The following is a 56,174-nucleotide window of genomic DNA, read 5'->3' on the forward strand; positions in this document are numbered from 1 at the left end:
GGTGGTGCTCGGAGCGGGCATCGCGGGGCTGTGCGCGGCCCGAGCCCTCTCTGGGCACTTCGACCGCGTCACCCTGGTCGAGCGGGACGCCTTCGAGAGCGCCCCCGCCGTCCGGCGCGGCGTCCCGCAGGGAGCGCACGTGCACTCGCTGACGGCCGCCGGCGCGGAGGTGCTGGACGGCTTCTTCCCCGGACTCGTCGCCGAACTGGTCCGCGCGGGCGGCACGTTCGCCGGTGCGCTGGACGAGCTCGACATCGTCTTCTTCGGCTCGCGCCTGCGGCAGGTGCCCATCGGCCGGGTGCTCCAGACGAGTCGGCCGTTCCTGGAAGGCCGGCTGCGCGAGCGGGTCGCCGCGCTGCCCAACGTCAGCCTGCGGCAAGGGTTCGAGGCCACCGCGCCGATTGCGGCGGGCCCTGCCCGGGCGGGCGGTGTTCAGACGCGCCCGGGCCGGGTGGGCCGCGCCCGGGCGGGCGGTGCCGGATCGAGCGGCGTACGGGTGAGCGGCGTGCGGCTGTCCCGGGCCGGGGTGGTCGGCTCCTCCGAGGACCTCGCGGCCGACCTCGTGCTGGACGCGATGGGCAGGGCCGGGCGGGGCGCGGCCTGGCTCCGCTCGCTCGGCTACCCGGCCCCCGCCGAGAGGCGGCTGCGCGTCGACGTCGGCTACGCCAGCCGCCGCTTCCAGGTGCCCCCGGGCGTGCTGGGCACGGCGAAGGGCGTGCTGGTCGGGGCGACACCGGCGCGCCCGCGCGGCCTGGTCCTCACCCAGCAGGAGAACGACGCCTGGGTGCTCTCCCTCTACGGGTTCGGCCGGGAGAACCACCCGCCGCAGACGCCGGAGGAGTTCCTGGCCTTCGCCGGGGCCATGCTCCCCGCCGCCACCAGGAAGGCGCTCGCGGTGGCCGAGCCGCTCACCGGGATCTCCGCCTTCAAGTACCCGGACTGCGTGCGCCGGGAGTACCACCGGCTGCGCCGGGTGCCGGAGGGCCTGGTCTCCGTCGGGGACGCGGTGTGCAGCCTGAACCCGATCTACGGCGCGGGCATGACGGTGGCCGCACTGGAGGCGCGGGCCCTGGCACGGTGTCTGGCCGACGGGCCGGAGGGCCTGCCGCGGCGCTTCTACCGGGAGGCCGCGCGGGCGGTGCGGCTGCCCTGGCTCTTCTCGACGATGGCCGACCGGGCCATGCCGCAGGTCCCGGGGACCCACCCCGCACTGGCGCGGCTGCTGGGGAGGGCCTTCGGGGCGACGATGCGGGCCGCGGCCGCCGACGACCGGGTCGCCATCAGCGTCTGGAACGCGGTCAGCCTGAGCGGTTCCCCGGCGGGCCTGGCGCACCCGAGGGTGACCGCGGCGGTGATCCGGCACTGGTCCTGACGGGCCGCCACCGCGGCCGGTCGTGAGGGTGGACCGTTCGCCGACGCGGTGTCAGCCGGCAGACGGCATCCGGTGGTCCGCCGCCGGATGCATGCTCCGCCGATTACGGGGCAGGCGCGTCCCGGCAGTCGGCAGTCGGCAGTCGGTTGCGGGTTGCGGGCTGTGGGCCGGGGACGAGGGGAGAGCGGCGGATGGCGGACTTGATCACGGCGCGGACGGCGATGCGCCACCACGTCGGGCCGCGTGCGGACGTGCCGGTCGAGCTGTACTACAGCACGGGCGACCCGTGGGCGGTCCGCTGCTACTTCCCCAAGGAGCCGGTCCCGGTCTTCTGGGCCTTCGGCCGCGACCTGCTGGCGGAGGGCCTGGTGGGCCCGAGCGGCGACGGCGACGTGCACATCCGGCCGGTGGACGGCCGCACCACTCTGCTCGCCCTCTGCGGCCCGACCGGCGACGGTATCGCCGCGCTCCGGGCCCCGACCCGGGACCTGGCTGCCTTCCTCGCCCGCTCCCACCGGCTGGTGCCGCCGGGAGCGGAGGGCGAACTGGTCGACTGGGACGGGTGCATCCGTCGGCTGCTCCGCTGAGCGGGGCAGCGGGCGGTTCCGGTGCTCTCCGGGCGGATCCTGACGGCCGGTCGGGCCATCGCGCGAGCACCGTGCGGGCGGGGTCGTTGACAGCGCCCCGGCGGGCTCCTAGCGTGGCGCAGTCGATTACCCGCGAGTAGGTAGGCAGGGACAGTTGATGGCAGAGCCGCGCCCGTACGACCTCGTCCTGTTCGGCGCCACCGGGTTCACCGGCGGGCTCACCGCCGAGTACCTGGCGGCCGCGGCCCCCGAGGGCTGCCGTTGGGCGCTCGCCGGGCGCGACCGGAGCCGGCTCGCCGCCGTCCGCTCCCGGCTGGCCGAGATCGACCCGCGCTGCGCGGACCTCCCCCTGCTGGTGGCCGACGCGGCGGACCGCGAGGCGCTGCGCGAGGTCGCGGCTTCCGCACGGGTGGTGATCTCGACGGTCGGCCCGTACCTGCGCCACGGCGAGCCGCTGGTGGCCGCCTGCGCGGAGAGCGGCACCGACTACGTGGACCTCACCGGTGAACCCGAGTTCGTCGACCGGATGTACCTGCGCCACCACGAACGGGCGGTGGCCAGCGGCGCCCGCATCGTGCACGCCTGCGGATTCGACTCCGTCCCGCACGACCTCGGCGTCCTCTTCACGGTGGAGGAACTGCTGCGCCGCGGCGGCCCGTTGAAGCAGCTGACGGTGGAGGGCTTCGTCCGGGTCGGCGGCACCGTCTCCGGCGGGACTTTCGCCTCGGCGCTGCTCGCCTTCTCCCGGCCCCGCGCGATGGCCGGGGCGGCGAAGGAGCGCCGTGCGGCGGAGCCGTGGCCGAAGGGGCGCCGGATCCACACCCCGATGGGCGGGGTGCGGCGCTCGGTGCCGGCCCGGGCGTGGGTGGTCCCGATGCCCGCGATCGACCCCCAGGTGGTCGCCCGGTCGGCGGCGGGGCTGGAGGAGTACGGCGAGGAGTTCGGCTACACCCACTACGCCGCCGTCAAGCACCTGCCGGTCGCCCTCGGCGGCATCGCGACGGTGGCGGGCCTCGCCCTCGCCGCCCAACTCCCGCCCCTGCGCCGCCTGCTGGGGAACCTGCGCAAGCCCGGCGAGGGCCCGAGCGCCGAGCAGCGGGCCCGGAACTGGTTCACCGTCCGTTTCGCCGCCCGGGCGGACGACGGCCGCGCCGTCCTGACCGAGGTCTCCGGCGGCGACCCCGGCTACCAGGAGACGGCCAGGATGCTCGCCGAATCCGCCCTCTGCCTCGCCTACGACGAACTCCCGTCACTGTCGGGTCAGTTGACCACGGCTGTCGCCATGGGCCGTCCCCTGATCGACCGCCTGCTCAAGACCGGCATCACCTTCCGCGTCCTGGACGCCCTGCCGACCACCGCCCCGGGTCGCTGACGGCCTTCCGCCCGCTGCCGCGTGTTGCCGACGGCCGACCGCCGCTCCGCAGGAGTCCGCCGGCCCATGGGAGGGTGTGGGACGGTCAGTCGTTGTCGTAGGAGTGGTCCCAGGGGATCGTGCGCGCCGGTGCGTCATCCGCCCGTGCCGCCCCGAGGGCACCCGGGTGCCAGCTGGCCGTGTCCCCGGGGTTCAGCTCCAGGACCAGGCCCTCGCCCTCCAAGTGCGGTGCGCCGTCCGGTCGTTCGAGACCGAGGAACTCCTGGCCCCCGGGTCCGATCCGGTACCACCCTGCCTGCTCTGCGGTCCATGCGTCGTCCATCTGCGGAGCGTAGGTTGCGCCCGGCGGACGGCCGGAGCGCAACGCCGGGGCCGTCGATGGGACCACTCGAAGGGGGGTACGCAGGGCGGGTGCGCGACGGACCCTTGTGAATCCTGGTGCGTGCGTACCGGAACGACCTCGTGCCGCTTCTGCCAACGGCTGCCGCCGAGCCCTCGTCCGCGTTTGAGGCCGGTGGTATGCGGTCAATTCGTATGGGTACCGATGTTCCGGCGCGGGGGCGTGATGGGATGTCACCTGGACTGAGGCTGCTGGCCCGATGGGTCACGGCGGTGGCCGTCGTCACCGCCTATCTCTCGCTGCACTTCGCGATCACGGTGTGCCAGGACGTACAGGCCCGCGATCGTTTCCGCGACGGCCCCGGGCACGCCGCCGCTTTCACCCTCGCCACGGACCGGTACGCGGGCGCGGACGCGTCGGCGCGGGCCGAGGTCACCGCCCTGAGGGACTGGTTCGAGGCGCACGCCCCTGCGGGCCGGAGCCGGGAGACGGTGCGCGCCACTGCCGAGCTGCTGGCGGCGGGCGAGGTGTCCGCCGCTCGCGAGCGGGTGGTTCCGCTCGGCGCGGACGTCGCCCGGGACGGGGCGGCGCTCGAGCGCCACCTCGACTTCTTCGAGCAGGCCGCGCTGTGGCCGGCCGTGGTCGCGGGAGCCCTGGTCACACCGATGGTGCGGCTCCGGCGTCGGCGCATCACGGCCGGCGAGGAACTGGTGCGCCTGGTGAACCGGTTCGCCGCGCGTCAGCCGCGGTGGCGCAGGCCGGTGTTCCTGGCCGTGACCTGGACCGGATACGCCCTGTTCCTCGCCGGGGGCGGGGCGGTCGCCAACGCGCAACAGCACGGAGAGGAGCACTCGTTGGGGGTTCAGCTCCTTCTGCTGCCGATCGGGCTGGTCGCCGTCGGAGCAGGTCTGCTGATCCTCAGGTACTCCCGTCCCCGTTCGGCACGGGGCGCGGCCCGCGCCCTGCGGGCGGACGGCCGTAAGCCGGTGCTGTACCTGCGCAGCTTCGCCGACGACCGGAGCGCGATGGCCGTCGACGACGCGATGGGATTCACCATCCACTCGCGGGAGGAGCAACTCGCCGCCTCCTTGAAGGCTTTCGGGCCGGTGATCGCGGTGGGCCGGCCCGGGGAGCCGTTGCCGCACCTGGGGGCCGCACGGTTCTACCTGCCGTTGGACGACTGGAAGCCGACGGTCCTCAGGCTGATGGACCTGTCCCGGCTCATCGTGCTGCGGGTGGGAGCGGGGGAGGGGCTGCGCTGGGAGATCGAGCAGGCGTTCGCCACTCAACCACCGCACCGGATCGTCCTGTTGACGCCGGGGCGGACCGCGGACGCGGAGCGGAGCCTGGACGGCCTGATGCCGGTGCCGATGCGGCTCGCCGAGGTGGCGGCGGACACCACCTGGGTGTCGGCGGCGGTCGCGTTCGACCCGGAGTGGGTGCCACAGGTGCGGGCGGTGGAGCCCGTACCCGGCACCCTCCCGCGTCCCGGCTTCCTCCGCCGCGCCCTCAAGGCCGCCGCGCCGCTGGTCTGGGAACCCTCACCCGCCCGGCTCACGGGCCGCGCGATGAAGGCCGCGCTGGCCTCCGTCGGGGTCCGGGGCCGGCTGGTCGTGTGGCGGAGCGACAGCACGATGGTCGTCGTGTGGTGGAGGGGCGTGCTGGTGCTCGCCGCGCTGGCCCTGCCCTTTCGGGTGCTCGACCTGCTCGGTGTCCGTTAGCGCTCGACCGAACTTCACACCGGGGCCGCACCGTCAGGGGCGGAGCCGGTGATCCGGACTCATTCGGAGGGGAACCATGGGGGATTCAGGGCAGAAGGTCCGGACGGACGTCGGCAGGGCCGGCCCCGCGCCGCACAGGCCGTTGGCGGGCCGGGCCGTCGCCGCCTCGCTGCTGATCGGGTTGCTCGTGCTCCGCGAGCTGGTGGTCGCGGTGACGGCGTGGCGGTACTACGCGCTCGTCCGCGACGCCCTCGCCGGGACGGCCACCGAGGCGGACGCGCTGGCGTTGGACTCCAGCTTCCTCACGACGGTCTCCTCGGAGTTGGTGTACCTGCTGGTCCCCGGGTTCGTGGCCGGCCTGGCGTTCATCGTCTGGCTGTGGCGGGCTCGGGCGAACGCGGAGGCGATCAGCGGCCGGGAAGCACACCGCCGCTCCCGGCTCTGGATCGTGTGGTCGTGGAGCACAGTCGTGGTCAACCTCTGGTATCCCTACCAGCTCGTCTCGGACGTGTGGCGCGCCAGTTCGCCCGGGCGGTCGGCCTCCGACGGTCCGGTGAAGGCCTGGTGGGCGTTCTTCGTGCTCCTCGGTTTCCTCAGCCCGATCCAGCGAGGCATGGCCGAGGAGTGGACGAGCGAGGCCGAGGTGCTCTCCTCCGCACAGGTGAGCACGTTGCTGGCGCTGCTGAGTCTGGCGGCCGGTGTGCTGGCCATCGTCCTGATCAGGCGGATCACCGCGTGGCAGGACAGCGCCCTGGAGCTCACCGGGAGCGTCCGGTGACCACCGTCCCCCTTCCCTCGCCCAGGCCCGACCCCGGGCCGGCCGATCCGTCCGACCTGCTCGCGCTCTACGGCCTCGCGGTGGAGATGGCCGACCGGGTCTCGGCCCGCCGGGGCAGCGCCAACGCCTTCTTCCTCTCGGTCCAGACCGCCCTGGTCACCGTCCTCGGCCTCGGCATCCCCCGGCTGGAGGATTCGGCCTGGTGGGTCGTGGCCGCCGTCACCGTCGCGGGCATGACCCTCTCGGCGGCCTGGTGGCTCCAACTGCGCACCTACCGGGACCTCAACGCCGCGAAGTTCCGGGTCATCAACGCGTTGGAGCAGCGCCTCCCCGCGCAGATCTTCACCGACGAGTGGGACCACCTCAAGGCGGCCCCGTCGACGAACGGACGACGCGGCCGGTACGCCGAACTTGGGCTCTCCGAACGCCTTGTGCCCCTGGTGTTCGCCGGGGTCTATCCGCTCCTGCTGGTGGGAACGCTGCTCAAGTGACCTACATCGACCGCCTCGCCGACCTCATCCGGTCCTGCCTGCCGCCGTCCGCGGTGCCGCCGCCCGACTCCGACGGCCTCTTCCGCATCTACGCGGTCCTGCTGCGCGCCAAGGGGGAGCAGGTCACCGACGAGGACGTGCACGACGCCTGGTCCGCCTGGATGCGATCGGTCGACGGCGGCCACCGCGCCCTGGTGCCGTTCCACGACCTCCCCGCCGAGACGCGCGCCCACGACACCCCGTACGCGGAGGCGATCCGGGAGGCGGCGCGCAGGACGCGACGGGCCGGGGCGGGCGAGGGGGCCTGACCTGGCGTTCCGTCAGCAGAGTGTGAGGCAGGTCACCTGATTCCGAGAACCTGAGGGCAGTCTGCGCCGTCTGGCAGGTGTGAGAACACGCAGGAGGGCGCCAGGGGCGCTGGAGACGCTGGACGAGGAACAGCTCGTCCGGCTGGTCGCGCGCGGTGAGCGGGCGGCCTTCGACGAGCTGTACCGGCGGACGGCGCCCTGGCTGGCGGTGCGGCTGCGGCGGCGCTGCGCCGACGAGCAGATCGTCGCCGAGGTGATGCAGGAGACCTACCTCGCGGTGTGGCGCGCGGCCGGGGCGTTCGCCGGGAGCGTGGTCGGCGGCTCTGCGGTGGGATGGCTGTGGACCATCGCCGCGCGGCGGCTGGTCGACGCCTTCCGCCGCCGGGCGCACCACGCGGAACCTCCGGCGGCGGCCGTCGAACGGGCGGTGGCGCCCGGCGCCGAGGAGGAGGCGCTGGCCGGGACGGTCGGCGGCGACGTCGGTGACGCCCTGCGGCGCCTGGCACCCGAGCTGCGCGAGGTACTGCAGGCCACGGTGCTCGACGGGCTGACGGTCCGGGAGACCGCGGTGCTGCTCAGACTGCCCGAAGGCACGGTCAAGACCCGTGCGCGCCGGGCCCGGATCGCGATGCGGAAGGCACTGACGTGAGGGCGGATCGCAGGGGCGCGGACGTGGAGCACGCGTCCAGGCAGCTGATCGACGACTACGCGGGCGGCGCCGTGGAACTGCCCGCCGACACGGTCTGGGCACTGGAGGCGCACCTGGAGGGCTGCGCGCCCTGCCGGGGGCTGTTGGCGGCGTCCGTGGCCACCGGGGCGGCGGACCTCACCGTCCTGCTGGACACCGTACGGGCCGGCCTGGAGCCGCAGTTGGTGACCGCGCCGGCTCCGAGGCGGTGGCGTCCGGGCCGGCTCTCCGCCTGGCTGACGCCGGTGATGGCCCCGTGGTTGGCGATGACCTTCGCCGTCGCCGCGCTGGCGCTGCTGCTCGACCGGGCGGGGCCGCCGGGCCCGTTCGGCGGGGTGTCGCCCCTGCTGCTGCTCGCGCCCGTGCTGCCGCTCGGCGCGGTCGCCGCCTCCTGGTCGAGCGCCCTCGACCCTGCGCACGAGCTCACCGCCACCACCGCCCGGGCCGGCCTGCCCCTGCTGCTGCGCCGCACCACCGCGGTGCTGGCCCTCGTGCTGCCGCTGCTCCTGCTGGAGGGGTGGCTGACCGGGGCCATGACGGCCGCTCAGTGGCTGCTTCCCTCACTGGCCTTCACCTCCACCGCCCTGGCCCTGGGCAGCTTCGTCGGCGTCACCCGCGCCGCCGGCGCGCTCACGGGCGGCTGGGCGGTCGCCGTCCTGACCCCCGCCGTGCTCGCCGGTCGCGCCCCTCTGGTGCCCGCCCCCGACCAACTCCCGCTCTGGGCCGCCCTGCTGGCCGTCGGTGCGGTCGCCGTGGCACTGCGCAGGAACGCGTACTCGACACGGTGAAGACCCGCTCGAACCCGACCCGCTCGAACCCGACCCGCTCGAACCCGACCCGCTCGAACCCGACCCACGGTGACGACCACTCCTACCCGACCCCGAAAGGCCCCCAGCACATGACACCCGCCACCAGCGCGGCCGACATCGCGCCCAGGACCTACGCCTGGGAGATCCGGGCCACCGGCCTCAAGGTGAGGGCCGGGCGCACCAAGATGGCCGTCGACGGCCTCGACCTCTCCCTCGGCAGCGGCGCCCACGGCCTGCTCGGCCCCAACGGCGCCGGCAAGACCACCCTGATCCGAGCCCTCGCCACCGCACTGCGCCCGGCCGGCGGCGAACTGGAGCTGCTCGGCAGCCCGGTCGGCGGGCGTACGGACCACCGGGCGCTGCGCCGCCGGATCGGCTACCTCCCCCAGGAGTTCGGCTACTACAAGCGCTTCACGGTGCGTGAGTTCGTCGAGTACATGGCCTGGTTGAAGGAGGTGCCGGCAGCCGAGATCCCAGGCGCTGCCCAGCGGGCGGTGGAACGGGTGGGCCTGGCCGACCGCGCCGACCACCGGATGAAGACCCTCTCCGGCGGCATGGTGCGCCGGGCCGGCATCGCCCAGGCGATCGTCAACGACCCGGACGTGCTGCTGCTGGACGAGCCGACGGCCGGGCTGGACCCGGCGCAGCGGCTGCGATTCCGCGAGCTGCTCCAGGAGTTGGGGCGGGAGTCCTGTGTGGTGGTCTCCACCCACCTGGTGGAGGACGTCGCGGCGGCCTGCACGGACGTGGTGCTGTTCGCGGCCGGCCGGTTGGTGTTCCAAGGGACGCCGGAGCAGCTGGCGGCGGCCGGTGGGCCGGAGCATCCGGGCGACAGCCCGTTGGAGCGCGGATACTCGGCGATGCTGAGCAACTTCGGTCTGAACGGGGGCACTTGGTGACCGGGATGACGCGGGTGCTGCGCACCGAACTGCGGCGCTCGGCCGCCCCCTGGGCCGGTCTGCTGGTCCTGGCCGGAAGCCTGGCCGTCCTCTTCCTGATCGACGGGGTGTGGTGGCGGGGCACGGCCGGATGGACGGCGCAGTGGACCTCGATGGCGATGTGGACCAGGTACCTGCTGGGCTTCTGGTGGCCGCTGGTGGTGGGCCTCGGCGCGCTCTACGGCCTGCGCGACGCGCGCTCCCGGATGACCGAACTGCTGGCCACCACGCCGCGAACTCCCTGGCAGCGAGCGGCCGTTCCGGCCGGGGCGGCGGCCCTCGCCCTCGTCGTCGGCTTCGGGCTGCTGGTCCTGGTCGGCGCCGTCCGGGTGGCGGCCGGTGCGAGCGAGTACCCGACCCTCGGATGGGTGCCGCTCTCGCTGGTGGCGGCGCTGGCCCTGGCAGCCGGAGCGGTGTTCGGGATGGGCGTCGCACGGGCGCTCCCGTCGGTGCTCACCCCGCCCGCCCTGACGGTGCTCGCCCTGCTGGCCGTCAGCCTGCTGCGGCAGAACGGCGACCAAGCGCTCCCGGCGGGCCTTGCGCCGAACCGCCTCTCGCTGCTCTCCCCGACGGTGGTGGAGCCCAGGGAGATGCTGCTCACCCTCTCCGGCCCGGTCCACCTCGGTCAGACCCTCTGGCTGCTCGGCCTGCTCGCCACCGGCTTCGCCCTGCTGGCCGCGACCACCGGCCGGGCCCGACTGCTCGCCCTTGCACCGGTGTTGGCCGGTGCCGCGCTGGCGCTCGCCGTGCTCCCGGCCGAAGCACGTGACACCTACGTGGTCGACCGGGCGGCCGCCGCCCCGGTCTGCAACGGCCCGGTCTGTGTCACCAGGGCCAACGGCGCACGGCTGCCCGAGCTGGCCGGGCGCGGACAGGAAGCGCTGGAGGTGCTGCGCGGCACGCTGGGGGAGAAGGCCCCCGGAGCGATCACGGAGGACACGCGGCTGCGCGGGCTCGGCGAGGACCGCCTCCTCACGGCCGGTGCGGTGCTGGTCGACTTCGACGAACGCGTCTTCATCGACGCCACCGGCCCGGCCCTGACCCGGGCCCTGGTCGGCCAGGGCCTGGCGCCGAACTGCCACGGCCACAACGACCGCGAGGGCGGCGGGGAGGAGGGCGTGGCCGTGCAGAGCGTCCTCGCCTCCTGGGCGCTCGGGGACGCACGCCTCGTCCCGCTGGAGCAGCCCGGCACCGACGAGTACGCGCGCCGCCTCTGGGCCCAGGCCGAGACGGCGCGGGCGAAGCTGGCGGCACTGGGTCCGCAGGAGCAGCGGACCCTGGTCGCGGAGGTCCGGGCGAGCGCCCTCTCCTGCGACCGCGGCGCGCAGCTGCCGCTGCTGACCGGGGAGGTCCAACGGTGAACCGCCGTACGCCGTCCTCCTGTTCACGCCGCGTGCCGTCGTCCGCCCGGGAGGTCGCTCGATGAACTGGATGACGCTCTACGCCCGTTCACGCCAGGTGCCGCTGTCGGCGGCGGCGGTCCTCGTCCTCGGGACGGCCGTGGCGGCCCTCGCCCGCGGCGGCGACGGATCGTCGAACCCGCCGCTCGCCGCCCTGGTGATCACGGCCGCCGTGGCGGCCGGCAGCATCGGACTGGCAGGCCAGGACCACGACTTGGACCGCACCGCCGCCATCCGCTGGGCCCCGCGCCGAGCGGCCCATGTCCTGCTGCTCGGCGCCGCGACCGCAGCCGCCCTGCTGGCCGCCCGCGCGGCGGGCGCCGACCTCGCCCCGGCCTCCCTGCTGGTCCGCGACAGCGCGGGCCTGACCGGCCTCGCCGCCCTCGGCGCGGTCCTCGGCGGCGCGGCCTACGCCTGGACCCTGCCCACCTCCTGGCTGGCCGTCACCCTCTGCGCGCCGACCGTGCTCGGGCGGGCGGGCGAGATCCTGAACTGGACGGTGCTCGACCCGGCACCCGCCGCCTCCGCCTGGACGGCCTGGGTTCTGGCAGGCGTCGGCACCCTGCTGTACGCGGTGGCCGGCCCACGGCGCTGACGGGCCGACCGCCTCGGCCGACGCGGCGGGGTTCAACTAGTGAATACCGAAGGGCCTCTTGACGCTTCGAGGCTCCATGGATTCACTGGACCCCGCCGCATCGGCATGCCCACCCCCGGCTCCATCCCCCACCTCGGCAGGATCATCCCCACCTGGGTGGGAGCGCTCCCACCCCCGATCCTGCCGGGCCCGTCCCAGAGAGGACCAGCGACGTGCCCCACCCCGTACGCCGCCTGCGCGACGCCCTGTTGGGCCTCGCCCTCGCCACGACCACCGTGATCGCCCCCGCCGCGATCGCCCCCACCACCGCCACAGCCCGGGCCACCGGAACCGCGCAAGCCGCCGCGCCGGTGTCCGCACCCGCCGTGAGCAGCGCGGTCGGGTCCGGCTACTGGCACACCAGCGGCCGCCAGTTGCTCGACGAGGCCAACCGCCCGGTCCGGATCGCGGGCGTCAACTGGTTCGGCTTCGAGACCGCCAACTACGTCCCGCACGGGCTCTGGACCCGGGACTACAAGAGCATGATCGACCAGATCAAGTCCCTCGGCTACAACGCCATCCGGCTCCCCTACAGCGACGACCTCTTCAAGGGCACCTCGCCGGCCGGCCTCAACACCTCGGGCGGTCTCAACGCCGATCTTCAAGGGCTGAACTCGCTCCAGGTGATGGACAAGATCGTCGACCAGGCCGGAGCGGCCGGCCTGAAGGTGATCCTGGACCGTCACCGTCCGGACGCCAACGGGCAGTCGGCCCTGTGGTACACCGCCGCGGTCCCCGAATCCACCTGGATCGCCCACCTCGGCGCGCTGGCCACCCGGTACGCGGGGAAGCCCACCGTGATCGGCATCGACCTGCACAACGAGCCGCACGACCCGGCCTGTTGGGGCTGCGGCGACCCGGCCCTGGACTGGCGCCTGGCGGCCGAGCGGGCCGGCAACGCGGTGCTCGCCGCCAATCCGCAGCTGCTGGTCTTCGTCGAGGGGAACCAGACCTTCAACGGCAGTTCGTACTGGTGGGGCGGCAACCTGCAGGGCGCCGCGCAGTACCCCGTCCGGCTGGACGTCCCGAACCGCCTGGTCTACTCGGTGCACGACTACGCCACCAGCGTGGCGCGGCAGAGCTGGTTCGACGACCCGTCCTTCCCGGCCAACATGCCGGGCGTCTGGGACCGCAACTGGGGCTACCTGTTCCAGCAGAACGTCGCACCGGTGTGGGTCGGCGAGTTCGGCACCACCCTGCAGGCCGCCGTCGACCAGAAGTGGCTGAAGGCACTGGTCCAGTACATGCGGCCGACGGCCCAGTACGGCGCGGACAGCATCAGCTGGACGTTCTGGTCCTGGAACCCCAACTCCGGTGACACCGGCGGCATCCTGAACGACGACTGGACCACCGTCAACACCACCAAGGACGCCTACCTGGCGGACGTCAAGGCACCCGGCTTCGGCACCCCGGGCGGCGGAGGCGACGTCCAGGCGCCCTCCGCGCCCACCGGGCTCACCGTGACCGGCAGCACCGCGAGCACCGTCGCCCTCTCCTGGACGGCCTCCACCGACAACCTCGGCGTCACCGGCTACGACGTCTACCGCGGCACCACCCTGGCCGGCTCGGCCTCCGGCACCACCTACACCGATTCCGGGCTGACCGCCGCCACCGCGTACTCCTACACCGTCCGGGCCAGGGACGCGGCCGGAAACGTCTCGGCGGCCTCCGCCCCCGTGAGCGCCACCACGAGCGGCACCGGCGGCGGCAGCGCGGGCTGCACGGCGGCCTGGCGCCTCAACGACCAGTGGACCCCGGGCTTCAACGCCACCGTCACGGTGACCGCCACCACCGCGGCCACGAAGTCCTGGTCGGTGAAGTGGACCTGGCCGAACGGCCAGCAGCTCACCAGCGCGTGGAACGCGACCGCCCAGCAGTCGGCGGCCGCCGTCACCGCGACCAGCCTCTCCTACAACGGCGCGCTGTCACCCGGCAGTTCGACCACCTTCGGCCTCCAGGGCACCTGGACGGGCAGCAACCCGGCCCCGACCCTCACCTGCACCGCCGCCTGACCGTCCGACAACGGCCCCCGTGGCGGCCGGGCGACCGCCCGCCACGGGGGCCTCGCCACGGGCCCGGGCCGGTGAAGCCGACGGCGGTGGCGAACAGGACGGGGAGCGAGCACCGGACGAGCGGCACTGTGCGTGCGAGCCGAACAGGCACGGCCCGAGGGACGGGCGGTTGCTGCCTCGCACCCGGGTAGTGCCGCTCCAGCCCGCGCCTGGCTGCACCTGACGCCCCATCATGCGAAGCCGCCGCCCGGCACTCGGATGCAGGTCGCTCGCCACCCGGCGACGTTCGCGGCGTAGCGAGGTGCTGTCCAGGCTGCACTCCACGAACGACCGGGTGCCGTCGGGCACTTGCTCCAGCAGAGCCTGCGCGCTGGTCACCGGCTCCGCCGGCGCACCCGGCAGCCCGGGCCGCCCCGGTCCGAGCGGTGGTGACCGTCCGATGGACCCGTTCGGGGCGAATCGGACCCCGTGGGCGTCGTTCGCCAAGCAGGACTCCTCGCGGAGGGAAGGTGGGAATAGCCCCGGACGGGGGGAGGCCGTTGCCCGATCGGGCAGTCGTGCCGGGAAGTACGGGCCGCATACTGACGGCCCGTTGACAGCTGCGGATGCCGGTCACAGAGTTGCACATGCACTACGAGAAGTGACGCTGTGTCATGGCACGCGAAGCCAGAGCCGGAGGCCGAGGCCGAATCCGCCATGGCTTGCGGCGGCCCTTGTGAGTGATCGAGGGCAGTTCCGGAGCCTCCTGAGGGTCCGCGTTCGCGGCACGACTTTCTGCCCGTTTCCCGTACTCCGTCCAGGCAATCGCCCATGAAAGCAGGATGGAAATGTCCCGCATGAAACTGTTCCCCGGCCTACCCAGGGCGACGGCCCTGCTGTTGGCGCTGCTCGGAATGATCGTGACCTTGGTCGTGGTTCCCGCCCCTGTGGCGCACGCCTTCGCGCCCAATGAGCTCAACGCCTTTGGCCGGGGGGTCGCGACCTGGAATTCGCAGGGGGCACGGTGGCCCCAATATCGCACCCTCATGAACCAGAACCGCCTGCTCGCAGTCCAGGAGGCCGGGGCGAACCCGGCCGGAATGGCGAACATGCAGCACGTGGGGACGATAACGGCCAATTTCAGGACCGTGGAGTACTACCACTGGAATGCCGGCGGGGGAGCGGTCTACCATGTCTACTGGATGTCCGGCGTCGACAACGACGCACACGGTGGGCGGGTGAATTTCGCCTTCGTCTCGGCGACGGCGGCGGACCAGGTCCTGGTCGCCGCTCCGGGCGGGGCGACCGGTCGCGCCGCTCTCGGGCTCCGCTTCCAGGACGATGTCTATTTCAACGTCCACCTGCCTTCGGGCGGGAACAACCTCGTCCCGTTCCAGCAGATGCTCAACAGCGCCTACGCCTGGGGACACCAGAACAACTGGGGAGTCAGTGTTCTGGGGGACTTCAATCTGGAACCAACGCCAGGGGTCCATCAGATAGCGTCGGATTCCATGGCCGGAACCGGGCGAATCTATCGTGTGGGTGACAACGTCATGACCCATGACGCGGGTCATGAGTTGGACTACATGGTATCGAGTCGCATCATGCCGAACTTCCGGGGTGAGCTCCCCCCATGGGTCATCAACAACGCAGATCATGCGCCGGTCTTCTTCCGCCAGCACCTCGCCGCAGCCGGCGACGTGGTCAGCCTGACCGACCAGAAGCACGACGCCTTCATGCGGGCCGAGAGCGGTGCTCGCGGGGCAAAAATCACGGCGACCGGGACCAAGGACACTGACTCCCGCACGCGGTGGAGGCTCCTTAAGGCGGGGGCCGTCGAGTGGGAATTCCGCCTCCAGAATGTCGACACCGGCCTCTGCCTGGACATGTACAACGGAATCTATTCCACGCCGGGAACCGTGATGGACCAGTACACGTGTCAGGACAATCTGACCACGCAGATGTTCCATCTGTATTGGAGCACCTTCGATCCCGGCGCCTGGCAGCTCAGGAGCGTGTGGAATCCGTCGATGTGCCTCGATGCCATGGGTGACAATCCCGGCTATGAGAGCTTCTGGCCGTGCGACGGCAAGAACATGGCCATCAATCAGAAATTCTATCCGGTGTTCTGGAATTCATAGAGCACGGATGTGGCTACTGGCGCCGCGCTTGATGGTCTTCATGCGCCCAGGGCTCTGCGCCCAGCTGGTCAGGCACGCCGCACCGGCGTGCCTGACCAGCTCTCGACCAGGAATGCTGAGACCTCTCCGCCGTGGACGTCGCCCTGCGACCGAGTGCCTGCACGGCCTTGGCGCGAAGGCGCCGACGCCGGGCTTCCGGTGTGCCGGCCGACCGTGCGGCCCACGATGGATGCGGAGTGTTCTCACCTCTACCGAGCAGTGCCGTGACGGTTCACCGGGTGGCCTGGGCGGCGCTGGCGACGAGGTTGAGGATGCCCTGGCCGAGCGGGGTCGCGGCGATCAGGATGCCGAAGGTGATGCAGCTCAGGGCGGTCATCTTCTCGTCGACGCGGGAGCGCGACTCCGTCCTGCGCATCAGGCGCAGGACGATGATGACGCCCACGACGAAGGTCGCGCTGACGGTGTACTCCATACCCCACCCCTGGTGACAGTCCGGAAACTCCGAGTGAGCATGCCAGAAGGCGCGGGAGGTGGGGCCGGGTTTCGGAAGTCGGCGTCGCCCGGGTGGGGGGAGCTCGGCCGGGCCAGGTCGTGTTCCGGTCATTCCTGTGTCGTTGACCGGCCGTTCTGTCACGAACCGGCCGCGCCCGGAAGCCTGGCGTTCTTACGATCGCCCTTCACACCGTGCGTCGGAGGGGAGCACCGTGGCAGGCAGGGCACCAGCACGACGACCCCGCGGCCGGGGGCGGAGCCGGGCGGCCGCCCGCCGCCGGACCCGGGCCGCCCGCGACAGCGCCATGCTGCTCGGCATCGGCGCCCTGGTCGCCGTCGTCCTCGCCGTCTCCGTGGTGGGCTGGCTCCTTCAGCACCTGCTGATCCTGCTCACCGTGGTCGTCGCCGCGCTCGCCACGGCGGGAGTGCTGGTGCGCCGCCGGGTACTGGCGGGCCGCCGCGCGTTCGAGGCCCAGGCGGCCCAGTTGCGGCACATCGGCCCGTTCCTGGCGATGAGCCCGAAGGAGTTCGAGCACGCCCTCGCGGTGCTGTGCAGGCGCGACGGCTGCACGAAGGTCACCGTGGTCGGCGGCGCCGGCGATCTGGCCGCCGACATCCTGGCCACCACGCCCACCGGCAGGCGCATCCTGATCCAGGCCAAGCGCTATGGACCGAGGACCCTGGTCGGCTCGCAGGACGTGCAGAAGGTCAACGGCACCTACCGCGACGTCCACCATTGCGACCTCGCCGTCGTCGTCACCACCAGCACCTACACCAATGCCGCCGCCGCCTTCTGCGAGCAGGTCGGGATCCGCACCCTCGACCGCCGCGCCCTCGCCCTCTGGGCGGACGGCACCGGCAAGCCGCCCTGGGGGTGATGTGCGTGTCTGAGCCCATCGCCACCGTTGGCAGGCGCGGCAGCTCGACATCAGCTGTCTGAGGACTCGTCAAAGTCCTCGGTTGGGTACAGATGAACGTGCTCGGCGTGGGGGCGAAGTAGGCATCCGCCTGGTGCCGAAGCGTGCGACGATCCTCGGATGAGTCGCTGACTGTGGTGGCGGCTGATCCGTCGGCTCAGCTGGCATGGGTGGACCAGCACGGTGTCCTGCCGGACGAGGTCGCACTGGACTTCGACCACGCCTTCCGCACGGTCGCCAGCCTGGTCGAGGACGGGGAGGTCAGCGGGGAGGTGCTCCCTGACCTGCGAGCGATTGATGCGATCTTCGCCAGGATGAGTGGTCAGGAGAACTCGGATCGGTGGAGCAGAGAGGCCATGGCGGTCGATCCATGGTGGGGCGAAGCCCGGGAGCTGGCCCGTCGGGTGCTCGTCGATCTCGTGGGTGAGTGGCACCTGCCGATGCCGGAGATCTGTGTCGTTCGGTAGCCGGCCAAGCTTCGTGCTGTCAGGCTGCGTTGGCGTCGCGTTCGATCGCGGCGAGGCGGTTCTTGAGGCGGTGGCTGGGGCCGCTGGAGGAGATCACGTCGCCGTGGTGTCCTGCCGCTCGGTAGGGTGCGGCAGCGCCAGGCTGTCGCAAAGACGGAGGATGTGGCCGGTCACCGTGGCTGTGTGGGACGAGATGTCCAAGTTGACCAAGGATCTGCTGTTCATGTCGCTGGATCACGCGGTGGACAACGCGGAGATCAGCGAAGAGGGGTTCATTCCGTTCTCCATGCGGGGGAGGAGTGATGGCCGTGGAGAGCTGACTCGTCTCGTCGCCGACGACCTGCCTGAGAGCGTGCAGGCGGGCCGGAAGATGCTTGAGACCGTGCCGGAGGGGACGGTGGCAGTCACCCTCGCATGGGACGGCTATGCGACTCTGGACGGCCAGCGGACCGAGGCGGTGTTCGTCGAGGCCCATGAGATCGGCCTGCCCAAGAGCGTTGTTCTCGCGCAACGCTATCTGCGCGTCGACGGCAAGGTTCAGACGCTGGGGAACCCGATCCTGCAAGGTGAGACGGATCCGTTGGTGCGTTCGGTAGGCGTCCAGGAGTCCTGAGCCTCGCGGGGAGTCTCGAGGCGCCAGAAATCAGGGCTGAATCCCCGCTCCTGGAGCCGCCGACGCAGTCTCAGTAGTTCTCCGTCGGCGGCGGCCAGCCGTTGTTCCTCGGCGAAGCGGCCGAACGGACTGTCGCCCGCCACCGGCGCCGACGTCCCGACGCCGGCCGGGCCCGGTCCGCGAGAGCTCAGCCTGCCTGCCTGCGCCGTGGCACTGCCGATCGTTGAGACCGATGCGCCGGCCCGAGACAGCACCCGCCGGCCGTGCTGTCCGCCCAAGCCGCTAGGTTGAGCCGACCAACCGGAGTGAAGGGGAGGCCCATGACTGAGCACCCGGATATCGCAGCACTCGCCCAGGTCATGGCCCCGACCTTCGGCGTTGACGAGGCCCTGGACTGGCCCTCGGTCGAAGAACGACTGGACTGCCGGCTGCCCGGCGACTACAAGGCGTTCATGTCGCTATACGGCGGTGGGGGCATCGATGACCTGCTGAGTGTGCTCCTTCCTCTGCACAAGGACGGTCTCCAGTGGGATCCCGGTGCCATCGAGGACGAGATCTCGGGTGCCCGCTCGACATGGGAAAGCACTCCCGCGCAGTGGCGCCCCGATATCGACCCGGCTCACATCCTCCCCTGGGGTCAGACATCCGGCCCCGATCTCCTGTGCTGGCTCACCACTGACCCGGACCCGGACAACTGGCCGGTCCTGGTCTGCGGCCGGCACACCGACGAACGCTGGACCCTGTTCGACTGCGGCATGGCCCGGTTCCTCCTGCGGATCTTCACCGCTGACCTCGCCACGTGTCCCCTGAGCGATACCTCCCTCTGGGGCGAGACCTCTCCAGGATTCGTTCACTGGCGCGAGCAGCAGATCCGATGGAAGGCCGGACGAGATCCCTTCACCAACGAACCGGATCCCTACGCCGACATGTTCCCCCGCTGAGCAGAGCACGGTGGCCTGAGCCGCAGTCATGCGCGGGAACCTGACACCGCAGATTCCACAGAATGATCCGGTTGACATGGCCTTCGACCGCTCCGGAGGTGTGGGTCGTGGTGAGGGCGGCCCGGACGGCTGCGTGGTCGCGTCGGATGCCGTTGGCCGAGAGCAAGTTGAGCCAGAGCCAGGGCCACGAGTCATGAACAGCGCCACCGTGGGGGAGTTCAGCGCGTGGTCGAGCGGCCCAGGTAGGTCAGCGGGCCGGGGTCGGGCACCGGGACGACGTGGAAGCCGGTGCGGTCGTAGAAGGCCCGGGCGCCGGTGTTGGCGCTCACCATCCCGAGATGCACCTGCTGTGCGCCCGCTCGGTGCAGGGCGTCGAGCAGACGCTCGATCAGTTGGCGTCCGAAGCCGCGGCCCTGGTACGCCGGGAGCAGGTCGATGTGCAGGTGGGCTGGGTAGTCGGCCAGTTCGGGCAGGATCATCCGCTCGGGCGTGTGCAGGAGCATGGCCATCAGCTCGTCGCCGTCGGCCGGGTCTCCGGCCGGCGCCGGGTAGAGGTGGCCGACCCGGGGGAGCCAGTGCCTGCGGAGCTCGGTGACGAAGCGGGTGGTGTCGCTGGTTCCCAGGACGTATCCGACAGCGGTGCCCCGGCCGTCGTCCAGGACGTACGCGAGGCCGGGTTCGAGCTCCAGGTAGGGCCCGGCGAAGTTGTCCGGTAGTACTTGCTCGTTCCGGTAGAGGCCGGTGGCGTCGCCGCCGGCCTCGGCGGTGCGGATGCAGATGTCGTACACGGCTTCGCGGTCGGCGGGGCGGTACGGGCGGATCGTCGGCTGCGGGTTCTCCATCGGGTGTTCTCTCCTCCGGCGGTGCGCCTCGTCACGGACTCCCGGCCCGGCCACCCGTGGCGGCCGGGCGGCTGGACGGTCGAACGGCCGCATCCTGCACGGGACCTGAGCCGGTGTCGGCCGGACCGTGGACGAGCGGGGTCAGTAGCCGAAGGTAGCGCGGATGCGTCTGCCACCGCCGGGCAGGGCCCCGATCTCACGGGCGTGGCCGCCGGGGCTCGGCGGCGCGATCAGGGACGACCTCGAAGCGCTGCGCGCGGGCGCCGAAGCGGCGATGACGGGCGGCGCGACGGGCGAATGGGAGGAACGCTACGAACGGGAGGCCAGGCTCGTCCTCAGCAAGATCGCCTGGTGGCGTGACCTCTACGACCGCTACCACCGGCGTCCCCACTTCCACGGCCGACGCCAGCGATCCCTGCTGTTCGTCCTCTCCGTGCTCGGACTGGCCGCTGCCTTCCGGATCTCCTACGACCTCAACCACGCCGAGATCATCGGCGCCGTGGTCGTCTTCCTGATCAGCGCGGTCCCGCTCGGCCTCGTGCTGTCGCTCGCCACCTACGCCAACGAATGGCTTCTCACCTGGGACCCGGCCGAGTCCGGTGGCCCGCGCCGGCGGGAGAGCGGACGGTTCGAGGAGGACTCCTCGGTCAGCCATCCCGGACGAACCTTGGGACCCGACGAAGGCGCGACGGACCTGTGACCGAACGCCCGCACCGAGCAGGTCGTCCCGGGCCGGGCCCGCGGTCAGCTGTGGCGTCACGCCACGGGGCGGATCCACTTGCGGCGCGGGACGATGACGCAGGCCTGGTCGGGCTCCTCGCGGGAGCGGTGGTGGGTACGGGAGCCCGTGAGGGCGGGGGTGAGATGGCCTGAAATCAATACTGGACGAAGTTATTTATTCGTCGCTACATTGCCCCCGTGTTTCCCACCCACAGCCAGCCGTTGGTCACCGCACCGGCCGAAACCGCCCTCCTCGCACTGCTGTTGGCCGAAGGGCCGCTCAGCCGCGTCGAGCTGGCCCGTCGCGTCGGGCTCTCGGGAACCGCGATCACCAAGGCGGCCCGGCCCCTGATCGACGACGGCTACCTGCACGAACTCCCCCCGGAGCGCACCGCCCCGGGTGCCGGCCGCCCGGTCAACCCGCTTGCCGTCACCGTCGACCGGGAGTTCTTCCTCGGGGTCAAGGTCAGTGCCGACGCGCTGTACGCCGTGGTCTGCGATCTGCGGGCCGGGGTCCGGGCCACCACCGGCCGACGCCTCGGCGCGGACCGCAGCCCGGCCGCCGTCTGCGCGCTGGTCCACGACTCCGTCGAGCTGCTGCTCAGCCGCGACCCCGGCTTCCGCCAGCGCATCCGCCACCTCGGCATCGCGGTCTCCGGCGACGTGGACCGCCCCGCCGGCCGGGTCCGCTACTCCGTGCTGCCGGGCTGGCAGGACGTCCCGCTCGCCGAACTGGTGGCGGAGCGGACCGGCTTCAACGTCATCGTGGAGAACGACGTCAAGGCGATCACCTCCGCCGAGCACTGGTTCGGCGAGGGCATCGGCACCGAGCACTTCGCGCTGGTCACCATCGGCGCGGGCATCGGCTCCGGACTGGTCGTCAACGGCCGTCTGGTCGCCGGGGCCTACGGCGTGGCCGGCGAGGTGGGACACATCAGCATCGACCCGAACGGGCCCCGCTGCCACTGCGGTCAGACCGGCTGCGTCGAGGCGGCGGCCTCCAGCAGCGCGATCCTGGCCCGGGTCCGCAACGCCACCGGCCTCGCCGAGCTGGACTTCGACGGCGCCGTCGACCTCGCCCGCAGTGGTGACCCCGCCGCCCGTGAGTCCTTCGCCCGCGCCGGACGGGCGATCGGCACCGGCATCGCCACCCTGGTCAACCTGTTCGGCCCCGAGCGCGTCGTGGTCACCGGCGAGGGGCTCGACGCCTACGACCTGCTCGGCACGCCCATCAAGGACGCCTACGCCGCGCACACCTTCAAGGCCGCGGCGAACTGCCCCCTGACCCTGCGTCCGCTCCCCTGGGAGGACTGGGCGCGCGGAGCCGCCGTCCTGGGCATCCAGGCGCTGTTCCCCTAGGCGTCCGGCGTGACCCGTGACCCGTGACCCGTGACCCGCGAGCCGCGAGCCGTGACTCGCGCCTCGTGACCCGCTCCGCCGCACCAGCCCCTTCCGCCGGTGCAGCGCAGCCGACGCACCGTCACACCCCGTACGGCCGACCCGGAGTCCACCCACACCTCCACCCCGAAGGACGCCAGATGAGTGCAGACGGAGCACAGCGCGGCCGACGGGGCATCGTCGAGGGCAGCGCCGCCGGCGGTCTCCAGGGCTGACGCCCTCCCCGTTCCCCCCGGGCCGCGTGTGCGGCGGCCGCGGGGCCGCACCACCCCAACCCACCCCACCCTCCTGGAGATTCGCCATGCGATCCACCAGAACCCTCCGCGGCGGACGCGGCCTCCCGGCCGTGCTCGCCACCGCCTCACTGCTGCTGGTCGCCGTCCCGGGTGCGGCCTCGGCAGCTCCCGCGGCCGTCCCGGCCGCGGCGTCGGCCACCGTGTTGACGGGACCTCAGCTCGCCGCCTCCTGGACCGGCCCGCTGAGCACCCGGGGCCGGTACGTGGTCGACGCCACGGGCAACCGCTTCAAGCTCAAGTCGGGCAACTGGGCCGGGGCCCAGGGCACTTACGAGGGCAGCGGCGACGTCAACGACGTGACCAACCACCAGGCCGACCAGAAGTCGAACAACATCCCGCTCGGGCTGGACCGGACCCCGATCAGCCGGATCCTGGCCGACTTCCACGAGCTCGGCATCAACAGCGTCCGGCTCCCCTTCGCCAACGCGATGGTCCGTGACACCGCGCCCGTCCCGGACGCGGCCGTCGCCGCCAACCCCGAACTCCGGGGCCGTACCCCGCTCCAGGTGTACGACGCGGTGGTCGCCGCGCTCACCGCCGACGGCTTCGCGGTCGTCCTCAACAACCACACCACCAGTTACCGCTTCTGCTGCGGCCTGGACGGCAACGAGCGCTGGAACAGCGGCCAGTCGACCCAGCAGTGGATCGACGACTGGCTGTTCCTGGTGAACCGGTACAAGAACGACAAGCGGGTGGTCGGCGCGGACCTGCGCAACGAGGTCCGCCGCGACACCTGGGACGACCCCAACTGGGGCTGGGGCGACGACCACGACCTCTACAAGGTCCTGGAGGAGGCCGGCAACCGGATCCTCCAGGCCGACCCCGACATGCTGATCGTGATGGAGGGCATCAACTGGCAGGGCATCCCGCAGGGGATGTTCAGCCACGGCCGCCCGACCCTCACCCCGGTCCGCACCCTCTCCAACACCCTGATCGACTCCGGCAAGCTGGTCTACTCGGCGCACTTCTACGCCTACACCGGCCCCAACCACACGGGTGCGAGCGGAGGTTGGCAGAACGGTGAGACCAACGACCCCCGGTACCGCGACCTGACGCCCGAGCAGCTGATCCAGGTGGTCAACGACCAGGCGCTGTTCGTCACCACGGCCGGCCAGCACTTCACCGCACCGGTCTGGATCAGCGAGTTCGGCTCCGGTAGCCGCTCCACCGACCCCAAGGACCGGGCCTGGTGGCGCAACTTCACCGACATCCTGGTCCGCAACGACACCGACTTCGCCCAGTGGCCGCTGGTCGGCTGGACCAGGCCGAACGGCGAGGTCAACGACGACTGGGCGCTGGTGGACTACGACGCCACCGGCCGCCGCACCACCACCGTCAACGACCCCGCCGACTGGCGCGCCGCCGACTGGAACAAGCTGGTCAACGCCCCGGGCAAGACCGGCCCCGTCCCCCAGGTCGACCACTGGAACATGCTGAACCTGGACTTCGGCGACCAGAATCGTTCCCGCACCATGCTCGCCCGCGCAGACTGGAGCAGCGGCAACCGCAAGGGCACCTGCCCCGACGGCCGCCGCCTCACCGGCCTGGGCCGCAGCGACTCGCGGGGCCTGTGCACGGACGCCGGACAGCCCGGCACCGCGGCCGGGACGGGGTGGACCGTGGTCACCGACGAACGGTTCGTCAACCACGGTGACTGGGCCTCCGGTTACAACAAGCTCCAGTGCCCCGACAACACCTTCGCCGCCGGTTACGCGGTGAACGGCAACGCCATGGCCGCCCTGCTCTGCGCCCCCGCCGCGCGGTCGCTGCCGCTCACCGGCCGCACCGCGTGGTTCGACCACGGCGACAACCGGCCCGCCACCGGCGGCTCCACCGGCAGCGACTGGGCACCCGGCTACTACAAGGGCCAGTGCGGCGACGGCGAGTACCTGGCCGGGGTCGGCTACACCTGGCGCTGGAGCCACGGCGGCGTTCCCGACGTCCTGCTCTGCCGTCCGCTGAGCTGACCCTCCGTCACACCCGGCCGAGCGGACACGGTCGACACCCGCGTCCCCGGAACCCACCCGCCTTGGGGAGTTCCGGACGGACGGAGGTCTCGACCCCGCCGAGCCCCTCGAACCACGGCCACCGACCCCCTCGGAGGGGGTCGGTGGCGCGGCGTCAGGCCGTGGCGCGGCAGCCGGCGAGGAGGAGGGCGATCATGCGCTTGGCGTCGGCCTGGCCGTAGTCCGGGCCGGTGATGCAGAGGTTCCCGATCGCGCGCATGAGCGGGTAGGCGGTGATCCCGGGGGCGAGGGCGCCGGAGGCGGCGCAGGCGTCCAGAAGGGTCGCGCAGGCCGGGACCAGGGTGTCGAGCATCAGGGCGTGGAGGTTCTCGAGCCCCGGGTCGCCGGACCCCAGCGCGGCGCCGAGACCGTGCTTGGTCACCAGGAAGTCCGCGAACGCGTCCGCCCACCCGGTCATCGCGGTGAACGGCGCGGCGGACTCCGCCAGCAGCCGGGGCGCGAGGGCGGCGCAGGCGTCGATCTGGTGCCGGTAGACGGCCGTGACCAGGTCCGCGCGGGTCGGGAAGTGCCGGTAGAGCGTGCCGACGCCGACTCCGGCGCGGTCGGCGATGTCGCGGACGGGCGCCTGGACGCCCTGCTCGACGAAGACCGCGGCCGCGGCCTCCAGCACCCCGTTGCGGGTGCGCTGCGCCTGCGCCTGGCGCACCCCGACCGACTCCGGCACTGCTGTCTCCCTCTGCTCGCTTTACTCGCGGAACAATGTTCCGTTAAGTTGGCGGAACGCTGCTCCGCCAAATTATGGCAGAGCCCTTCCAAGGAGAAAGCGCAGGTCCGCCATGCCCTCCCACGCCCTCGGCGAGCAGATCGTCTCCGTCAAGCCCATCCCCGTCTCCTCGCCCGGCCGCGGCATCGACCTCCAGGTCAGGGTCACCGCGCCCCGGTCGGGCACGAGCCTGCCCGTGATCGTCTTCTCGCACGGCAACGCCTGGTCGCTGGACGGGTACCAGCCCCTCGTCGACCGGTGGGCCGCCGCCGGATTCGTCGTCGTGCAGCCCACTCACCTGGACTCCCGCCGCAACGCGATCGGCTGGGAGGACCCGCGCTTCGCCACCGTCTGGCGCGTACGGATAGCCGACCTGCACGCGGTCGTCGACCAGATCGGCGAGGTCCTCTCCCTGGCCGGCCTGGAGACCCGTGCCGATTCCGGGCGGATCGCGGTGGTCGGCCACTCCTGGGGCGCCCAGACCGCGGGCGCGCTCCTCGGTGCCCGGGTCCTCGACGCCGACGGGGTCCCCGGTGAGGACTTCTCCCACCCGGCGGTGTCGGCCGGAGCGCTGATCGCCGCCGCCGGGGCGGGCGACACCCTCACCCCGTTCGCCGCCGAGCACCTCCCGTTCATGCGGCCGGACTTCTCCACCATGACCACCCCGGCCCTGGTCGTCGCGGGCGGCAAGGACCAGTCGCAGCTCTCCACCCGGGGGCCGGAGTGGTTCACCGACGCCTACCACCTCAGCCCGTCCCCCAAGAGCCTGCTCACCATCGCCGAGGCCGAGCACACCATGGGCGGGATCGCGGGCGAGCGGGTCGCCGAGACCACCGACGAGGACCCCGAGCGCGTCGCGCTGCTGGCCGACGCGGTCGCCGCCTACCTCCGCGCCGCCCTCGGCCTCGGCGACGCCGAGTGGGCCGCGCTCGGTGGCGGTGGCAGTGACGGTGGCGGTGCTGAGCAGGGCGAAGGCGGGTGGAGCATCACCGGGAAGTGAGGCCGGGCCGGAAAGCCGTGGGCAGCCGGGCGCAGAACTGCTTGCATGGGGCCGCACACGCGCACTCCCGCGCACACCCCACACGCGATCCGAAGGGTGCTCCGATGAAGCTTCCCGTCCCGCTCCGCCTGGTGAACGAGACCGTGGCCTTCCTGCTGGAGCTGGCCGCCCTCGTGCTGCTCGGGTGGTGGGGCTGGCACGCGATGCCGAACTCGGTGGCCGGGGTGCTGCTGGCCGTGCTGCTGCCCGGCGCGGCGGCGGTGTTGTGGGGGCTGTTCGCCGCCCCGAAGGCCCGGATAGCCCTGCCGGTGGCGGGAGTCCTGACCGTCAAGGCCGTGGTGTTCGGCACCGCCACGGCGGCGTACTACGCGGTGGGCTCGGCGTCCTGCGCCACCGCCTTCGCGGTGATGGTGGTCGTCAACACGGCCCTCGCGACCCTCGACCGCCGGGCGCGGGAACTCTCCTGATGCCGCGTCGGCCGTCGGTCCGTCAGGAGAGCCGGGCGCGAGCCTCGGCGAGGGCCGCCTCGAAGCCGGCGGCGACCTCGAGGACGTCGGTGCCCTGGGCCTCGACCTCGAAGTGGCCGCCGGGCCGCTGCTCGACCCGGTAGCGGCAGGGCTGGGTGGTGTAGGCGCCCGGCTCGAACTCCCAGCGCAGCGCCTCAGCCGTCCACTCGCCACCGAGCGACCCGTCCGGCTCGACGGTGGCACGCCGGGAGTAGACCGTCCGGCAGTCCGGAACGCGGTCCCAGACCGGGCCGGGATCCGTCCACCGGTCGACCCGCTGGACGACGCGGGCGTACGCCCGGGCGGGGGCGTCCTCGCCGACCTGGCTGTTCCAGAGGGCGGTGATCTCGTCGGCGATGGCGCGGTCGGTCACGGGGACGGTCCGGGAGCCCACGCGCACGACGTGGACGGGTCCCGGGGCCGGAGGGTTCTCGGTCACACCCTTGATCTTCCATCACCCGGCCGGTCGGTGGCCGCTCGACGGTCGCCCGATGGCCGCCCGGGCCGTCAGTCCTGCCAGTAGAACAGCAGGGTGTCCAGGGCGAGCGGCCCGCGCGCGCCGAAGTAGTAGACGTGGAGTCCGGTCACCATGACCGATCCGGTCTCGCCGTCGATCCAGCGCAGACCCGCCGCCTCCAGCGGTGGGCGGGCCGCGCAGTCGTCGTCCTCGCCGGTGGCGAACGGGCCGAGCGTGCTGATCCGGACCTGCTCCTCCGCCTCCTCCTCGCCGTACCGGATCACGTGGTAGGTGCCGTCGCCCTGCTGGTTGTCCTCGCCGCAGTGCACCGGCGGCCGCGGCGACAGTCCGGCCGCGTCGAGGGCGGCCACCGCCCGGGCCAACTGGCCTTCCTGGTCCACCGGTTCGGGTGGCGGGGAGGACAGGGCCTCCACCCGCCACCGCGGATCGGTGGCCACCTGGCACCACGGCGCGTACTCGTGCAGGACGGCCCGCCGCAGCTCCTCGTCCAGCCCCGGCACCTCCACCCGAGGGCTCCCCAACTCGCTGTAGAGGCGGCGGAGTTCGGCCAGGTCGTCGGTCAGTTCGTGCAGCGTGTACGCCGCCCAGAGCGCGGCCTCCACGGTCGGGGCCGTGGCCGCGAAGGCGCGCAGCCGGTCCGGGTCGGACTGCAGCCGGTGCGAACGGAAGGCCACCGAACGGTCCGGGTCCGCCAGCGCGTCGGTCACGTCCTGGTCGGCCCGGTAGCGCGTGAGGATCGCGAAGTACCGGTCCTCCGGCCGTCCGTCGCCGAGCTCGGCCAGCACCGCCGCGGCCCCCACCCGCTCGACCAGCCCGGTCAGCCCCGCCTCCCCGACGGTCTCGTGGTGCTGCCAGGGAGAGAATGCCAGGGTCGCCAACTCCCGTGCCGCCGTGAGGTCGCCGAGCCGCCCGCGTGCCTTGAGCACCGCCTCCCGCAGGCCGTACGCGCCGTCCTCCTGCCGCTCCTCCTCCCGCAGCCAGGGCAGCAGCTCCGGTCGGTCGCCCAGCAGGTCGAGCAGCGCGATCCGCACCTCGGTCACCTCCTGCGGATCCCGGATCCGGGCCAGCAGCTCCGGCACCCTGCGCTCCGGCACCCGACCGTCCAGGGCCGGGACGCAGTCCCTCCGCCGCCACCACGCGTGGCGCTGCCCGCAGACGTACCGGACCAGCTCCTCCGGGGCCAGCGCCCGCAGTCCGGCCTGGTCGGCACGGCCCACGCCCGGGATCAGGGCTTCGATCTTCCGCATCCGCCGATGCTACGGCCCTGACCTCCCGTCAGGCCCGACCGGGTCCGCACGGGTCCGAGCTGCCACGGGCGGCCACAGGCGGTCCGGTGCGCGGCCTTCCCGGGTAATCCTTGGCAATCGCGGCCGGGAGGAGTTACAGTGCCGACAGGTGGACATCCGACGCCGCTGCTCCTGAGCGCGGGTACCGGATCCACCGTTCACAGCGTCTGCGGGCCCGATCGGCCGCGACGCCATCCGGTTCCTCCAATGGAGCCGCAGCACACCGCACCGCCGCCGAACCCGCCCGAAGCTCCGCGATCCCTCGCGGCCGGGCCGTCGGCTCCCGCGGTCATCCGGCACCCGCCGTGCACCCGACCCGCCCCTGGCCGTCGGGTCCGCCGGGACGTGCCGTCACCACAGCATTCTTCCCAGAGGAGCACCCATGACCACCGCCACCACCATCGACCCGGGCGCCATCGACCCGAGCACCACCGAAGCCCTGGACGGCCTGCTGAAGGCCGACCTCCACCACCTCGCCTCCGCCCTCGGCATCCCGGGCAACTCCCGGCTGCGCAAGGGCGAACTCGTCGAGGCGATCACCGCCAAGCGCGCCGCCGCCACTGCGCCCGCCGCGCCCGCCACACCCGCCGGGCCCACCACGGTCCCGCCGCCGGCCCAGGTCCCCGCACAGCCGCCCGAGCCCGACCGCGACGGTCTGCTCCCGGCCGCCGGCGTGCTGGACCTCCGCGACGGCAAGGCGTTCCTGCGCACCTCCGGCTACCTGCCCGGTCCCACCGACCTGCACGTCTCGCCCGGCCAGGTCCGGGCCCTCGGCCTGCGCCGCGGCGACGTCCTGACCGGGGCCACCCAGCAGCCCGCCGGCTCGGCCCAGCCTCGCAACGGCTCCAACCGTCACCCGGCCGGCGGCGAGCGCCGTCCGCTGCTGGCCCGGATCGACACGGTCAACGGCCGCCGCACCGAGGACGGCCCCCAGCACCGGCCCGCCTTCCACGACTTGACGGCGCTGTACCCGCAGGAGCAGCTGCGCCTGGAGACCGGCCCGCGCGAACTCACCGGCCGGGTCGTCGACTTGGTGGCCCCGATCGGCAAGGGCCAGCGCGGTCTGATCGTCGCGCCGCCGAAGGCCGGCAAGACCATGGTCGTCCAGTCCGTCGCGGCCGCCATCGCCCGCAATCACCCCGAGGCGCACCTGATGGTCGTCCTGGTGGACGAACGCCCGGAGGAGGTCACCGAGATGCGGCGCACCGTCCGCGGCGAGGTCATCGCCTCCACCTTCGACCGTCCCGCCCGCGAGCACATCGCCCTCGCCGACCTCGCGATCGAGCGCGCCAAGCGGCTGGTCGAACTCGGCCACGACGTGGTCGTCCTGCTCGACTCCATCACCCGGCTGGCCCGCGCCCACAACACCGCCGCCCCCTCCAACGGCCGTACCCTCAGCGGCGGCCTGGACGCCGGCGCCCTCCAGGAGCCCAAGCGGCTCTTCGGCGCGGCCCGCAACACCGAGAACGGCGGCTCCCTCACCATCCTCGCCACCGCCCTGGTCGACACCGGCTCCCGGCTGGACGACCAGGTCTTCGAGGAGTTCAAGAGCACCGGCAACATGGAGCTCCGCCTCGACCGCCGCCTCGCCGACAAGCGCGTCTTCCCCGCCGTCGACGTCCGCGCCTCCGGCACCCGCCGCGAGGAACTCCTCCTCGGCCCGGCCCGCACCTCCGCCGCCTGGACCCTGCGCCGCGTCCTCAACGCCCAGGACACCCAGCAGGCCACCGAACTCCTCCTCGAGCGCCTCAAGCGCACCCCCACCAACGACGACTTCCTCCGCCAGGTCTCCACCAACTCCCCGACTTCCTGACCGCCCGGCCGGTGGGTGCCACGCTCGCGACCGGTTCTAGGGACGAGCCGCGAGCGGATCGTCCCCAGCCGCTGTCAGGGCGACGGCGGCGGCTCGCACTGCGTCTTCCCAGGAGCGGAACTCCTCGGGCTGGTCAGTCTCCATGGCGTCGAGGTAGTCCTCCTCGACTGCGGCCCTGGCGAACCGCGTCTCCAGGTCGGTCCCGGTGTCCGCGACGCCGTGCCAGAGGGTGGCGGCAACGTCTTTGGGGCTGATGTCCCCGGCGGTCAGCCGGGCCGCCAGGTGGTGCAGCAGGCACCGCTCGGCCGTATCGCTGTCCGGGACCGGGACGCTGAGCTCGCCCAGGGCCTCCTGGAGTAGGCGTTTGAGTTCGGAGGTGTCCTCGTGGCGGCTCCGTCCGGCCAGGTCCCGCAGGGCCGGGGAGTCGTGGCCCCCGGCCAGCAGCTCGGCGGCGGCCGTTGGCAGACCCTCAGGAAAGACGAGGCCGACGGAGAGCTGCCAGGCGAGGGTGAATGCGGCGTCCATGACGGCATCCTCTCGTCCCCGGCTTCCTGGTGACCAGTGGGTTCGCGCGCCTGAGGACGCGTCAACCGGCGGCCGTCGGCTCCGGGCCGTCGTCGAAGCAGGCGGTCAGCGCCGGGTCCTGGATGCAGTCGTCCACGCCGAGCCGTCCGGACCCGCGCTTCAGCGCCGCCGGGTCGGTGTCGCCGGGCGCGGCCACGACGGTGCCGTGGCCGCGCCGGCGGTCGGCGACCTCAAGGGAGAGCAGCGGACCGAACCGGATGACGCCGAGGCGCAGGTCTTCCACGAAGGGTTCCTGAGGGGTTCAGCTCAGGGCCCACGTCTGCAGGGGGGACGAGGAGTTGGGCTGCTGGGTGACGAGGGCGCCGTCGGCCGTGGAGGCGGTGGTGAGCAGGAGGCCGCTCTTGGCGGAGGTCACGGTGTAGCCGCCGCTCACCGAAGTGACGGTCCAGCGTTGGTTGGTGGTGCCGGAGCAGGTCCACTGGATGATCGCGGCGCCGGGGGAGGTGGAGCCGGCGTTGACGTCGGCGCAGAGGCCGGAGGCCTGGTTGACCAGGGTGTAGGTGCCGTCGGACTGGCGGGTGAACTTCCACTGCTGGTTGGTGCCGCCGTGGGTGGTCCAGGTGACCAGCTGGGTGCCGGTGCTGGTCGAACTGCCGGGTACGTCCAGGGACTTGCCGCCGGTGGTGAGGGTGTGGACGCCGTCCAGGGTGCCGGGCGTGGTGGGCCAGGTGAGGTCGGGGGCGGCGTAGTAGCCGATCCCGGCGGCGGTCCAGCGCGGGCCCTGGGCGGTGAGGCGGTCGCGGAAGGACGCCCAGTCGTGGGTGGACTTCGGGGACCAGCCGATCTCGGCGATGGCGGGCAGGCGGGGGAAGGTCATGTACTCGGCGTAGACCGAGGGCGCCGGGAACTGGCTGGTGGAGGTCGGCAGGCTGGTGGAGCCGCGGTAGGCGCGGTCGGCCCAGAGGGCGGCCTCGACGCCGAGCACGTCGGCGGCCGCGACGACGGGGGAGGTGCCGTCGGTCTTGGCGGTGACGGTGGACGGGTCCCAGTCGTAGGCCTTCTGGGCGTTCACGTAGCCGGACCAACTCAGGCCGTACGGAACGGTGCTGTCGTACTTCATGTCGAGGTACGCGTGGTCGCTGGGCGACATCACGAACTTGGCGCCCTGGGAGACGGCGTGGCGCAGCTGCTTGATGCCGGTGGACTCGGCGGCCGTGCCGACGCTCGCCCGGTCGCTCGCGTCGCCCCAGAACTGCAGGACGCTGCCGGCGGGGAGGGCGGACTGCCCGAGCTGGTGCCAGCCCATCACGGTCTTGCCGCGCGAACTGACCGCCTGGGTGGCGGCGTTGGCGTAGGCGTCGTACTCGGCGGTGGTGGCCTGCGGGGTCTCGTCCCCGCCGAGGTGGACGTAGGGGCCGGGGGTGAGCTGGGCGACGGCGTCGATGACGGTGGTGAGGAAGGCGGAGACGTTGGCGATGTGCTGGGTGTCCTTGAGGCAGTACAGGCTGATGCCGACCTCGAAGCCCGCATAGGGCGCCTTGGCCTGGTTGTTGCAGTTGAGGCCGGGCACGGAGGCGAGCGCGGCGGTGGTGTGGCCGGGCCCGTCGATCTCGGGGACGACCGTCATGAAGCGGGACTTCGCGTACGCCACGATGTCCTGGTACTGGGCGGTGGTGTAGTACCAGGAGGTGCCGCCGGTGAATCCGCTCTGGGTGGAGGCGCCGGTGGTGGTCAGGGCGGGGAGCGCGCCGACGGCGATGCGCCAGCCCTGGTCGTCCGTCAGGTGCAGGTGGAGCGTGTTGATCTTGTACGCGGCGGACTGGTCGATGGATCGCTTGACGTCCTCGACGGAGAAGAAGCGGCGCGCCACGTCGAGCATCACGCCCCGGTAGGCGTAGCGCGGCGCGTCGGATATCTGCACCGGCGAGACGGTCCACGGGCCGGGGCGGACGGTGGTGGACTCCACAGCGGCGGGCAGGAGTTGACGCAGCGTCTGGACGCCGCGGAACAGGCCCTCGGCGGAGTGCGCCGTCACGGTGGCGCCGCTGGCGGAGGAGGAGAGCGTGTAGCCCTCCTGGCCGAGCGCGGCAGGGCCCGTGGGGTCGAGGACCAGCGCTCCGGAGGCCGGGGCACTGGCGGCGCTGGAGACCGGGAGGGCGTAGCCGGTGGCGGGGGCGAGCAGGGCGGAGAGGTAGCTGCCGACGCCGAGGGCGTCCGGGGCGGTGGAGACGACCGCGATCGGGGTCTGCGCGGTGAGGGTGAAGCCGCCGCCGGCCACGGCCGTCTCGCTGACGGGCTGCGGCACCACCGGGGGGAGGGTGGCCGCGGCGGCGGTCTGCGGTGCGAGGGCGAGGGAGAGGGCGGACGGCAGCAGCGCGAGGCTGAGGAGGACGGAGCCGAACCGCGCGGGTCGTCGGCGTCTCTGGGGAGGGTTCTGGGGGCGGCGGGCGGAGGCGCTCACGGGGGCTCCAGGGTCGGCCGGTTCGGCGGGGGCGTGCCGGGCCGTCACGCGGAACGGGGGCCGCTGCTGCCGTCCTCGGTGATCGATGTTGCTCGGAACGGGGTTGTTCGTCGCACGTGTGAGCAAAGATGGCGGAGGTGCCGATCCGCCGTCAAGGGTCTGCCGGGCGTCCGGCGTCAATCCGGGGCAGGGCGGAGCGCCGCGCGGTCGGCGGTTCGGCGCGGTCGGCGGTTCGGCGGTGCCTCGGACGCTGCGTCAGACGGCGGGGGCCGGGCCGGTGGTGGAGCGGATGACCAGCTCGGGGTCGAAGAGGAGCTCGCCGGTCGGGACCTCGCGGCCGCCGACCAGGTCGAGGAGGCTGCGGGAGACGCCGTGGGCCAGGCGCTCGGTCGGCTGGCGGACGGTGGTGAGCGGGGGGTCGGTGAACTCGGTGATCAGGGTGCCGTCGTAGCCGACCACCGAGACGTCGTCGGGGACGGAGCGCCCGAGCCGCCGCAGGCCGCGGATCACGCCGAGCGCCATGAAGTCGCTGGCCGCCACGATCGCGGTGGCCCCCAGGCCCAGCAGCACGCCGGCCGCGGCCTGCCCGCCCTCGACGGTGTAGGACTGACGGACCACCAGCCGTTCGGCGTCCGGCAGGCCGTGACGGGCCATCGCGTCCACGAAGCCGCGCACCCGCTGGTCGGCCGGGCGGTTGCCGCTCGGGCCCGAGACCATGCCGATGGTGCGGTGGCCGAGGCGGTGCAGGTGGTCGACGGCCAGCGCGGCCGCCTGGCGGTCGTCGGTGGAGAAGACCGGCGCCGGCACCGCGTCGGCGAACTCGCCGTTCACCCCGACGTACGGGATGCGCCGGGTGCGGAGGATCTCGTAGACCTCGGTGTCCGCGTCGTCGAGCGTGTTGGAGGCGGAGAGGAAGACCACGGCGGCGATGCCCTTGTCGATGATCGCCGAGATGTAGTCGCGCTCCTGGACCCCACCGGGGAAGACGGGGCAGAGCACGGTCTTCAGCCCGTGCGGGGCGAGCGCCGACTCGATCCGCTCGGCGACGTCGGTGAAGAACGGGTTGGACACGTGCTCGGTGAACACCGCCACCAACTGCCCCTGCACTGGCCGCTCGTAGCCCAGCTCGGCCATCGCCCGCTCGACGGCGTCGCGGGTCTTCTCCGCCACCCCCTGGCGACGGTTGATCACCCGGCTGACCGTCGCCTCGCTGACGCCCGCGCGCTCGGCGATCTCGGTGATCCCGACCTTCATCGACTTCGTCCCTTCCGGGCCGGCGCCGGTGTGGGCGGACGGCCGACCTGATCCACGACTTGCAGTACTACCACGGAACGTCCTCCGGGTGGACCTCCGCGGGCCCTTCTCGGGCGGCCGGCTCGCGGCCCGCAGCCGGTCGGCGGGGGATCAGCGGCCGGGGAGCGGGTGTGCCGGGTCGCGGCCGGTCAGGGCCACCAGGCGGGCCCCGGCGTCCGCGCCGGCGGGTACCGGGACGGGGGCGGCGAACAGGCCCGAGGCGGCCAGCGCGGCGGTGTGCGGGGTGAGCTCCGCCAGGCCGAACGCGGCGGCCTCCGGATCGATCCGGCTGTCCGCGCCGATCGCCTCGGCCAGGTCCCAGGCGTGCACGATCGCGTCCACCGTCATCTCCCGGGCGTACCCGTCCGCGCGGCGGGTGCCGTAGGAGAGGTGGACGGTGCGGCGCAGGGCACCGGGGGGCGCGGCGAACGCGGCCTGTGCCGCCGTGGCGGCCGCCGTCCAGGCCGCAGCCGGGTCCGCGCCCAGCACGTCACCGTCGAAGCGGTCGCCGACCTCGGCGACGGTCGCCCCGGCGAGCAGGTCGGGCACCCAGAGTTGTTCCGCCGTCAGGTGCCGGACCAGCTGACGCACCGTCCATTCGGCGCAGGGCGTGGGCGCCTCCCAGGCCCCGGCGGGGACGGCGCGGACCAGCGCGCCGAAGCGGTCCACCGCCCGGGCGCGGAGGGCGAGCAGAGGGGGGCCGTCGAGGTGTGCGGTCACGGCCCCAGCCTCGCCCGGCCCCGGACGGCGGGCAAGGGGACGGCCCGCGGCCCACCTGCTGCGCCCGCCCTGCCCGCCCCGTGCACCGCTGCCGCCGACAGGCCGCTGTGGCTGTGGCCGTCGCCGTCGCCGTGGCGTGCTGCGGTGCCGCTGCGCCCTGGCTTCCACGTCCAGCCCAGGGTCACGGCCAGGGCGGTCTCCCTCACTCCGCCGGTGCCCGGTGCGTGCTGCTGACTCCGCACGCCCCTGACGGCCACTCACCAGACCCGCCCCGTTCCACGGCCCTGCCGTCGGGCGCGGCATGCGGGTGAACCGGCCCAGCGGTCGCGCGGATCCGGGCCGGGCGGCCGTAGCCTGAGGGCTTATGGGCGATTCGTCCCGTCAGGTCCCGGGGATCGGAGGTACCGCATGACCGTGTTCCCCGCCCGCGTGGTGTTCGGCGAGAGCGACCGCGCGGCCGTCGCCGCGGCGGTGACCGAGAGCCTCACCACCGGGGCGCTCACCCTCGGCCCGCACACCGCGCGCTTCGAGTCCGCCTTCGCCGCCGCCCACGAGGCCTCGCACGCCGTCGCGGTGGCCAGCGGCACCGCCGCGCTGGAGATCGTGCTGCGCTGCGTCGGCGTGGCGGACCGTGAGGTGGTGGTCCCGGCCAACACCTTCTACGCGACCGCCGCCGCCGTGGTCCACGCCGGGGGCACGCCCGTCTTCGCCGATGTCGAGGCCGCCACCTTCGCGCTGGACCCCGAGAGCGTCGAAGCGGCCCTCTCCCCGGACACCGCCGCCGTGGTGCTGGTGCACATCGGCGGTCTGATCACCCCTCGGGTGGACGAGCTGCGGCGGCTCTGCGACGAGCGCGGCATCCCGCTGGTGGAGGACGCGGCGCACGCGCACGGCTGCAGCTACCGCGGCCGCCCCGCCGGGTCCTTCGGACTGGCCGGCGCGTTCTCCTTCTATCCGACCAAGGTGATCACCAGCGGCGAGGGCGGAATGATCCTCACCGAGTCGGAGGAGCTGCGCGACGAGGCGCGGATCCATCGCGACCAGGGCAAGGGGACCTTCGGCACCAACCTGCACGTCCGCAACGGCGCCTCCTGGCGGCTGAGCGAGCCGAACGCCGCCATCGGCGAGGTGCACCTGCGCCGGCTCAAGGAGTTCATCGAGGTCCGCCGCTCCGTGGCGCGGCGCTACACCGACGCGCTCGCTCCGCTCGACGGGCTGGAGCCGCTGGCCGAGCCACCCGGCGGCCGGAGCAACTTCTACAAGTACGTCCTCCTGCTGCCGCCCGGGGTCGACCGGGCCCGCTTCAAGACCGCGCTGCGCGAGCGCTTCGACGTCCGGGCGGCCGGCGAGGTCTACGAGCTGCCGCTGCACCGCCAGCCGGTCTTCGCCGGCCTGGCGCACGGCCCGCTGCCGGTCGCCGAGGACGTCTGCGCGCGGCACGTCTGCCTGCCGGTGCACTCCGACATGACCGACGACGAGGTCGACCAGGTGATCACCGCCGTCACGGCGGTCCACGCCGAGCTGGTGGGGTGAGGGAGCGTCATGCGGGTAGCGGTCACCGGAGGCTGCGGCTTCATCGGCTCGCACGTGGTGGAGCGGCTGCTGGCGGCCGGTCACCAGGTCCTGGTGGTGGACACGGTCACCCAGGGCCTGCACCCCGCCGCCGACCACGCCCGGGTCGACATCCTGGACCCGGACGGCTTGGCTGCGGCCTTCGAGGGCAGCGAGGTGGTCTTCCACCTCGCCGCGATGGCCGACGTCGGGCAGGTCGAGGCCGATCCGGTGCGCTCGGTGCGGCTCAACGTCGAGGGCACCACCTGCGTCCTGGAGGCCGCCCGCCGCAGCGGCCTGGCCCGCACCGTGCTGGCCAGCACGGTCTGGGTCTACGGCGCGGCGGCCGGTGAACGGAGCTCCTCGGCACCGGAGTTGGACGAGGACACCGCCTTCGACCTCAGCCGCAGCGGGCACCTCTACGTGGCCGGCAAGCTGGCCGCCGAGCTGGTCGCCCACAGCTACCGCGAGCTCTACGGCCAGCACTTCACCGTGCTGCGCTACGGCATCCCCTACGGCCCGCGGATGCGCGACGAGCTGGTGATCGCCCGCTTCGTCCAGGAGGCGCTGGCCGGCCGACCGATCACCATCGCCGGGACGGGCGCCCAGACGCGCAACTTCGTCTACGTCGAGGACCTCGCCGACGCCCACGTCCGGGCCCTCGACCCCGCCGCCCAGGACCAGACCATCGCCCTGGAGGGCAGCACCCCGATCTCGATCCGGGAGATCGCCGACACCGTGGACCGCCTGCTCGGCCCGGTCACCGTCGAGCACGTCCCGGCCCGGGCCGCCGACTACGCCTCGCGCCGGATCTCCAACGCCAAGGCCGCGCGCCTGCTGGGCTGGAAGCCCGGCACGCCCTTCGCCGAGGGAGTGCGCCGCTACGTGGACTGGTACCGCAACAACGCTCCCGCCGGGAGCGAATGACCCTCTTCCGTCAGGGAGTTCACCGTTGCCGCACGCCTTGCTGATCTCCGGCTCGCTCGGCCAGGGCCACGACGTGATGGCCCAGGCCTGCGCCGAATCGCTGCACCGACGCGGCTGGACCACCCGCACGGTCGACGCGATGGCCCTGCTCGGCCGCCACGGCTCGGCCGTCGGCGAGCGGGTCTTCCGCCGGCTGCTGGACCTGCCCGGCGCCTACGACGCCTTCCACTTCGCGGCCCTGCGCCCGGGCACCCGGATCGCCCTGCTCGCCGAGTCGGCGGCCCGCGCCCGGCTGGTGCCGCGGCTGCGCGAGCTGCTGGCCGAGCAGCCCGCCGAGCTGGTGGTCTCGGTCTTCGCGACCGCCACCGCGGCCGTCAACGAGCTGCGCCCGAGCCTGCCCGGCACCGTCCACCTGGTGCTCTGCACCGATGTGACGCCGCACCGCCTCTGGGTGCAGGAGGGCACCGACCTGTTCCTGGTCACCTCGGAGGTGGCCGCCTGCGCCGTCCGCCGCTACCGGCCGCAGGCCGCCGTCGCGGTGGTGGCCGCGCCGCTGCGCCCGGGCTTCTACGCCCCGCCCGGGCGGGACGAGGCCCGGGCCGAGCTGGGCGTGCCGGCCGGGGCGCGGTGCGTGCTGCTGATGTCCGGGGCCTGGGGGCTCGGCCCGATCGCGCGCACCGCCCGGGCGCTCGCCGAGGCCGGGCCGCACGTGCTCGCGGTGGCCGGCCGCAACCGGGAGCTGGAGGCCCGGCTGCGCTCGCTGGCCCGGCGGCAGCCCCGGCTGCACGCCTTCGGGCACACCGAACGGATCCCGGCACTGATGGCCGCCGCCGACCTGGTGGTCACCAGCTCGGGCGACACCTGCAGCGAGGCCCGGGCGATCGGCCGCCGCCTGCTGCTGCTCGACGTGGTGCAGGGCCACGGCCGCGACAACCTCCAGCACGAACTGGAACTGGGGCACGCCGACGTCACCTCGGCCGGCCCCGAGGAGGTGGTCCGCAACGCCCTCGCGGCGCTCGGCCGCCCGCTGCCCCCGCCCTCCGCCGGGGCCGATCCCGGGGTGTGGGAGAAGGGGTTCGCCGAGGCCCTCGCGCGGGTCGGACTCGCCGACTCCGCTCAGTCGTACGGATAGTGACGCCTGGTCAGTTCGTGGTCGCGCAGCGGGCCGATCTCCAGTCCGAGCCGCGAGCAGTGCTCCGCCACCAGCGGGAGGGCGTCCAGGGCCGAGCGCCAGGAGCCCGGCGCGGAGGTGCAGTCGGAGTCGTGCAGTAGCACCGTGGCCCCGCCGTGCAGGCCGGGGTGGAGCGTGCGGTAGACCGAGGCGGGGGTCGCCCCGGCGCTCCAGTCCCGGCCCCAGGCCGTCCAGAGCACCGGGTGGAGCTTCAACTGCCGTGCGGCGAGCAGCAGTCCGGTGGTGAGCACGCCGTAGGGCGGCCGGTACCAGAGCGGGCGGTGGCCGCAGAGCTCGGTCACCGCCTCGACGGTGCGCCGCAGTTCGCGCGCGTCCCGGGCGGGGGAGGGCCCCCACTGCGGGCGGTGGGTCCAGCCGTGCACGGCGACCTCGTGGCCGCGCGCGGTCAACTCCCTTCCCAGAGAAGGGTGCTGCTCCAGCATGCTGCCGAGGAGGAAGAAGGTGGCGGAGACCCCGAGCGCGTCCAGACGGTCCAGGAAGAGCGGAGTGGAGGCCGGGTCGGGGCCGTCGTCGAAGGTGAGCGCCACGTGCCCGGCGGCCCCGTGCCCGGCCAGGCGGCGGAAGAGCAGCCCGCGCACCGGGGCGAGCCGGACGGCCGCCGGTGCCAGGTGCACGGCCTCGGCGGAGGTGGCGGCCAGCAGGGCGGCCCGGCCGGCGCCCATCAGCCGAACCGCGAGTTCAGCCGCTGGAACAGGTGCGGCGCCGTCCCGTGCACCCGCCCCGGCACCCGGAACCAGCCGGGGACGAACAGCTCGTCGCGCCGTCCGACCACCGCGCGGTACACGGTCTCCGCCACCCGCTCGGGCGGGCTCGGCTTCGGGTGATCGCGCTGGTACGGAGTGCCCCGGCGGGCGAAGAACGGCGTGTCCACCGGCCCGGGGACCACCACCCGCACGGCCACCCCGCTGCCGCGCAGCTCGTACCGCAGGCTCTCCGCGAACAGGCCGAGGGCGGCCTTGGTGGCGGAGTAGACCGCCTCGTCGCGGACCCCGACCGCGCCCGCGATCGAACCGACCAGCACGATCCGGCCCCGTCCGCGCTCCAGCATGCCGGGCAGCAGCAGGCGGGAGAGGCGGAGCGGGGCCAGCAGGTTGAGTTCGACCATGTCGGCCAGCACGTCCATCGGCATCCGCGCGAAGGGGCCGCGCCAGCCGATGCCGGCGTTGGCGACCAGGACGTCCACCCGGCCGTCCACCGCGAGGGCGCGTGCGGCCAGCCGTTCCGGCCCGCCCGGGGCGGTGAGGTCGGCGGGGATCGCCAGGCCGCCGGTGGCGTCGGCGACGGCGCCGAGGCGGGGGCGGTCGCGGCCGGAGAGCAGCAGGCGCCAACCGGCCGCCGCGAGGCGGGTGGCCGTGGCGGCGCCGAGGCCGCTGGAGGCGCCGGTCACCAGCGCGACGGCCGGAGCGGGGTGCGGGGTGTCAGCCATGGATCACCGTCCACCGTGTCGGCGGTGCGGCGGCGGTGGCCGCCGTGCCGGAACTCCCACCGTCTCACCGGACCGGCGGGCGCGCCCTTCCGCGGGGGCGGCGCGCGCTCGCCTCCGGCGGGATGGCGGAGGAGACGGGGGGCGGGTCGGAGGAGGCGGCGGTGGGGCCCGGAGCGGCGGCGGACGTCGAGTCGGACGTGGTGCCTGGCGTGGTGGGGACGGAGGGCGGGGTGACGGCAGGGCCCGCAGTGGGGGCGGACGCGGTGCTGGGGCCGGGGGGCGGGGCGTCGGTGCCGACCTCGCCGAAGCGGGCCAGGGCCAGGACTCCGCCGACGGAGACCAGGAATCCCACGGCCGCGAGCCAGCCGAGGCCGGGGCGGGCGTGGTCGCCGAGGGCGAGGACGCCCACCACGCCGGGGCCGACGGTCTCCGAGACCCCGGAGGCGGCGGTGGCCGCGGTCACCGAACCGCGTTGCAGTGCGAGGGCGTACGCCAGGTAGCCGCCGAGGCCGCCGAGGGCGAGTGCGTAGGCCGCGGGGTCGGTGAGCACCGAGAGCGGCCCGGAGACCTCCAGGACCCGGACGGCCAGGCTGGTCACGCCGAAGCCGACCCCCGCCAGCAGCCCGAGGCCGACGGCCACCCCGTCGCCCTCCCACCGGGCCAGCAGCGCGGTGAGCAGCAGCATCGCGAAGGTGGCCAGCAGCAGGGCCAGGTGGAACGCGGGCCCGGCCCGGTCGCGGCCGGTGGCGCCGGAGGCGGCGGCGAGCAGGACCAGCCCGGCCACCACGGCACCGATGGCCGCCAGGTCGTGCGGCCGGAGCCGGACACCGAGGTAACGGACGGCGGCCGCGGCCGTGACGGCGAGGCTGGCATTGGTCAGGGCCTGGACCAGGAAGAGCGGCAGGGTGCGCAGCGCGACGATGCTGAGCGCGAAGCCTCCGACGTCGAGCGCGGTGCCGAGCACGAACGGGCCGTTGCGCGCCAGCCGGGCCGCCAGCCCGGCCCGTAGGACGGACTCGCGGGGCACGGCCCGGGCGCCGCGCGCCTGGAGGACGGACGCGAAGCCGAAGCAGACGGTCGCGGCCAGTGCGGTGGAGAGCCCGAGGATCATCCCCACCAGTCTCCGGCCGCGCCCCGCCGCACGCAGGGCGGACGCGGCCGGACGGCCGGACGGCCGGCGCGGGCAGCGGGGAGCAGGGACTGATGCCCCGTCGGCCCCGCCGCACGCGGGCAGTCCGGCCCGGTGCGGTGGGCAGACCTCGGCGGCGCGGTCCCCTCCCCAGCCGTACGGAAGGGAAGCGGCCACGTCGGTGTGCCCCCGGGCCCGTCGGCCGGCCCGCCGTGGTGGAGGGTGACGCGCCGTCAGGCCGTCGAAAGCCGGGGACGGTTGGGGCTGGTGTGCCTTGTGGGGCGGTTGTGAAGATCGCTAGCATGCGGACGGGATCGCATCGGAGCAGGCCGGAAGGGGCGGGACCGTGGCACGGCTGTCGGAGTCGGTGGAGTCCGGACCGGGCCGGCCGGGCTTACCCGGGCGCGAGGCGGAGCGCGCCGCTCTCGACCGTGCGGTCGAGCGGCTCGCCGCCGGGCACGGCACGGTGATCGACCTCGCGGCCGACCCGGGGCTGGGCAAGAGCGCCCTGCTCCACCTCCTCGCCCGGCTGGCCGCCGACCGCGGCGCGACCGTGCTGCGCGCCCGCGCGGAGGGCCCCGCCGCCAAGCCGTACCAGGTCTTCCGCGACGCCTGGGCCGCCCGCCCGCACCGGGGCGACGACGAGGGGCCCGACACGGTCCCGTGGGACACCGGGGCCGACCACGAAGTGCTGCGGAGCCTGCGCGACCGCGGGCGCGAAGCCGTCGGGACGGTGCTGCTGCTCGACGACTTCCACCTCTGCGACCCGGCCTCCGCCCGCCTCACCGAGCGGCTGCTCGGCGAGCCGCCGTCGGAGCGACTGCTGCTGGCCCTCGCCCACCGACCCCGGCAGACCCCGCCCGCCCTGCTGGCCGCGCTGCACGACGCCGACCAGGCCGGCACCGCGGTCCGGCTCGAACCCGCGCCGCTGAGCACCGCGGACGTCGCGGCCCTGCTCCCGGAGACCGCCGCGGGCCGGGCCCAGGTACTGCGCGCCGCCTCCGGCGGGAACCCGCGCATCCTGCACCTGATGCTCGCGGCCGGTCCGGACCCGGACCGCTGGCCGGAGCGCACCGATGCCGCCGCCGGTCCGCTGCTGCGGGCCGCCGCGCCGCTGCTGGCCGAACTCGACGCCCTCCCGGCGGCGACCGCCGAGGTGCTGGCCGCCGCCTCCGTGGTGGGAGAACCGTTCCGGCTCGGCGACGTGGCCGAGGTGGCCGGGCAGCCCGCCGGGCCCGCCGCCGACGCGCTCGCCGAACTCGCCGGGGCCGACCTGGTCCGCCCCGCCGGTCCCGGTGGCGACCTGGTGTTCCGTCACCCCGTGCTGGGCCGCCTGGTCCACCACCGGCTCAACCCCGGCCGCCGCCTGGCGGCCCACCGCCGGGCCCTGGCCCTGCTGGCGGCCCGGGGCGCCCCGGCCGCCGTGCTGGCCCGGCACGCCGAGCAGCTGCTCAACGGCGGGGAGCCCGCAGGCACCCTGCCGGTCCTGGTGGCGGGAGCGGCGGAGGTGCTGGCCCGCTCGCCCGCCACCGCCGCCCGCTGGCTGAAGGCCGTGCTGGACTCCGCGCCGTCCGGGGGCGAGGCCTTCGACGCCCGGACCCGGGCGGAGCTGACCCTGGACCGCTGTCGGGCGCTCACCGCCGCCGGCCGCCTGGAGGAGGCCCGCGCGCTCGGCCACCAGCTGCTGCGCACCCCCGGCGGCCTGCCGGAGCCGCTCGACGTGCAGGCGCTGGCGGTCTGCGTGGGCGTCGAGCGGCTGCTCGGCCGGTACGCCGAGGCCGACGCGATGGCGCGCACCGTCATCGACCGGCTGCCCGATCCGCTGCCCACGCCGCTGCCCGCCGCCACCGGCGGGCTGGTCTTCGACTACGGACTGCTGCGCGCCGTCCGGGGCACCGTGGCCGGGGTCCGCGACCTGGCCCACCGGGCGGCCGCCGCCAGCCCGCCGGGGGCCGACGCCCGCACCGCGCTGGAGGTGCTGGCGGCCTTCTGCGACGCCTACGACGGCGACGTCCCCCGGGCCGCGCCCGAGGCCGAGCGGTGCGGCCGGCTGGTCGACGCCGCCCCGGACACCATCGCCGGGCGCGCGCCCGAGGTGCTCGCCCTGCTCGGCTGCGCCGAGCTCTACCTGGAGCGCTTCACCGACGCCCACCGGCATCTGACGCGGGGTCTGGCCACGGCCAGCGGCGGTGCCCACAAGCACATCGCGGTCAACCACCTGCTCGGCCTGTCGATCCTCGACCAGTGGGCCGGGCGCCTCGACGCGGCCCAGCGGCACGCCCGGGAGGCCGAGCGGCTCGGCGGCGAGATCGGCGCCCCCGACGTGGTCGGGCTGGCGATGGCGATGCGGGCCAGCGCGCTGCTCTGGGCCGCGCCCCGGCGCCGGACCGCCGAGGTGCTGGCGCTGGCCGAGCAGGGTCTGCGGCACACCGTGCCCGGCACCGGCTGGTGGGCCGGTTCCGCGGTCGGACTGCTCGCCCAGGCCCAGTTGGTGGCCGGGGACCCGGCGGCCTGCCTGCGCACCCTGCTGGAGGAGAGCGGCGGCGAGGACCTCCACCTGCTCCAACCCGCCGCGCACCCTTCGCTGTTCGCGCTGATGACCACGGCGGCGCTGCTCTGCGGGGACTTCGACACCGCCCGCCGCAGCGTCGCGGCGGCGGACGCCTCCTCGGCGCGCCTCGGACGCCTGCCGTTCCAGCAGACCCAGGCGGACCGGGCCGCCGCCGCACTGGCCTTCGCCGAGGGCGACCCGGCGCGCTCGGCCGAGCTGGCGATGGGGGCGGCCCGGGTGCTGCGCGGGCTGCGGATGCCGGTGCAGTACGCCTGGACGGTGATCGCCGCCGCGCCGGTACTGGCCCAAGTGCGCGGCGCCGCAGCCGCGTTGGGCCCGCTGGACGCGGCGCTGGAGGCCGCCCGCGGCTGCGGGGCGCTGCGGCTGTGCGAGGACGGGGCCCGGGTGCGGGCCGCCCTGACCACGGCCGGCGGGCCGGTCGTCGCCGCTCCGGCGGAGGATCCGGCGGCGCTGCTCAGCGCCCGCGAGCGCGAGGTGGCGGAGCTGGCCGCGGACGGGCTGTCGTCCCGTCAGATCGCCGGGTTCCTGGTGCTCAGCCCCCGGACGGTGGACACCCACCTCGGCAGTGTCTACCGCAAGCTCGGCGTCTCCTCCCGCTCCGCCCTGGCCCGGCTGCTGCACCGTCAGGCCTGAGGAGGGCGGCGGCGGTTCGGTACGTACCTTGCGCAGTTCTACCGATGCCCGGACCCCCGGGCCCGGGACAGACTCCTCGGCGTTCCCCTCCGAACACCCCGACCGTGGAGAGACCATGCAGCTCAAGCGCGCCCTGGGGGCCATCGCCCTCGGCGTCACCGTCCTGACCGCCGTCCCCGCCCTGGTGGTGCCGCAGGTGGCGGCCGCCGCCGACTGCGGCACCAACTGTGACCCGTGGGACGACCCGAACCTCGTCAACGACCCGATCATCGTGATCGGCCACAACCCGCCGGAGAGCGGCCCGGGCGGCGTGCCGTGGTACGGCGGTGGCGGCGGCGGTGTCGGCGGCTCGGCCTCGGCGACCGTCGCCAAGGTCGGCGAGACCACCCAGGAGAAGGAGTTCTGCAAGGTCAACACCCAGCTCTACACGGTGCCGCTGAAGGTCACGGTCGACGTGGTCAGCAGCTACAAGGTGTCGGGCTCGCTCTCGGCCTCGGTGCTGGACGCCCTCAAGGCGAGCATCGGCGCCGAGTTCAGCAGCACCCGCACCCTGTCCTACACCGTGGACGTCAAGCTCCTCTCCGGCCAGAGCTACGGCCTGTTCTCGCAGTACCAGACCATCACCTACGCCGTCACCCTGCCCAACGGCTCCACCCAGATGGTGGACGTGCAGAAGCCGACCGGCACGGTCATCGACGCGCCCTGCTCATGACCCGTCAGCTCCCTGCGGCGGCACGGCGGGTCAAGCCCGTCGTGCCGCCGCTCGGCGCCGAGGTGATCTCCGCCGGGGACCGCCTCCGCGCGCTCGACGCCCTGGCCGCACTCACCTCCGCCGCCACGTACCTGGACGACCCGGACCTGTTCCACCGGCCCCGGGTCCGTACCCGGCTGCACCTGTCCCGGGTCGGGGCGGCCGACCCCCGGCTGCTCGCCGAGGCGCTGGGCACCGCCGCCGAACAGCGGGTCGCGGCAGGCCTGTTGGCGGTCCGCTCGGTCCGTGCCGAACTCGCCGAGCGGCCCGGAGAGCGGCCCTGCTTCACCCCGGCCGCGCTCGCCGAGCTGAACCGGCTGCTGCTGGCCGGCGACCCGAACGTCCCCGGCGGGGGCGGTTTCCGGCGCACCCCCGCCACCGTCACCTGGCCGGACGGGCAGCGCTTCGTGGTCGCGGTGGCGCCGGGGCGCCCGCTGCTGGGCCAGGTCGAGCGCTGGTACCGCTGGGGCACCCGCACCGGCTCGCCCGCGCTGGACGCGGCGGCACTGCAGATGGTCCGGCTGTTCACCGTCCACCCGTTCCCGGACGGCAACGGGCGCACCGCCCGGCTGTTGGCCCAGTGCGACCTGGTCGGCGCGGGACTGATGCCCGGGCTGCTGCTCGACCTGGAGGGCTGGGCCGAGCTCAACCGGGACGCCCTCGACCGGGCCGTGGTGGCCGCAGCCGACGGCGAACTCCCCTGCTGGGGCGAGCTGTTCGCCCGGGCGGTGACCGAGACCGCCCGCCACCGGACGGCCACCCTGGCCGAGTACCGGCGGATCCTCGACGCGTCCGCCGCCTCGGTCGTCGAGGACCGGGCGGCGGTCGCGGTCCTGAACGCCTTCCGCTCCGCCCCGGCGGTCTCCGCCGAGTCGCTGCGCGGAGTGCTCGCCGAGGACCCGGCCCCGCCGCTGGCCCGGCTGCGCTCCGCCGGGGTCCTCGCCCCGCACCCCCGCCTGCCGGGCGCCCTGGTCCACCCGGGGCTGCTGGCCGTCCTCGACGCCCCGTACCCGGGCCCCTGACCGCCGTCGACCGCGGCGGTCAGGCCGCGGGGTCCGGCGCGCAGCCGCGGAGGACGAAGGCGATCACGTCGTCCAGGGCGGCGGCCGTCTCCTCCGGCGGGAGCAGTCCGCTGGCCGCCAGGCCGGCGAAGCCGTGCACAGCGGCCAGGGCCGGGAGGCAGAGCCGCTCGGCCGGGCCGGGGCGGACCTCGCCGGTGCGCTGACCCTCCGTCACCAGCTCGGCCGCCTGCAGCAGGCCCCGGTGGGCGGCGGCGGTGAGGGCCTCGGTGGCCTGCGGGTCGTGCTTCACGGCGTACATCAGGTCGAGCAGCTGGGGGTGGGCGGTGGCGAAGCCGACGTAGGCGCGGACCAGGGCGCCGAGCCGGTCGGCGAAGGAGCCGGCCGGGGCGGGGGCGAGGGCGGCGTTGAGCCGCTCGAACCCGGCCAGGGCGAGGGCGTCCAGCAGGGCCTGCTTGTCCTTGAAGTGGCGGCTCGGAGCGGCGTGGCTGACCCCGAGGTCGCGGGCCAGCTCGCGCAGCGAGAGGGCGGCCGGGCCCTTCTCCCGCAGGACCTGCTCGGCGCGCTCCAGCAGGGCGGCTCGGAGGTCTCCGTGGTGGTAGCGGCGGGGGTGCATGAGCGCACTCTACCCGCTATGTGATCACTGGCTACATTGTTGTCATTGACAGCATTGTTGTCGATGCCTACATTCGGACCATGGCCAACACAGCGAAGTGGAACACCGCCGACATCCCCGACCAGTCCGGCCGCCGGGTGGTGGTGACCGGCGCCAACAGCGGCCTCGGCATCGCCACCGTCGACGCGCTCGCCCGGGCCGGGGCGCACGTCGTCCTCGCGGTGCGGGACGTCCGGCGCGGCGAGGCCGCCGCCGCGGGCGTCAAGGGCGCGCGCGGCAGCGTGGAGGTCCGGCGGCTGGACCTGGCCGACCTGGCCTCGGTGCGGGAGTTCGCCGAGGGCTGGGAGGGCGGGCTGGACGTCCTGGTCAACAACGCCGGCGTGATGAACGTCCCCGAGGGCGCGACCAAGGACGGCTTCGAGACCCAGTTCGGCACCAACCACCTCGGGCACTTCGCCCTGACGAACCTGCTGCTGCCGCACCTCACGGACCGCGTGGTCACGGTGGCCTCCGGGATGCACAAGTACCCGGGCAACCGGATCCACTTCGAGAACCTGAACCTCAAGGGCGAGTACCACGCGATCCGGGCCTACGCCCAGTCCAAGCTGGCCAACCTGCTCTTCACGCTGGAGCTCCAGCGGCGCCTGACGGCCTCCGGCTCGCCGGTCCGCGCCTTCGCGGCCCACCCCGGGTACGCGGCCACCAAACTGCAGAGTCACGACGGCAGCGCGGTGCGCCGCGCCCTGATGGCGGTCGGGAACCGGATCATCGCCCAGGACAGCCGGGCCGGCGCCCTGCCCTCGCTCTTCGCCGCCACCATGGACCTGCCCGGCGCCGCCTACGTCGGCCCGGACGGCTTCGCCGAGAACCGCGGCCACCCCACCCTGGTCGGCCGCACCGCAGCCGCCAGCGACCCGGTCAGTGCCGCTCGGCTCTGGACGGAGTCCGAGCGGCTGACCGGGACGGGATTCGCGGGGGAAGCGCGTCAGTGACGGTGCGTCAGTGACGGTGCGTCAGGACGGCACCGTCCAGCGCTGGTTGGCGTTGCCGGTGCAGGTCCAGACGATCAGTGCGGTGCCGTCGGCGGTGCCGCCGCCGGAGGCGTCGAGGCAGAGGCCGGACTTGACGTTGCGCAGGGTCCGGTCGGCGGCGCGGTAGGTCCAGGACTGGGCGGGGGTGCCGTTGCAGCCGTACAGCTGGACCACGGTGCCGGGGGTGACGGCGCCGTTGCGGACGTCCATGCACTTGCCCTTGGCGCGCAGGGTGCCGTCACCGGGGACGGCCCAGGTCTGGGCAGCGGTGCCGTTGCAGGTGTAGAGCTGCAGGGCGGTGCCGTCGGCGGAGTTGCCCCCGGTGACGTCCACGCACTTGCCGCTGCTGCCGGTGACCGGCCCGGCGGGGGTGACCGGGGGCAGGGCGGCGGCGATCGCGGAGGCGACGGTGAAGACGTCTCCGGTTGGCGTGGTCGGGTAGGCGGTGGTGCCGCGCGCCCAGGCGTCGTCCATCGCGAAGAAGTCCACGGCGGCGGGTGCGGTGCCGGTGGCCAGGGCCGTGTCCAGGGACTGGAAGTAGGCGGCCCAGCGCTTGGCGTAGAGGTCCTTGACCAGGCCGGCGTACTCGCGGGCGGCGTAGTCGCGCAGGCCGTTGCCGTCGGCCTGGGAGCGGTTGCCCCAGGTGGTGACGAGCGAGCGGGCGTCGTACCGCAGCCGGTCGGTCTCGGCGGCGGAGGCGCCCCAGCCGTCGGTCTGGGTGAGCCAACTGCCCACCAGGAAGCGGCTGTCGGTGGCCATCAGCTCGTCGAGGGCGGCCAGGTCGCGGTTCCACTCGGCGGTCAGCGCGCGGAAGGCGGTCAGGTCCTTGGCGGTGTGGGCGGCGGCGATCTGCGGCAGCAGCGCGCGGCCGCGGTTGTCCAGGGCCTGGCGGGCGGTGTGCAGCAGGTCGAAGCGGTAGGCGTCGCTGGTGCGCAGGGCGGGGGCGACCCGGAGCAGGCTGGTCAGCGCGTCCTGCACGGTGGCCGGGTCGTAGCGCAGCGCGCCGGGGGACCAGCTGGCCGAGGTGCTCGCGGTGAGCGAGGGCCGGGCGGTGAACAGGCTGTCCTGCGGCTCGGCCCAGCTGCCGGAGGGCATCGAGTACGGGCCGGCGCGCAGCTTCTCCCAGGCGGCGGCCGCGTCGGCGTCGGCGGCGCCGTAGCGCGCGGTGGCGTAGCCGCGGAACCAGGCGGTCTGGTCGATCGGGCCGGCCGACCAGGCGAGGTCGGCGAAGAGCGCGAAGGCGGCCGGGTCGGTGCCGGTGCCCTCGGGCATGTAGGCGATGCCCTTCACCGCGCTGCCCGGCTTGGTCAGCCACTGCTGGAAACGGGCGGTCCAGACTGCGGAGTTGGCGCCGAAGGTGGTCTTGCCGCCCATGTTGGCGATGGTGCCGAAGGCGTACGGGGTGCCGTGCCAGGAGGTTTCCCGGTCGAGGTTCTGGTAGCGGTCGGAGAGGCCGTCGACGATCAGCATCCTCGACTTGTCGACACCGGCCAGCAGCGCGTCCGAGGGATTGTCCTGCCAGCCGAGGACGGCCCAGGTGGCGTCCGGGTGGGCGGTGAGCATGGCGCGCTGGATCGCGCCGGCCGCGGTCGTGACGTCGATGTCCCCGGCGCTGCCGCCCTCCTGGAGCGGGTCCATCTTGAACATGCTCGAACTGCCGAAGGCGGCGGCCTGGTTGGCGTAGTAGGCGGCGGCGACCTCGGGGAAGCGACGGTCGTTCGGGTCGAGCCAGGACGGGCGGGTGAAGCCGACCCAGGAGCCGGGGGCGACCACGTGGGCGCCGGGGTTGCGGGCGGCGAAGTCGGCCGGGACGGTGCCGAAGTAGCCGGGCAGCACCGGGGTCATGCCCAGCGCCCGGAGCCGGTCGCAGATCTGCCGCCCGACGGCGGCCCGGGCGGCGATCAGCTCGGCCGAGACCGCCGTGGAGGCCGAGCCGGACATGTTCTGCATCAGCCACCAGGGCTGGTGCGCGGGGCCCGGCACCCAGGACCGCAACTCCGCCTCGCCGTAGCCGAACTGCTGCAGCGTCCGGTAGTAGGGCTGCTCGGCGCCGGCGGTGACCAGCACCTCGTTGATGCCGTGCAGGGCGAGCACGTCGATCTCGCGCTGGTAGTCGGCGAAGCTCCGGTAGGCGCCGGTGTAGCCGTTGTCGACGTCGTTGAGAGCGTAACGGTGCGGCACCACCGAGGAGTTGGTGTACGGGGCGGCGACCGCCGGGAGGGTCGCGGGCAGGGCGGAGGTGCTGGTGCCGGGCAGGCCGATGTCCACGTGCGCGACGTTGCGCAGGTACCAGCCGACGCCGGTCAGCAGGGTGGCGGGGCTGGTGCCGGAGACCTGGATCGCGCCGGGGCCGCCGGAGACCGAGAAGGAGTCGACGCCGGGGGCGGTCCGGTCGACGGGCCGCAGGACGAACTGCGAGGCCTGGGCCGGGAGCAGGCGCTGCAGGCTCGCGGCGGCGGGGGAGGTGTCGAAGGCGGCCGCCCGGGCGGCGGGTGCGGAGGTGAGCCCGGCGCTCACCGCGGCCAGGGAGATCAGCACGCCGGACAGGCGCCGGCGGAATCTCGGCTTCATGGTCGTCTCCTGGGGAATGCGCTGTGGGGGATGGCATTATTAACGGAGCGTCCGTAAATATCTCGGCGGCGTGCCGGAGTGTCAAGGACCCGGGCGTGGAAACCCGTCCGGACCGCCGGTCCGGGCGCCCAGTACAGTGCGAGACCGGCCCGCACGAGCGCGGCCGGCCAGGAGAGTCAGGAGGGAACCGGGTGCCCACCCAGCGAGCGGCCACCGGGCCGCACGTGCTGCGCGCGATGAACGCCGGCGCGGTGCTCGCCGCGCTGCGGGCCACCGACGCGCCCGCCGCGAGCGTCAGCGCCCTCGCGGCGGCCACCGGGCTCTCCCGCCCCGCCGTCACCCGGGCCCTGGCCGCGCTGGCCGAGGACGGTCTGGTGCAGACCGTCACCGCGGCGCCCGAGGCGGCGGCCCCCGGCCGGCCGGCCCAGCACGTGCGCTTCCGGGCCGAGGCCGGCCACGTCGCGGGCGTCGACATCGGGCCGCACAAGGTGCTGGTGGTGATCGCCGACCTGGCGGGCGGGGCCCGGGCCGAGCGGCGGGTGACGGTGGGTCAGGACATCGACGGCCCCGGGCTGTTCGAGACCGTCCGCACCGCCCTGACCGCCGCCGTCGCCGAGGCGGGGCTGGCCCCGGCCGACCTGCGGGCGGTCAGCGTCGGCACCCCCGGCATCGTGGACCGCGAGCGCGGCGAGATCCTGGTCGCCCCGAGCATCCCGGGCTGGGCGGGCCTGCCGGTCGTGCCGCGGCTGCGGGAGTGGCTGCACTGCCCCGTCCTGATCGACAACGACGTGGACCTCGCCGTGCTCGGCGAGCGCTGGCGCGGCGGCTCCGGCGACGCGGACAGCCTGGTCTTCGTCCAGTGGGGCGAGCGGATCGGCGCGGGCATGCTGCTCGACGGCCGGCCGTTCCGGGGCGCCGGTGGGGCGGCCGGTGAGCTGGGGTTCATCGACGTGCCGTCCGGTGACGTACCGTCCGACGGGGCCGGTGACGCCGCGTCAGCCGGTCCGCTGACCAGCACGCTCGGCCCCTTCGAGCGCTTCGCGGGCGCCGGCGCGATCCGGCGGCTGGCCGAGGAGGCGGGGGTCGCCCTGGGGCCGGACGGCGAGATCGGCCCGCTCTTCGCCGCCGCCGCCGCGGGCGATCCGGCCGCCGTCGCGGTGGTGGACCGGGCCGCGGACCGGTTCGCCCGGGGCCTGGCCACCCTGCTGCTGCTGGTCGACCCCGGCCGGGTGGTGATCGGCGGCGGCCTCTCCCGGGCCGGCGAGACCCTGCTCGGCCCGGTCCGCCGCCACCTGCGCGACCGGACCCTGACCGGTGCGGAGGTGACGGCCTCGGCCCTCGGCGAGCGCGCCGTCGCGGTCGGCGCCCTGCGCCGCGCGCTGGACGTGGTCGAGCCCACCCTGATCGCCTCGGCCTGATCGCCTCCGCCTGGCGGGCTCGGGACGGCCGTCCGGTCCGCGGCCGTCCGGTCCTGGCGGGGCCGGACTCAGTGGTCGCGGGTCACGGTCCAGGCCGGGAGGTGGTGGAAGAAGGCGACCGGGTCCGGCCGCCAACGGTCGTACCAGGTACCGGCGATGGCCGAGGCGTCCCCGGCGTGGTGTTCGGCGTCGGCCTGCAGCGCGCGGTCGACGCCGTGCCGCCGTCCGATCGCGCGGACCCGGTCGAGGGTCTCCTCGTCGCCGTCCGGGTCGCCCAGGGCGGCGGTCAGCAGCGTGCGTTCGGCCGGGTCGAGGTCGGCGGTCAGCAGCGCCCGGACGGCGTAGCTGCGCCGGCCGGAGCGCAGGTCGGAGCCGACCGACTTGCCGACCGCGGCCGGATCGCCGAACAGGTCGAGCCAGTCGTCGCGGAGCATGTTGGCGATCCCCAACGCGGTGGCGTAGCGCCGCAGTTCGGCGTCGTGCGGGGCGGGGTCGGCCCCGGCGGCCAGCAGGCCGAGCCGGAGCGGGGCGAGGATGGAGTAGCGGGTGGTCTTGTACTCGGTGACCGCGTGCAGGAAGCCGAGCCCGGGGACGGGGCCGAAGTCCCGTTCCAGGTCCAGGAACTGGCCGAGCACGGTGGTGGCCCCGACCCCGGCCAGCTCGGCCGTCATGGCGGCGGCCCGCTCCGGCGGCAGGTCGGCGCCGGCCAGCACGCGCAGCGAGAGGAAGGCGGCCAGGTCGCCCGCGAGCACGGCCAGGCCGGTGGCGGTGCGGGGCTGCTCGGGGTGCTCGTCGAGGTAGCGCTGCGGCACGGAGGGGGCCCCGCGCCGGACGGCCGAGCCGTCGATGACGTCGTCGTGGACCAGGCCGTGGGTCTGGAGCAGCTCGATGCCGATCGCGGCCTCGGTCAGGCCCGGCGCGGGCTGATCGGTGATCAGGGTCGCCGCCTCGTACAGCACCGCCACCCGGAGCCGTTTGCCGCCGCGCAGCGACATGTCCCGCAGCAGGTCGAGGGCGCGTGCGGGGAAGGTGCCGTGCTGCAGGCCGTCGAGGGCGCCGCCGCCCGCCGGGTCGGTCAGCGCGTCGAAGTACGCGGCGAAGCTGGTGTCGAAGCGCTGCCGGTGCTCGGCGGCGCGCCGCAGGGCGGCGATGATCGTCTGGTCCACGGCCCCAGACTTCCATCCGCCCCGCGGCCCGCGCCAACCGCGGCCGGCCGGCGGTCGTCGACCGCCCGCCGGACGTCCCGTCAGGCGGGATCGATCACCACGACCGGGATCTCGCGCTCGGTCTTCGCCTGGTAGTCGTCGTAGGCGGGCCAGTGACCGACCATCAGGGGCCAGTAGGCGGTGCGCTCCTCGGGCGTCGCGGTGCGGGCGGTCCCCTGGAGCACCTCCGGGCCGACCTGGATCCGCACGCGCGGGTCGGCGGCGAGGTTGCGGTACCAGAGGGGCGCCTGGTCGGCGCCGCCCTTGGAGGCCACCAGCAGGTAGCGGCCGTCGGCCTCGCCGTAGATGAGCGGGGTGCGCACGGGCGCGCCCGAGACGCGGCCGACGGTGGTCAGCAGCAGGGTCTGGGTGCCCTGCCAGTACTGGCCCTCGGTGCCGCCGCTGCCCACGTACTGCCGGACGTGGTTCAGCTGCCAGCTGCCCTCGCGGGGGTCCTGGGGGTTGTCCCAGTCGATGTCGTCCACGATCTCTCCCTGCGTTCGTCGGTACGGTACACCGCCTCCAACGTGCCGCAACGCGCTCGGAAACGGTCGGAATTCCGGCGGCCCGGTGTTGCGCGGGTCTTGACGCGCACTGCGTTCACTCTCCAGTCTTTGCTCAAACATGCGCAGTTCGCGCAACTATTGCTCAACTTTGCTCACTACCTGCCACTGGAGAGCATCCATGGGATGGCACCACCGCGTGCTCGGTCTCTGTACCGCAGCCGTCGTCACGGCCGGCCTCGCCGTGTCCGCCGGTACCCCGGCCGTCGCCGACAGCACGGCGGCCAACACCTCCGCCCCGATCGGCGTGAAGCCGATGATGGGCTTCAACAACTGGGCCCGCTTCACCTGCGCCGCGCAGGCCCGCCTGGACGGCACCCGCGACGGCTACTCGTTCCAGCAGTTCATGCAGGACCAGGCCAAGGCCATGAAGGACACCGGCCTGGTCGCGGCCGGCTACACCAACCTCACGGTGGACGACTGCTGGATGCAGCGCACCAGCGCCGGCTACCTGCACGGCGCCGCGACCTGGGGGAGCAGCAGCCAGCCGGGCTACGACTGGGAGCTGACCGACTACGCGGACTACGTGCACTCCCAGGGCATGGAGGCCGGGCTCTACAGCACCTCCGGGGTGAACACCTGTCAGGGCGTGCCCGGCGGCGTGCTCGGCCACGAGCAGGTGGACGCCAACTCGCTCGCCTACTGGGGCGTCGACTCGATCAAGCTGGACAACTGCGGCACCGGCATCACCAACCGCCAGCAGGTGTTCACCACCTTCGCCAACGCGCTGAAGACCGCCACCGCGAACACCAGCCGCAAGATCCTCTTCAACGAGTCGGCCCCGGCCGGCTACGGCCCGACCAGCGCGGAGAAGTACAACTCCCAGGAGTGGGTGCGCGGCCTCGGCCAGATGTGGCGGGTCAGCCCCGACATCGCCGTCTGGCACACCAACACCACCTCCGCGTGGGACTGGCAGCACGGCGGCGACTACTACGAGGGCGGTGTCCTGCAGAACTTCGAGGACACCGTCGCGCTGGCCCGCTACAACGGCCCCGGCAACCACAACGACGCCGACATGCTGCTGATCGGCGACAACAACCAGCTCACCCTCGCCGAGCAGCGCAGCCAGTTCGCGCTCTGGTCCGCGATGGGCTCGCCGCTGATGATCTCCAGCGACGTGCGCAAGATGGCGGCCGACCCGGTGGCCTACGCCCCGCAGCTGGCCATCCTGAAGAACACCGACATCATCGCCGTCGACCAGGACACCACGGCCGGCGGCTACCTCGCCGCCCGTGACGGTGCCTCCACCACCGCCGGCACCGAGACCGTGGTCAAGCCGCTCGCCGACGGCTCCCGCGCCGTCGTGGTGGTCAACAAGAACAACGCCGCCACCACCGTCACCATCGACCCGGCCCGGATCGGCTTCGCCAACACCGGCTGCGCCCGCACCGTCAAGGACCTGTGGAGCCACACCAGTTCGCAGGTCAGCGGCTCCTTCACCGCCACCGTCGGCGCCCACGACAACGTGATGTACACCATCGCGCCCGGCACCTGCGGCACCGCCCTGCCGACCGGCCAGATCCAGGCCGCCCAGTCCGGCTTCCAGGCCTACGCCCTCTGCCTGGACGCCTACAACGGCGCCACCAACGGCACCACCGTCGGCCTGTGGGACTGCCACTCCGGCGCCAACCAGCAGTGGCAGCGCCAGACCGACGGCCGGATCACCTCCCTCGCCTCGCCCTCCCTCTGCCTCTCCGGCGAGACCACCGGCCTCAAGCTGCGCGGCTGCAACGGCGCCGACGCCAAGCAGATCTGGAGCTACGGCCTGGCCGGACAGCTCAAGGCGAACGGCCTGTGCGCCGACATCGCCGGCGGCTCGGTGGGTGACAAGAGCAAGGCCGTCGCCACCTACAGCTGCGGCACCCACCAGGCCAACCAGACCTGGAGCGCGCCCTTCGCCACCCCGCCCACGTCCTGACCGGGTGAGGGGAGGAGCCGGGCGGTCCGCCGAGGGGGCGGACCGCCCGGCTCCGCTTCGCGCTCCGGCCCACGGGTATGTTTCCGGGCGGGCGCCTCGTCCGGGGCGCCCAGAACTACCGGGTGGGGGTTGGACGTTGATGTACACGAAGAGACGGCCGGGCGGGGCGCGGCGGTTCGCCGCGACCGTGACGGCACTCAGCGCGCTGGCGGTGGCCGGGCCGCTCGGCCCCGGGGCCACCGCCGCGCACGCCGATCCGGCCGGCGGCTCCGGTACCGGCTGTGCCGTCGCGGGGCCGGTGGTGACCTGCGGCTTCGACTGGACCGGCGGCCCCCAGCAGTGGACCGTCCCGAGCGGGGTGACCAGCGCGACGGTCACCGCGTTCGGCGCGGCCGGCGGCCGAGGTGACGGCCTGGACCCGGCTGCGGGCGGCCCGGGCGGGCAGGCGGTCGTGACCCTGGCGGGGTTGACGCCGGGTCAGGTCCTGCAGGTCAACGTCGGCGGGTCGGGCGCCCCGGCCCGACCCGGCGGGCCGGTCGGGACGCCGGCCGCCGGTGGATGGAACGGCGGCGGCCGGGGCTACG

52 protein-coding genes (2 of these 52 only partly in view) are annotated in these 56,174 nt (G+C 73.8%); 34 read left to right on the plus strand and 18 right to left on the minus strand.

The window, feature by feature from the left end:
* From ACWEPF_RS16675 to ACWEPF_RS16685, 3 genes are all read left to right on the plus strand, one after another.
* Positions 1-1,372: the 3' portion of an FAD-dependent oxidoreductase gene (locus ACWEPF_RS16675; protein WP_452173131.1), read on the plus strand. The gene continues 44 nt to the left of window position 1, outside the view; 1,372 of the gene's 1,416 nt are visible here — the last part of the coding sequence; its start codon lies off the left edge, out of view; the stop codon is at positions 1,370-1,372.
* A 191-nt stretch (positions 1,373-1,563) separates the two neighbouring features.
* Entirely contained in the window at positions 1,564-1,959 is a 396-nt protein-coding gene (locus tag ACWEPF_RS16680) for an SsgA family sporulation/cell division regulator (protein ID WP_452173132.1), read from the plus strand.
* A 157-nt stretch (positions 1,960-2,116) separates the two neighbouring features.
* Positions 2,117-3,331, plus strand: coding sequence for a saccharopine dehydrogenase family protein (locus tag ACWEPF_RS16685; RefSeq protein ID WP_452173133.1), 1,215 nt, complete (start codon positions 2,117-2,119; stop codon positions 3,329-3,331).
* Between the two features lie 85 nt (positions 3,332-3,416).
* Here ACWEPF_RS16685 and ACWEPF_RS16690 read toward each other — a convergent pair whose 3' ends face one another.
* Positions 3,417-3,653 carry a hypothetical protein gene (locus ACWEPF_RS16690; RefSeq protein ID WP_345289041.1) on the minus strand — a complete coding sequence of 79 codons (237 nt, stop codon included), beginning with the start codon at positions 3,651-3,653 and terminating at the stop codon, positions 3,417-3,419.
* Positions 3,654-3,901: 248 nt separating this feature from the next.
* Here ACWEPF_RS16690 and ACWEPF_RS16695 point away from each other — a divergent pair, with 248 nt between their 5' ends.
* The 11 genes from ACWEPF_RS16695 (at position 3,902) to ACWEPF_RS16745 (ending at position 15,570) form a co-directional block, all read left to right on the plus strand.
* Entirely contained in the window at positions 3,902-5,392 is a 1,491-nt protein-coding gene (locus ACWEPF_RS16695) for a transferase (RefSeq protein ID WP_452173134.1), read from the plus strand.
* Positions 5,393-5,468: 76 nt separating this feature from the next.
* Entirely contained in the window at positions 5,469-6,170 is a 702-nt protein-coding gene (locus ACWEPF_RS16700) for a DUF4328 domain-containing protein (protein WP_452173135.1), read from the plus strand.
* The gene (locus tag ACWEPF_RS16705; protein WP_452173136.1) at positions 6,167-6,661 is read left to right on the plus strand and encodes a RipA family octameric membrane protein; all 495 of its coding nucleotides are present in this window, start codon (positions 6,167-6,169) and stop codon (positions 6,659-6,661) included. The genes ACWEPF_RS16700 and ACWEPF_RS16705 overlap by 4 nt, the downstream gene beginning before the upstream one ends.
* Positions 6,658-6,969, plus strand: coding sequence for a DUF7701 domain-containing protein (locus ACWEPF_RS16710; protein ID WP_345289046.1), 312 nt, complete (start codon positions 6,658-6,660; stop codon positions 6,967-6,969). The genes ACWEPF_RS16705 and ACWEPF_RS16710 overlap by 4 nt, the downstream gene beginning before the upstream one ends.
* Positions 6,970-7,087: 118 nt before the next feature.
* Positions 7,088-7,618, plus strand: coding sequence for an RNA polymerase sigma factor (locus ACWEPF_RS16715; protein WP_452173186.1), 531 nt, complete (start codon positions 7,088-7,090; stop codon positions 7,616-7,618).
* A 23-nt stretch (positions 7,619-7,641) separates the two neighbouring features.
* Entirely contained in the window at positions 7,642-8,445 is an 804-nt protein-coding gene (locus ACWEPF_RS16720) for a zf-HC2 domain-containing protein (RefSeq protein ID WP_452173137.1), read from the plus strand.
* Positions 8,446-8,555: 110 nt separating this feature from the next.
* Complete coding sequence (locus ACWEPF_RS16725) at positions 8,556-9,365, plus strand: ABC transporter ATP-binding protein (protein ID WP_452173138.1); 810 nt, start codon at positions 8,556-8,558, stop codon at positions 9,363-9,365.
* 5 nt (positions 9,366-9,370) lie between these two features.
* On the plus strand, positions 9,371-10,765 hold the full coding sequence (locus tag ACWEPF_RS16730) for a hypothetical protein (RefSeq protein ID WP_452173187.1): 1,395 nt from the start codon (positions 9,371-9,373) through the stop codon (positions 10,763-10,765).
* A gap of 61 nt (positions 10,766-10,826) precedes the next feature.
* Positions 10,827-11,399: a hypothetical protein gene (locus ACWEPF_RS16735; RefSeq protein WP_452173139.1), complete on the plus strand. Its 573-nt coding sequence runs from the start codon at positions 10,827-10,829 to the stop codon at positions 11,397-11,399.
* A 212-nt stretch (positions 11,400-11,611) separates the two neighbouring features.
* Positions 11,612-13,450: a cellulase family glycosylhydrolase gene (locus ACWEPF_RS16740; protein WP_452173140.1), complete on the plus strand. Its 1,839-nt coding sequence runs from the start codon at positions 11,612-11,614 to the stop codon at positions 13,448-13,450.
* Positions 13,451-14,286: 836 nt separating this feature from the next.
* The gene (locus ACWEPF_RS16745) at positions 14,287-15,570 is read left to right on the plus strand and encodes an RICIN domain-containing protein (RefSeq protein WP_452173141.1); all 1,284 of its coding nucleotides are present in this window, start codon (positions 14,287-14,289) and stop codon (positions 15,568-15,570) included.
* Positions 15,571-15,841: 271 nt separating this feature from the next.
* On the opposite strand, the gene ACWEPF_RS16750 is transcribed toward ACWEPF_RS16745, so the two are convergent.
* Complete coding sequence (locus ACWEPF_RS16750) at positions 15,842-16,042, minus strand: hypothetical protein (protein WP_452173142.1); 201 nt, start codon at positions 16,040-16,042, stop codon at positions 15,842-15,844.
* A gap of 232 nt (positions 16,043-16,274) precedes the next feature.
* On the opposite strand from ACWEPF_RS16750, the gene ACWEPF_RS16755 reads away from it, so the two are divergent.
* The 4 genes from ACWEPF_RS16755 (at position 16,275) to ACWEPF_RS16770 (ending at position 19,000) form a co-directional block, all read left to right on the plus strand.
* Positions 16,275-16,940 carry a restriction endonuclease gene (locus ACWEPF_RS16755; RefSeq protein WP_452173143.1) on the plus strand — a complete coding sequence of 222 codons (666 nt, stop codon included), beginning with the start codon at positions 16,275-16,277 and terminating at the stop codon, positions 16,938-16,940.
* Between the two features lie 209 nt (positions 16,941-17,149).
* Positions 17,150-17,446, plus strand: a complete 297-nt coding sequence (locus ACWEPF_RS16760; RefSeq protein ID WP_452173144.1) for a hypothetical protein — start codon at positions 17,150-17,152, stop codon at positions 17,444-17,446.
* Positions 17,433-18,059 (plus strand): hypothetical protein, encoded by a 627-nt coding sequence (locus tag ACWEPF_RS16765; RefSeq protein WP_452173145.1) that lies wholly within the window; start codon positions 17,433-17,435, stop codon positions 18,057-18,059. Before ACWEPF_RS16760 ends, ACWEPF_RS16765 begins: the two co-directional genes overlap by 14 nt.
* A 320-nt stretch (positions 18,060-18,379) precedes the next feature.
* Positions 18,380-19,000, plus strand: coding sequence for an SMI1/KNR4 family protein (locus ACWEPF_RS16770; RefSeq protein WP_452173146.1), 621 nt, complete (start codon positions 18,380-18,382; stop codon positions 18,998-19,000).
* 218 nt (positions 19,001-19,218) lie between these two features.
* Here the strand turns inward: ACWEPF_RS16770 and ACWEPF_RS16775 are convergent, their stop codons facing one another.
* Positions 19,219-19,842 carry a GNAT family N-acetyltransferase gene (locus tag ACWEPF_RS16775; RefSeq protein WP_452173147.1) on the minus strand — a complete coding sequence of 208 codons (624 nt, stop codon included), beginning with the start codon at positions 19,840-19,842 and terminating at the stop codon, positions 19,219-19,221.
* A 163-nt stretch (positions 19,843-20,005) separates the two neighbouring features.
* On the opposite strand from ACWEPF_RS16775, the gene ACWEPF_RS16780 reads away from it, so the two are divergent.
* From ACWEPF_RS16780 to ACWEPF_RS16790, 3 genes are all read left to right on the plus strand, one after another.
* Positions 20,006-20,542, plus strand: a complete 537-nt coding sequence (locus ACWEPF_RS16780) for a hypothetical protein (protein WP_452173148.1) — start codon at positions 20,006-20,008, stop codon at positions 20,540-20,542.
* A gap of 218 nt (positions 20,543-20,760) precedes the next feature.
* Positions 20,761-21,921 carry an ROK family protein gene (locus ACWEPF_RS16785; RefSeq protein WP_452173149.1) on the plus strand — a complete coding sequence of 387 codons (1,161 nt, stop codon included), beginning with the start codon at positions 20,761-20,763 and terminating at the stop codon, positions 21,919-21,921.
* A 340-nt stretch (positions 21,922-22,261) separates the two neighbouring features.
* Complete coding sequence (locus ACWEPF_RS16790) at positions 22,262-24,223, plus strand: glycoside hydrolase family 5 protein (RefSeq protein ID WP_452173150.1); 1,962 nt, start codon at positions 22,262-22,264, stop codon at positions 24,221-24,223.
* Positions 24,224-24,377: 154 nt separating this feature from the next.
* On the opposite strand, the gene ACWEPF_RS16795 is transcribed toward ACWEPF_RS16790, so the two are convergent.
* Positions 24,378-24,947, minus strand: coding sequence for a TetR/AcrR family transcriptional regulator (locus tag ACWEPF_RS16795; protein ID WP_452173151.1), 570 nt, complete (start codon positions 24,945-24,947; stop codon positions 24,378-24,380).
* A gap of 112 nt (positions 24,948-25,059) precedes the next feature.
* On the opposite strand from ACWEPF_RS16795, the gene ACWEPF_RS16800 reads away from it, so the two are divergent.
* Together ACWEPF_RS16800 and ACWEPF_RS16805 are read left to right on the plus strand one after the other, a co-directional pair.
* The gene (locus ACWEPF_RS16800; protein WP_452173152.1) at positions 25,060-25,986 is read left to right on the plus strand and encodes an alpha/beta hydrolase family protein; all 927 of its coding nucleotides are present in this window, start codon (positions 25,060-25,062) and stop codon (positions 25,984-25,986) included.
* Between the two features lie 104 nt (positions 25,987-26,090).
* Positions 26,091-26,453, plus strand: a complete 363-nt coding sequence (locus tag ACWEPF_RS16805) for a YrdB family protein (RefSeq protein ID WP_452173153.1) — start codon at positions 26,091-26,093, stop codon at positions 26,451-26,453.
* 22 nt (positions 26,454-26,475) lie between these two features.
* Here ACWEPF_RS16805 and ACWEPF_RS16810 read toward each other — a convergent pair whose 3' ends face one another.
* Both ACWEPF_RS16810 and ACWEPF_RS16815 read right to left on the minus strand, forming a co-directional pair.
* Positions 26,476-26,865 (minus strand): hypothetical protein, encoded by a 390-nt coding sequence (locus tag ACWEPF_RS16810; protein ID WP_452173154.1) that lies wholly within the window; start codon positions 26,863-26,865, stop codon positions 26,476-26,478.
* 134 nt (positions 26,866-26,999) lie between these two features.
* The gene (locus tag ACWEPF_RS16815; RefSeq protein ID WP_452173155.1) at positions 27,000-28,217 is read right to left on the minus strand and encodes a hypothetical protein; all 1,218 of its coding nucleotides are present in this window, start codon (positions 28,215-28,217) and stop codon (positions 27,000-27,002) included.
* 421 nt (positions 28,218-28,638) lie between these two features.
* Here ACWEPF_RS16815 and rho point away from each other — a divergent pair, with 421 nt between their 5' ends.
* Positions 28,639-30,069, plus strand: a complete 1,431-nt coding sequence (rho, locus tag ACWEPF_RS16820) for a transcription termination factor Rho (protein ID WP_452173156.1) — start codon at positions 28,639-28,641, stop codon at positions 30,067-30,069.
* A gap of 36 nt (positions 30,070-30,105) precedes the next feature.
* On the opposite strand, the gene ACWEPF_RS16825 is transcribed toward rho, so the two are convergent.
* From ACWEPF_RS16825 to ACWEPF_RS16845, 5 genes are all read right to left on the minus strand, one after another.
* Entirely contained in the window at positions 30,106-30,594 is a 489-nt protein-coding gene (locus ACWEPF_RS16825; protein WP_452173157.1) for a hypothetical protein, read from the minus strand.
* 61 nt (positions 30,595-30,655) lie between these two features.
* Complete coding sequence (locus tag ACWEPF_RS16830; RefSeq protein WP_452173158.1) at positions 30,656-30,877, minus strand: hypothetical protein; 222 nt, start codon at positions 30,875-30,877, stop codon at positions 30,656-30,658.
* A gap of 18 nt (positions 30,878-30,895) precedes the next feature.
* On the minus strand, positions 30,896-33,055 hold the full coding sequence (locus ACWEPF_RS16835) for a family 20 glycosylhydrolase (protein WP_452173159.1): 2,160 nt from the start codon (positions 33,053-33,055) through the stop codon (positions 30,896-30,898).
* Positions 33,056-33,310: 255 nt separating this feature from the next.
* The gene (locus tag ACWEPF_RS16840) at positions 33,311-34,309 is read right to left on the minus strand and encodes a LacI family DNA-binding transcriptional regulator (RefSeq protein ID WP_452173160.1); all 999 of its coding nucleotides are present in this window, start codon (positions 34,307-34,309) and stop codon (positions 33,311-33,313) included.
* 150 nt (positions 34,310-34,459) lie between these two features.
* A complete protein-coding gene (locus ACWEPF_RS16845) occupies positions 34,460-35,068 on the minus strand; it encodes a TIGR03086 family metal-binding protein (RefSeq protein WP_452173161.1) in 609 nt (202 codons plus the stop codon).
* Positions 35,069-35,476: 408 nt separating this feature from the next.
* Here ACWEPF_RS16845 and ACWEPF_RS16850 point away from each other — a divergent pair, with 408 nt between their 5' ends.
* From ACWEPF_RS16850 to ACWEPF_RS16860, 3 genes are read left to right on the plus strand one after another with little or no spacing between them, the layout of a single operon-like run.
* Entirely contained in the window at positions 35,477-36,601 is a 1,125-nt protein-coding gene (locus ACWEPF_RS16850; protein ID WP_452173162.1) for a DegT/DnrJ/EryC1/StrS family aminotransferase, read from the plus strand.
* Positions 36,602-36,610: 9 nt separating this feature from the next.
* A complete protein-coding gene (locus tag ACWEPF_RS16855) occupies positions 36,611-37,546 on the plus strand; it encodes an NAD-dependent epimerase/dehydratase family protein (RefSeq protein ID WP_452173163.1) in 936 nt (311 codons plus the stop codon).
* A gap of 25 nt (positions 37,547-37,571) precedes the next feature.
* Positions 37,572-38,678 carry a hypothetical protein gene (locus ACWEPF_RS16860; protein ID WP_452173164.1) on the plus strand — a complete coding sequence of 369 codons (1,107 nt, stop codon included), beginning with the start codon at positions 37,572-37,574 and terminating at the stop codon, positions 38,676-38,678.
* On the opposite strand, the gene ACWEPF_RS16865 is transcribed toward ACWEPF_RS16860, so the two are convergent.
* The 3 genes from ACWEPF_RS16865 to ACWEPF_RS16875 form a co-directional block, all read right to left on the minus strand.
* Positions 38,663-39,400 (minus strand): polysaccharide deacetylase family protein, encoded by a 738-nt coding sequence (locus tag ACWEPF_RS16865; protein WP_452173165.1) that lies wholly within the window; start codon positions 39,398-39,400, stop codon positions 38,663-38,665. The two genes, ACWEPF_RS16860 and ACWEPF_RS16865, sit on opposite strands and share 16 nt — an antisense overlap.
* Entirely contained in the window at positions 39,400-40,164 is a 765-nt protein-coding gene (locus tag ACWEPF_RS16870; RefSeq protein ID WP_452173166.1) for an SDR family NAD(P)-dependent oxidoreductase, read from the minus strand. The genes ACWEPF_RS16865 and ACWEPF_RS16870 overlap by 1 nt, the downstream gene beginning before the upstream one ends.
* A 64-nt stretch (positions 40,165-40,228) precedes the next feature.
* Complete coding sequence (locus ACWEPF_RS16875) at positions 40,229-41,275, minus strand: hypothetical protein (RefSeq protein WP_452173167.1); 1,047 nt, start codon at positions 41,273-41,275, stop codon at positions 40,229-40,231.
* 364 nt (positions 41,276-41,639) lie between these two features.
* Between ACWEPF_RS16875 and ACWEPF_RS16880 the strand changes: the two genes are divergently transcribed.
* The 3 genes from ACWEPF_RS16880 to ACWEPF_RS16890 all read left to right on the plus strand — a co-directional run bounded on the left by ACWEPF_RS16880 (position 41,640) and on the right by ACWEPF_RS16890 (position 46,271).
* Positions 41,640-44,498, plus strand: a complete 2,859-nt coding sequence (locus tag ACWEPF_RS16880; RefSeq protein ID WP_452173168.1) for a LuxR C-terminal-related transcriptional regulator — start codon at positions 41,640-41,642, stop codon at positions 44,496-44,498.
* A 115-nt stretch (positions 44,499-44,613) separates the two neighbouring features.
* Positions 44,614-45,210 carry a DUF6426 family protein gene (locus ACWEPF_RS16885; protein WP_452173169.1) on the plus strand — a complete coding sequence of 199 codons (597 nt, stop codon included), beginning with the start codon at positions 44,614-44,616 and terminating at the stop codon, positions 45,208-45,210.
* Positions 45,207-46,271 (plus strand): Fic family protein, encoded by a 1,065-nt coding sequence (locus ACWEPF_RS16890; RefSeq protein WP_452173170.1) that lies wholly within the window; start codon positions 45,207-45,209, stop codon positions 46,269-46,271. Before ACWEPF_RS16885 ends, ACWEPF_RS16890 begins: the two co-directional genes overlap by 4 nt.
* A 19-nt stretch (positions 46,272-46,290) precedes the next feature.
* On the opposite strand, the gene ACWEPF_RS16895 is transcribed toward ACWEPF_RS16890, so the two are convergent.
* Positions 46,291-46,884: a TetR/AcrR family transcriptional regulator gene (locus ACWEPF_RS16895; RefSeq protein WP_452173171.1), complete on the minus strand. Its 594-nt coding sequence runs from the start codon at positions 46,882-46,884 to the stop codon at positions 46,291-46,293.
* A gap of 80 nt (positions 46,885-46,964) precedes the next feature.
* On the opposite strand from ACWEPF_RS16895, the gene ACWEPF_RS16900 reads away from it, so the two are divergent.
* Positions 46,965-47,876 (plus strand): oxidoreductase, encoded by a 912-nt coding sequence (locus ACWEPF_RS16900; RefSeq protein WP_452173172.1) that lies wholly within the window; start codon positions 46,965-46,967, stop codon positions 47,874-47,876.
* A 21-nt stretch (positions 47,877-47,897) separates the two neighbouring features.
* On the opposite strand, the gene ACWEPF_RS16905 is transcribed toward ACWEPF_RS16900, so the two are convergent.
* Positions 47,898-50,486 carry an alpha-N-acetylglucosaminidase gene (locus ACWEPF_RS16905; protein WP_452173173.1) on the minus strand — a complete coding sequence of 863 codons (2,589 nt, stop codon included), beginning with the start codon at positions 50,484-50,486 and terminating at the stop codon, positions 47,898-47,900.
* A gap of 191 nt (positions 50,487-50,677) precedes the next feature.
* Here ACWEPF_RS16905 and ACWEPF_RS16910 point away from each other — a divergent pair, with 191 nt between their 5' ends.
* Entirely contained in the window at positions 50,678-51,904 is a 1,227-nt protein-coding gene (locus tag ACWEPF_RS16910) for an ROK family protein (RefSeq protein WP_452173174.1), read from the plus strand.
* A gap of 68 nt (positions 51,905-51,972) precedes the next feature.
* On the opposite strand, the gene ACWEPF_RS16915 is transcribed toward ACWEPF_RS16910, so the two are convergent.
* Positions 51,973-53,070: a polyprenyl synthetase family protein gene (locus ACWEPF_RS16915; protein ID WP_452173175.1), complete on the minus strand. Its 1,098-nt coding sequence runs from the start codon at positions 53,068-53,070 to the stop codon at positions 51,973-51,975.
* 80 nt (positions 53,071-53,150) lie between these two features.
* A complete protein-coding gene (locus tag ACWEPF_RS16920; RefSeq protein WP_449796391.1) occupies positions 53,151-53,594 on the minus strand; it encodes a nitroreductase family deazaflavin-dependent oxidoreductase in 444 nt (147 codons plus the stop codon).
* A 199-nt stretch (positions 53,595-53,793) separates the two neighbouring features.
* Between ACWEPF_RS16920 and ACWEPF_RS16925 the strand changes: the two genes are divergently transcribed.
* Complete coding sequence (locus ACWEPF_RS16925; RefSeq protein WP_452173176.1) at positions 53,794-55,590, plus strand: ricin-type beta-trefoil lectin domain protein; 1,797 nt, start codon at positions 53,794-53,796, stop codon at positions 55,588-55,590.
* Between the two features lie 139 nt (positions 55,591-55,729).
* Positions 55,730-56,174: the 5' end (the start) of a glycine-rich protein gene (locus tag ACWEPF_RS16930; protein ID WP_452173177.1), read on the plus strand. The gene runs 1,238 nt beyond the window's last position; the window shows 445 of its 1,683 coding nt (coding positions 1-445); its start codon is at positions 55,730-55,732; its stop codon lies beyond the right edge, outside the window.

This window comes from Kitasatospora sp. NPDC004289 (assembly GCF_053602875.1).

Excerpts from the sequence above, each read along its gene's own strand:
- ACWEPF_RS16680 (WP_452173132.1), top strand. The coding sequence starts at position 1,564 with ATGGCGGACTTGATCACGGCGCGGACGGCGATGCGCCACCACGTCGGG.
- ACWEPF_RS16685 (WP_452173133.1), top strand. The coding sequence starts at position 2,117 with ATGGCAGAGCCGCGCCCGTACGACCTCGTCCTGTTCGGCGCCACCGGG.
- ACWEPF_RS16690 (WP_345289041.1), bottom strand. The coding sequence starts at position 3,653 with ATGGACGACGCATGGACCGCAGAGCAGGCAGGGTGGTACCGGATCGGA.
- ACWEPF_RS16695 (WP_452173134.1), top strand. The coding sequence starts at position 3,902 with ATGTCACCTGGACTGAGGCTGCTGGCCCGATGGGTCACGGCGGTGGCC.
- ACWEPF_RS16700 (WP_452173135.1), top strand. The coding sequence starts at position 5,469 with ATGGGGGATTCAGGGCAGAAGGTCCGGACGGACGTCGGCAGGGCCGGC.
- ACWEPF_RS16725 (WP_452173138.1), top strand. The coding sequence starts at position 8,556 with ATGACACCCGCCACCAGCGCGGCCGACATCGCGCCCAGGACCTACGCC.
- ACWEPF_RS16730 (WP_452173187.1), top strand. The coding sequence starts at position 9,371 with ATGACGCGGGTGCTGCGCACCGAACTGCGGCGCTCGGCCGCCCCCTGG.
- ACWEPF_RS16735 (WP_452173139.1), top strand. The coding sequence starts at position 10,827 with ATGAACTGGATGACGCTCTACGCCCGTTCACGCCAGGTGCCGCTGTCG.
- ACWEPF_RS16745 (WP_452173141.1), top strand. The coding sequence starts at position 14,287 with ATGAAACTGTTCCCCGGCCTACCCAGGGCGACGGCCCTGCTGTTGGCG.
- ACWEPF_RS16750 (WP_452173142.1), bottom strand. The coding sequence starts at position 16,042 with ATGGAGTACACCGTCAGCGCGACCTTCGTCGTGGGCGTCATCATCGTC.
- ACWEPF_RS16770 (WP_452173146.1), top strand. The coding sequence starts at position 18,380 with ATGACTGAGCACCCGGATATCGCAGCACTCGCCCAGGTCATGGCCCCG.
- ACWEPF_RS16775 (WP_452173147.1), bottom strand. The coding sequence starts at position 19,842 with ATGGAGAACCCGCAGCCGACGATCCGCCCGTACCGCCCCGCCGACCGC.
- ACWEPF_RS16780 (WP_452173148.1), top strand. The coding sequence starts at position 20,006 with ATGCGTCTGCCACCGCCGGGCAGGGCCCCGATCTCACGGGCGTGGCCG.
- ACWEPF_RS16790 (WP_452173150.1), top strand. The coding sequence starts at position 22,262 with ATGCGATCCACCAGAACCCTCCGCGGCGGACGCGGCCTCCCGGCCGTG.
- ACWEPF_RS16800 (WP_452173152.1), top strand. The coding sequence starts at position 25,060 with ATGCCCTCCCACGCCCTCGGCGAGCAGATCGTCTCCGTCAAGCCCATC.
- ACWEPF_RS16805 (WP_452173153.1), top strand. The coding sequence starts at position 26,091 with ATGAAGCTTCCCGTCCCGCTCCGCCTGGTGAACGAGACCGTGGCCTTC.
- ACWEPF_RS16815 (WP_452173155.1), bottom strand. The coding sequence starts at position 28,217 with ATGCGGAAGATCGAAGCCCTGATCCCGGGCGTGGGCCGTGCCGACCAG.
- rho (WP_452173156.1), top strand. The coding sequence starts at position 28,639 with ATGACCACCGCCACCACCATCGACCCGGGCGCCATCGACCCGAGCACC.
- ACWEPF_RS16825 (WP_452173157.1), bottom strand. The coding sequence starts at position 30,594 with ATGGACGCCGCATTCACCCTCGCCTGGCAGCTCTCCGTCGGCCTCGTC.
- ACWEPF_RS16840 (WP_452173160.1), bottom strand. The coding sequence starts at position 34,309 with ATGAAGGTCGGGATCACCGAGATCGCCGAGCGCGCGGGCGTCAGCGAG.
- ACWEPF_RS16850 (WP_452173162.1), top strand. The coding sequence starts at position 35,477 with ATGACCGTGTTCCCCGCCCGCGTGGTGTTCGGCGAGAGCGACCGCGCG.
- ACWEPF_RS16855 (WP_452173163.1), top strand. The coding sequence starts at position 36,611 with ATGCGGGTAGCGGTCACCGGAGGCTGCGGCTTCATCGGCTCGCACGTG.
- ACWEPF_RS16865 (WP_452173165.1), bottom strand. The coding sequence starts at position 39,400 with ATGGGCGCCGGCCGGGCCGCCCTGCTGGCCGCCACCTCCGCCGAGGCC.
- ACWEPF_RS16870 (WP_452173166.1), bottom strand. The coding sequence starts at position 40,164 with ATGGCTGACACCCCGCACCCCGCTCCGGCCGTCGCGCTGGTGACCGGC.
- ACWEPF_RS16875 (WP_452173167.1), bottom strand. The coding sequence starts at position 41,275 with ATGATCCTCGGGCTCTCCACCGCACTGGCCGCGACCGTCTGCTTCGGC.
- ACWEPF_RS16885 (WP_452173169.1), top strand. The coding sequence starts at position 44,614 with ATGCAGCTCAAGCGCGCCCTGGGGGCCATCGCCCTCGGCGTCACCGTC.
- ACWEPF_RS16890 (WP_452173170.1), top strand. The coding sequence starts at position 45,207 with ATGACCCGTCAGCTCCCTGCGGCGGCACGGCGGGTCAAGCCCGTCGTG.
- ACWEPF_RS16895 (WP_452173171.1), bottom strand. The coding sequence starts at position 46,884 with ATGCACCCCCGCCGCTACCACCACGGAGACCTCCGAGCCGCCCTGCTG.
- ACWEPF_RS16900 (WP_452173172.1), top strand. The coding sequence starts at position 46,965 with ATGGCCAACACAGCGAAGTGGAACACCGCCGACATCCCCGACCAGTCC.
- ACWEPF_RS16905 (WP_452173173.1), bottom strand. The coding sequence starts at position 50,486 with ATGAAGCCGAGATTCCGCCGGCGCCTGTCCGGCGTGCTGATCTCCCTG.
- ACWEPF_RS16925 (WP_452173176.1), top strand. The coding sequence starts at position 53,794 with ATGGGATGGCACCACCGCGTGCTCGGTCTCTGTACCGCAGCCGTCGTC.